Origin of the sequence: Natrialba swarupiae (genome assembly GCF_008245225.1) — an archaeon.
GTDB lineage: Archaea > Halobacteriota > Halobacteria > Halobacteriales > Natrialbaceae > Natrarchaeobius > Natrarchaeobius swarupiae.
The window spans coordinates 1-56378 of the sequence record NZ_VTAW01000012.1; the positions used below are offsets into that span (position 1 = coordinate 1).

The 56378-nt window shown below is 64.9% G+C and carries 57 protein-coding genes (1 of these 57 running past the window's edge); 25 read left to right on the forward strand and 32 right to left on the reverse strand.

The genetic code is table 11. The annotated features are described in order from the left end of the window. Positions 1-904 precede the first annotated feature (904 nt). Positions 905-1375 carry an NUDIX hydrolase gene (locus FYC77_RS10535; protein WP_149081468.1) on the reverse strand — a complete coding sequence of 157 codons (471 nt, stop codon included), beginning with the start codon at positions 1373-1375 and terminating at the stop codon, positions 905-907. Positions 1376-1496: 121 nt separating this feature from the next. Then, positions 1497-2426: a D-2-hydroxyacid dehydrogenase gene (gene ddh, locus FYC77_RS10540; protein ID WP_149081469.1), complete on the reverse strand. Its 930-nt coding sequence runs from the start codon at positions 2424-2426 to the stop codon at positions 1497-1499. Between the two features lie 115 nt (positions 2427-2541). Between ddh and FYC77_RS10545 the strand changes: the two genes are divergently transcribed. Beyond that, entirely contained in the window at positions 2542-3207 is a 666-nt protein-coding gene (locus FYC77_RS10545; RefSeq protein ID WP_149081470.1) for a hypothetical protein, read from the forward strand. 323 nt (positions 3208-3530) lie between these two features. Here the strand turns inward: FYC77_RS10545 and FYC77_RS10550 are convergent, their stop codons facing one another. Next, positions 3531-4730, reverse strand: coding sequence for an MFS transporter (locus FYC77_RS10550; RefSeq protein WP_149081471.1), 1200 nt, complete (start codon positions 4728-4730; stop codon positions 3531-3533). Positions 4731-4823: 93 nt separating this feature from the next. Between FYC77_RS10550 and FYC77_RS20690 the strand changes: the two genes are divergently transcribed. Continuing rightward, on the forward strand, positions 4824-5000 hold the full coding sequence (locus tag FYC77_RS20690) for a citrate/2-methylcitrate synthase (RefSeq protein ID WP_274381027.1): 177 nt from the start codon (positions 4824-4826) through the stop codon (positions 4998-5000). A gap of 18 nt (positions 5001-5018) precedes the next feature. On the opposite strand, the gene FYC77_RS10560 is transcribed toward FYC77_RS20690, so the two are convergent. The 7 genes from FYC77_RS10560 to FYC77_RS10595 form a co-directional block, all read right to left on the reverse strand. Next, positions 5019-5417 carry a DUF2892 domain-containing protein gene (locus tag FYC77_RS10560; RefSeq protein WP_149081473.1) on the reverse strand — a complete coding sequence of 133 codons (399 nt, stop codon included), beginning with the start codon at positions 5415-5417 and terminating at the stop codon, positions 5019-5021. A gap of 7 nt (positions 5418-5424) precedes the next feature. Then, positions 5425-5772 (reverse strand): four-helix bundle copper-binding protein, encoded by a 348-nt coding sequence (locus tag FYC77_RS10565; protein WP_149081474.1) that lies wholly within the window; start codon positions 5770-5772, stop codon positions 5425-5427. Positions 5773-5875: 103 nt separating this feature from the next. Beyond that, positions 5876-7063: an AAA family ATPase gene (locus tag FYC77_RS10570; RefSeq protein WP_149081475.1), complete on the reverse strand. Its 1188-nt coding sequence runs from the start codon at positions 7061-7063 to the stop codon at positions 5876-5878. Positions 7064-7237: 174 nt separating this feature from the next. Further along, positions 7238-8704: a DUF7519 family protein gene (locus FYC77_RS10575; RefSeq protein ID WP_149081476.1), complete on the reverse strand. Its 1467-nt coding sequence runs from the start codon at positions 8702-8704 to the stop codon at positions 7238-7240. Beyond that, the gene (locus tag FYC77_RS20695; RefSeq protein ID WP_238386896.1) at positions 8704-10389 is read right to left on the reverse strand and encodes a DUF58 domain-containing protein; all 1686 of its coding nucleotides are present in this window, start codon (positions 10387-10389) and stop codon (positions 8704-8706) included. The genes FYC77_RS10575 and FYC77_RS20695 overlap by 1 nt, the downstream gene beginning before the upstream one ends. Continuing rightward, a complete protein-coding gene (locus FYC77_RS10590; RefSeq protein ID WP_149081477.1) occupies positions 10386-11306 on the reverse strand; it encodes a DUF7269 family protein in 921 nt (306 codons plus the stop codon). Before FYC77_RS10590 ends, FYC77_RS20695 begins: the two co-directional genes overlap by 4 nt. Then, complete coding sequence (locus FYC77_RS10595; protein WP_149081478.1) at positions 11303-13471, reverse strand: DUF4129 domain-containing protein; 2169 nt, start codon at positions 13469-13471, stop codon at positions 11303-11305. The genes FYC77_RS10590 and FYC77_RS10595 overlap by 4 nt, the downstream gene beginning before the upstream one ends. Before the next feature lie 448 nt (positions 13472-13919). On the opposite strand from FYC77_RS10595, the gene FYC77_RS10600 reads away from it, so the two are divergent. Then, the gene (locus FYC77_RS10600) at positions 13920-14690 is read left to right on the forward strand and encodes an ABC transporter ATP-binding protein (protein ID WP_149081479.1); all 771 of its coding nucleotides are present in this window, start codon (positions 13920-13922) and stop codon (positions 14688-14690) included. After that, positions 14680-17127, forward strand: coding sequence for a CPBP family intramembrane glutamic endopeptidase (locus FYC77_RS10605; protein ID WP_149081480.1), 2448 nt, complete (start codon positions 14680-14682; stop codon positions 17125-17127). Before FYC77_RS10600 ends, FYC77_RS10605 begins: the two co-directional genes overlap by 11 nt. Before the next feature lie 401 nt (positions 17128-17528). Here FYC77_RS10605 and hisE read toward each other — a convergent pair whose 3' ends face one another. The 5 genes from hisE to FYC77_RS10625 all read right to left on the reverse strand — a co-directional run bounded on the left by hisE (position 17529) and on the right by FYC77_RS10625 (position 19578). Then, a complete protein-coding gene (hisE, locus tag FYC77_RS10610; protein ID WP_149081481.1) occupies positions 17529-17813 on the reverse strand; it encodes a phosphoribosyl-ATP diphosphatase in 285 nt (94 codons plus the stop codon). Then, complete coding sequence (locus FYC77_RS10615) at positions 17814-18281, reverse strand: bifunctional nuclease family protein (protein ID WP_149081482.1); 468 nt, start codon at positions 18279-18281, stop codon at positions 17814-17816. Between the two features lie 178 nt (positions 18282-18459). Then, positions 18460-18588, reverse strand: coding sequence for a hypothetical protein (locus tag FYC77_RS20880; protein WP_274381028.1), 129 nt, complete (start codon positions 18586-18588; stop codon positions 18460-18462). Between the two features lie 111 nt (positions 18589-18699). Then, a complete protein-coding gene (pdxT, locus tag FYC77_RS10620) occupies positions 18700-19326 on the reverse strand; it encodes a pyridoxal 5'-phosphate synthase glutaminase subunit PdxT (protein ID WP_149081483.1) in 627 nt (208 codons plus the stop codon). Between the two features lie 90 nt (positions 19327-19416). Beyond that, a complete protein-coding gene (locus FYC77_RS10625; protein ID WP_149081484.1) occupies positions 19417-19578 on the reverse strand; it encodes a preprotein translocase subunit Sec61beta in 162 nt (53 codons plus the stop codon). 127 nt (positions 19579-19705) lie between these two features. On the opposite strand from FYC77_RS10625, the gene FYC77_RS10630 reads away from it, so the two are divergent. Further along, on the forward strand, positions 19706-19975 hold the full coding sequence (locus tag FYC77_RS10630) for a thioredoxin family protein (RefSeq protein WP_149081485.1): 270 nt from the start codon (positions 19706-19708) through the stop codon (positions 19973-19975). 18 nt (positions 19976-19993) lie between these two features. On the opposite strand, the gene npdG is transcribed toward FYC77_RS10630, so the two are convergent. From npdG to FYC77_RS10660, 6 genes are all read right to left on the reverse strand, one after another. Continuing rightward, positions 19994-20662, reverse strand: coding sequence for an NADPH-dependent F420 reductase (gene npdG, locus FYC77_RS10635; RefSeq protein ID WP_149081486.1), 669 nt, complete (start codon positions 20660-20662; stop codon positions 19994-19996). Between the two features lie 116 nt (positions 20663-20778). Further along, on the reverse strand, positions 20779-21036 hold the full coding sequence (locus FYC77_RS10640; RefSeq protein ID WP_149081487.1) for a hypothetical protein: 258 nt from the start codon (positions 21034-21036) through the stop codon (positions 20779-20781). Between the two features lie 81 nt (positions 21037-21117). Further along, positions 21118-21798 (reverse strand): hypothetical protein, encoded by a 681-nt coding sequence (locus FYC77_RS10645; RefSeq protein ID WP_149081488.1) that lies wholly within the window; start codon positions 21796-21798, stop codon positions 21118-21120. Positions 21799-21874: 76 nt separating this feature from the next. After that, positions 21875-23500, reverse strand: coding sequence for an FAD-dependent oxidoreductase (locus FYC77_RS10650; protein ID WP_149081489.1), 1626 nt, complete (start codon positions 23498-23500; stop codon positions 21875-21877). A 54-nt stretch (positions 23501-23554) separates the two neighbouring features. Beyond that, complete coding sequence (locus tag FYC77_RS10655) at positions 23555-24433, reverse strand: TIGR01548 family HAD-type hydrolase (protein WP_149081490.1); 879 nt, start codon at positions 24431-24433, stop codon at positions 23555-23557. 54 nt (positions 24434-24487) lie between these two features. Beyond that, positions 24488-24904, reverse strand: a complete 417-nt coding sequence (locus FYC77_RS10660; protein WP_274381029.1) for a UPF0146 family protein — start codon at positions 24902-24904, stop codon at positions 24488-24490. Between the two features lie 39 nt (positions 24905-24943). Here FYC77_RS10660 and FYC77_RS10665 point away from each other — a divergent pair, with 39 nt between their 5' ends. The 3 genes from FYC77_RS10665 (at position 24944) to FYC77_RS10675 (ending at position 27113) form a co-directional block, all read left to right on the forward strand. Then, a complete protein-coding gene (locus FYC77_RS10665; RefSeq protein WP_149081491.1) occupies positions 24944-25465 on the forward strand; it encodes an archaemetzincin family Zn-dependent metalloprotease in 522 nt (173 codons plus the stop codon). A gap of 108 nt (positions 25466-25573) precedes the next feature. Continuing rightward, a complete protein-coding gene (locus FYC77_RS10670) occupies positions 25574-25945 on the forward strand; it encodes an alpha/beta fold hydrolase (protein ID WP_149081492.1) in 372 nt (123 codons plus the stop codon). Between the two features lie 334 nt (positions 25946-26279). Continuing rightward, positions 26280-27113 carry a hypothetical protein gene (locus FYC77_RS10675; RefSeq protein ID WP_149081493.1) on the forward strand — a complete coding sequence of 278 codons (834 nt, stop codon included), beginning with the start codon at positions 26280-26282 and terminating at the stop codon, positions 27111-27113. Between the two features lie 113 nt (positions 27114-27226). Here FYC77_RS10675 and FYC77_RS10680 read toward each other — a convergent pair whose 3' ends face one another. From FYC77_RS10680 to FYC77_RS10695, 4 genes are all read right to left on the reverse strand, one after another. After that, a complete protein-coding gene (locus FYC77_RS10680) occupies positions 27227-29062 on the reverse strand; it encodes a ribosome biogenesis/translation initiation ATPase RLI (protein WP_149081494.1) in 1836 nt (611 codons plus the stop codon). A 2-nt stretch (positions 29063-29064) separates the two neighbouring features. Next, complete coding sequence (locus tag FYC77_RS10685) at positions 29065-29388, reverse strand: EMC6-like membrane protein (RefSeq protein ID WP_149081495.1); 324 nt, start codon at positions 29386-29388, stop codon at positions 29065-29067. A 100-nt stretch (positions 29389-29488) separates the two neighbouring features. Beyond that, the gene (locus FYC77_RS10690; protein WP_149081496.1) at positions 29489-30892 is read right to left on the reverse strand and encodes a polymer-forming cytoskeletal protein; all 1404 of its coding nucleotides are present in this window, start codon (positions 30890-30892) and stop codon (positions 29489-29491) included. 7 nt (positions 30893-30899) lie between these two features. Continuing rightward, on the reverse strand, positions 30900-31424 hold the full coding sequence (locus FYC77_RS10695) for a DUF7344 domain-containing protein (protein ID WP_149081497.1): 525 nt from the start codon (positions 31422-31424) through the stop codon (positions 30900-30902). A 353-nt stretch (positions 31425-31777) separates the two neighbouring features. Between FYC77_RS10695 and FYC77_RS10700 the strand changes: the two genes are divergently transcribed. From FYC77_RS10700 to FYC77_RS10725, 6 genes are all read left to right on the forward strand, one after another. Beyond that, positions 31778-32275, forward strand: coding sequence for a hypothetical protein (locus FYC77_RS10700; protein WP_149081498.1), 498 nt, complete (start codon positions 31778-31780; stop codon positions 32273-32275). 89 nt (positions 32276-32364) lie between these two features. Then, on the forward strand, positions 32365-33285 hold the full coding sequence (locus FYC77_RS10705) for a CARDB domain-containing protein (protein ID WP_149081499.1): 921 nt from the start codon (positions 32365-32367) through the stop codon (positions 33283-33285). A 158-nt stretch (positions 33286-33443) separates the two neighbouring features. Beyond that, positions 33444-34613, forward strand: coding sequence for a signal peptidase I (locus tag FYC77_RS10710; RefSeq protein WP_149081573.1), 1170 nt, complete (start codon positions 33444-33446; stop codon positions 34611-34613). 134 nt (positions 34614-34747) lie between these two features. Next, positions 34748-35926: a DUF5305 domain-containing protein gene (locus tag FYC77_RS10715; RefSeq protein WP_149081500.1), complete on the forward strand. Its 1179-nt coding sequence runs from the start codon at positions 34748-34750 to the stop codon at positions 35924-35926. A gap of 209 nt (positions 35927-36135) precedes the next feature. Next, complete coding sequence (locus FYC77_RS10720) at positions 36136-36429, forward strand: MarR family transcriptional regulator (RefSeq protein WP_149081501.1); 294 nt, start codon at positions 36136-36138, stop codon at positions 36427-36429. A gap of 98 nt (positions 36430-36527) precedes the next feature. Continuing rightward, the gene (locus FYC77_RS10725; RefSeq protein WP_149081502.1) at positions 36528-36944 is read left to right on the forward strand and encodes a hypothetical protein; all 417 of its coding nucleotides are present in this window, start codon (positions 36528-36530) and stop codon (positions 36942-36944) included. A gap of 163 nt (positions 36945-37107) precedes the next feature. Here FYC77_RS10725 and FYC77_RS10730 read toward each other — a convergent pair whose 3' ends face one another. The 3 genes from FYC77_RS10730 to FYC77_RS10740 form a co-directional block, all read right to left on the reverse strand. Further along, positions 37108-38010 carry an NAD+ synthase gene (locus tag FYC77_RS10730; protein WP_149081503.1) on the reverse strand — a complete coding sequence of 301 codons (903 nt, stop codon included), beginning with the start codon at positions 38008-38010 and terminating at the stop codon, positions 37108-37110. Positions 38011-38364: 354 nt separating this feature from the next. Beyond that, positions 38365-40242, reverse strand: coding sequence for a PINc/VapC family ATPase (locus tag FYC77_RS10735; RefSeq protein WP_149081504.1), 1878 nt, complete (start codon positions 40240-40242; stop codon positions 38365-38367). Between the two features lie 104 nt (positions 40243-40346). Further along, entirely contained in the window at positions 40347-41126 is a 780-nt protein-coding gene (locus FYC77_RS10740) for a helix-turn-helix transcriptional regulator (RefSeq protein ID WP_149081505.1), read from the reverse strand. Between the two features lie 468 nt (positions 41127-41594). Here FYC77_RS10740 and FYC77_RS10745 point away from each other — a divergent pair, with 468 nt between their 5' ends. Next, a complete protein-coding gene (locus FYC77_RS10745; RefSeq protein ID WP_149081506.1) occupies positions 41595-43253 on the forward strand; it encodes a globin-coupled sensor protein in 1659 nt (552 codons plus the stop codon). Between the two features lie 5 nt (positions 43254-43258). Here FYC77_RS10745 and FYC77_RS10750 read toward each other — a convergent pair whose 3' ends face one another. Beyond that, positions 43259-45286 (reverse strand): ATP-binding protein, encoded by a 2028-nt coding sequence (locus tag FYC77_RS10750; protein WP_149081507.1) that lies wholly within the window; start codon positions 45284-45286, stop codon positions 43259-43261. A gap of 374 nt (positions 45287-45660) precedes the next feature. Between FYC77_RS10750 and FYC77_RS10755 the strand changes: the two genes are divergently transcribed. After that, positions 45661-46803, forward strand: coding sequence for a M20 family metallopeptidase (locus FYC77_RS10755; RefSeq protein ID WP_149081508.1), 1143 nt, complete (start codon positions 45661-45663; stop codon positions 46801-46803). Positions 46804-46835: 32 nt separating this feature from the next. Here FYC77_RS10755 and FYC77_RS10760 read toward each other — a convergent pair whose 3' ends face one another. Both FYC77_RS10760 and FYC77_RS10765 read right to left on the reverse strand, forming a co-directional pair. Then, positions 46836-47054, reverse strand: coding sequence for a zinc ribbon domain-containing protein (locus FYC77_RS10760; RefSeq protein ID WP_149081509.1), 219 nt, complete (start codon positions 47052-47054; stop codon positions 46836-46838). A gap of 46 nt (positions 47055-47100) precedes the next feature. Next, the gene (locus FYC77_RS10765) at positions 47101-47457 is read right to left on the reverse strand and encodes a hypothetical protein (protein WP_149081510.1); all 357 of its coding nucleotides are present in this window, start codon (positions 47455-47457) and stop codon (positions 47101-47103) included. A gap of 164 nt (positions 47458-47621) precedes the next feature. On the opposite strand from FYC77_RS10765, the gene FYC77_RS10770 reads away from it, so the two are divergent. The 4 genes from FYC77_RS10770 (at position 47622) to FYC77_RS10785 (ending at position 51613) form a co-directional block, all read left to right on the forward strand. Then, entirely contained in the window at positions 47622-49175 is a 1554-nt protein-coding gene (locus FYC77_RS10770) for a carboxypeptidase M32 (protein WP_149081511.1), read from the forward strand. Positions 49176-49230: 55 nt separating this feature from the next. Further along, on the forward strand, positions 49231-49839 hold the full coding sequence (locus FYC77_RS10775) for a metal-dependent hydrolase (protein ID WP_394349017.1): 609 nt from the start codon (positions 49231-49233) through the stop codon (positions 49837-49839). Positions 49840-49927: 88 nt separating this feature from the next. Next, positions 49928-50674 (forward strand): SDR family oxidoreductase, encoded by a 747-nt coding sequence (locus FYC77_RS10780; RefSeq protein ID WP_149081512.1) that lies wholly within the window; start codon positions 49928-49930, stop codon positions 50672-50674. A gap of 342 nt (positions 50675-51016) precedes the next feature. Beyond that, positions 51017-51613 carry a hypothetical protein gene (locus tag FYC77_RS10785; RefSeq protein WP_149081513.1) on the forward strand — a complete coding sequence of 199 codons (597 nt, stop codon included), beginning with the start codon at positions 51017-51019 and terminating at the stop codon, positions 51611-51613. A gap of 33 nt (positions 51614-51646) precedes the next feature. Here FYC77_RS10785 and FYC77_RS10790 read toward each other — a convergent pair whose 3' ends face one another. After that, the gene (locus FYC77_RS10790; protein ID WP_149081514.1) at positions 51647-53059 is read right to left on the reverse strand and encodes a cytochrome P450; all 1413 of its coding nucleotides are present in this window, start codon (positions 53057-53059) and stop codon (positions 51647-51649) included. Positions 53060-53142: 83 nt separating this feature from the next. On the opposite strand from FYC77_RS10790, the gene FYC77_RS10795 reads away from it, so the two are divergent. From FYC77_RS10795 to FYC77_RS10815, 5 genes are all read left to right on the forward strand, one after another. Continuing rightward, on the forward strand, positions 53143-53853 hold the full coding sequence (locus FYC77_RS10795; RefSeq protein WP_149081515.1) for a helix-turn-helix domain-containing protein: 711 nt from the start codon (positions 53143-53145) through the stop codon (positions 53851-53853). Between the two features lie 81 nt (positions 53854-53934). Further along, positions 53935-54924 (forward strand): ABC transporter substrate-binding protein, encoded by a 990-nt coding sequence (locus FYC77_RS10800; RefSeq protein WP_149081516.1) that lies wholly within the window; start codon positions 53935-53937, stop codon positions 54922-54924. Positions 54925-54962: 38 nt separating this feature from the next. Continuing rightward, positions 54963-55466, forward strand: coding sequence for a desampylase (locus FYC77_RS10805; protein WP_149081575.1), 504 nt, complete (start codon positions 54963-54965; stop codon positions 55464-55466). Between the two features lie 101 nt (positions 55467-55567). Beyond that, on the forward strand, positions 55568-55942 hold the full coding sequence (locus tag FYC77_RS10810) for a VOC family protein (protein ID WP_149081517.1): 375 nt from the start codon (positions 55568-55570) through the stop codon (positions 55940-55942). A 267-nt stretch (positions 55943-56209) separates the two neighbouring features. Further along, positions 56210-56378: the beginning of an HpcH/HpaI aldolase family protein gene (locus FYC77_RS10815; RefSeq protein WP_149081518.1), read on the forward strand. It continues 620 nt past the right edge of the window; 169 of the gene's 789 nt are visible here — the first part of the coding sequence; it begins with the start codon at positions 56210-56212; the stop codon falls past the right edge of the window.

The following is a 56378-nucleotide window of genomic DNA, read 5'->3' on the forward strand; positions in this document are numbered from 1 at the left end:
CTTGCAGGGTTGTGGCGCTGCTGGACACAGTTTCCACACCCTGCTGCCTTCGTTGAGAACGTTTCTATGACACGCTCTTTGTAGTGAATTCGTTTTCAGTCATCGATGGGTACGTAGGGCCCGAGCGGGTATATCCGCATATCCTAACCGCCCGAGGATCGTACTTTCAGCTGTTTCCGACGTTCTCCGGGACCGACCGTCAACGCTGTAGAAGTAACGCTCTCGAGAACGGTGTGCGACGAGTGCTCAGTAATTAATCCCCGTCCTAACCAAAGCGAAAAGCAGGTCCAATTCCACTGCTTCCGCCGCGGACGATGGAGGTTGGCGGACGGGACTGTAAAATCGCTGACTTCGGCGTTGAATCCTCAAGACGGTGGACTGACCGAGCGGGTACGGGGTGGGGTTTGTAAACCGGTGGCCTCGGCACTCATAGGGCTCGTCATCACCAGGTGCCGAGTCCGGCTCGGAGCGGGTGTATCGTCATCGGCCGCTCGAGCGTATGCACGTCGAGCCAAAGACGATTTGGATTGCTGTGCTCCGAGCGAAAATCCGGCGGAGTTCGGTTATACTGTCGGACAAAGCGAGTTACAGGTTTCGACTGAACAGGGGTTCGGAAGTATTCAGAACGCGGATCGAGGCCACTCACGACGTTTCCGGAATGCATCCTTTCGGTGTTCTTCAGCAACGTCGGTATCCCGCGCTCGTTCGTGGTTCTCAATTTCGTCTCCGATCCCTGCTATCGGTCCGGAACACTGTCTTCGGTGAACCTTCCGAGCGTGTATTCGCCATCGCCAGTCGTCTCGAGGAAGGCAGTGTAGCCAACGAGGCAGTTCCGTTCACGCAGATCTAACTCGGAAATCACGGACAGTAAACCGTATGAATCAGTTCCCGGACTCAAAAACCGCTAGGACGGCGATCCAGCGGCCTCGATCGCCTCGAGCCCGAACGTCACGTTGTCCTCGGGGAGATCACTCCCGCGGAGGTCACGCGGCGCGTACCACCGCCAGTCGTCCGGACTCACCTCGCCGTCGGTCGGCGTAATATCGCGGCTCCGAACCGTCGCGTAGTAGATCATATCGATGTGCTGGTGGCCGACCTCGCCGTCGTGGACGTTGATGTCGTAGAGCATCTGGTGGCGCGGCTGTGGAAGGGGCCGACCGTCGGGCGACTCGACCGCCGCCGGCTCGGCAAGCAGGGTGGGCTCGAGGCCGGTCTCCTCGCGAACCTCCCGAATCGCGGCGAGGTGGGGGAGTTCGTCCCGATCAACGTGACCCCCCGGCGGGAGCATCAAGTCCAGTCGCTTGTGGTCGTGGAGGGCGGTCGCCCCGTCGTTGACGATGTAGACGGTCGACGTGAAGTGGCGCGTCGTTTCCATACCGGGGAGAGAGAACGGGGGACCGTAACTGTCGGCCATCCGCGGTGAAACTGAAATTGCTATCGATCCGGATTACGTCGATGCGGGTCGAATCACATCGGGCCCTCCTCGCCGTCGACCGTCATACGATCCGGTTGTGAAACGCCTCACCGGAATCGAGGCGGTCGACGTTCTCCCGGACGATGTCACCCGTATCCCGGAAGTAGTCCTCGGTAAAGGCCGCACAGTGGGGCGTGACGATCACCTCGTCCATCCCCCACAGCGGTGACTCCTCGGGGAGCGGCTCGGTCCCGAAGACGTCCAGCGCCGCGCCGGCGATCGACTCCGACTCGAGGGCGGCGATCAGCGCATCCTGGTCGACGACCGGGCCGCGGCCGACGTTGACGAAGCGCGCCCCCTCGTCCATCGCCTCGAAGACGTCGGCGTCGATCGTGTGATGAGTCTCGTCGGTCAGCGGTAGCGTGACGATCACGAACTCGACGTCCGCGACGGCCTCGAGCAGATCGTCGTTCGCGTACACCTCCTCGAAGCCGGGGACGGGATCGCCGGAGCGTCGAACACCGGTGACGTGGACGCCGAGCGCACCGAGGACGTCGGCGACGCCGCTTCCGAGCGTCCCGGTGCCGACGACGCACGCGCTCGTGCCGGGGAGCGTGAACGCGTCGTCCCAGGCCGGCTTGTCCCACCGACGTTCGGTCCCGTTCGCGACGTGTTCGTGAAGCCGCCGGGAGAACGCGAGCAGGTAGCCCGCGACCGTTTCGCCGACGGTCCGGTCGTGAATCCCCGTGCTGTTGGTGAGGATCACGTCGTTGGCCTCGAGTGCGTCGAACGGAAAGCGGTCGACGCCGGCCTGAATCGAGTGAACCCAGTCGATCTCGAGGAAGGCCTCGCGGTGCTCGAGGGTGACGACGGCGTCGCAGGCGTCGATTTCGTCGTCGCCGATCACGTCGACGTCGACGGGGAGATCCGAGAGGTACGACGACAGTTCCGACGCCGGGAACACTGGATCGACCGATTCGTGGACGCCGACTCGCTCGAGTTCGAACTGCATGGGCACCGATACGAACGGCGGGAAAGTCAACGTTTCCACGACCGTTTACCCCCGCGTCGGTCGCTCTCGAGCGTTCCGGCAAAAAACACTTATCACTCGATCTAGGAGTGCGATCATGGATCGGCGTTCCCTCCTGATTTCGGTCGGCGGCGCAACGAGTCTCGTCGCCGGCTGTCTCGGCACCGGCAACGTCAGGGAACCGGCCGACGACGGCGAGGTCGGAACGACGAGCGACGAGACGGACGATGCGAACGGAGGAGATGGGGACACCGAAATCGACCCGGAGTTCGAGCGGTGTGACGATCGAATCATCCCGTACACCCGTCTGCCGGAGGAGCCACGGGAGGAAGCGGGCGAAGCGTTCGAGACCCGCGTCTACGAAACCGACGGGGAGACCGCGCGACTTCGCCTCGAGGAGACGACGCCCACCTGGCCCGGAACGCACGACCTCGTCCTCGTGAACGAAACCGACGATTCCGCGACCGTCTCGATCGTCGTCCGCGACGAAGACGGCGACGTCGTCTTCGAGGAGGACGACGTCGAAACGAAACCCGACGACGAGGTCGACGTCACCGACCGCCCCTCCCTTCCCGTGACGAACGCGTACGCGACGTTCGAGGTGACGGCGACGGTCGACGGCGACCGGATGGAGACGGTCACGTGGACGATCGGCCGCAGGTCGGGCGGCGAGGGACGACTGCTGCTCTCGGCGGACGGCGCGGAGATCGAAACCGACGACGTCGCGCTCCACACCTGCATGCAGGAGTACCACGACGGCTGAGTTCGACCCGAAACAATCGTATCACGGAATCATACGAATTACTGTAGCGATGTACCGGTGAGACCGCAACCCAGACGGCGATCTCACCGGAAATGACCTACAGTAAACCGTATCAGAAGAACGTCCGTTCACCGGCCGACCGCTCTTCGCGGCCACCTACCCTGCCGTCGATCGCACGACCGAACGGAGTTCTTTTATCGAATTGAACGCCAAACTCGGCACATACCCTCGACTCTCCGGTGGGCGATCGATCCACCTCGAGTCACGTCTGCCGACCGCCGACGAACTCGAGACGACCGTCGAGTTCTACACGTAGAAGGCAGTCAACCGTCCGGAAGTAACAGCGTGAGTGCGGTGACGACGGCGACGACGACGGCCAGCATCACATATCCTTCGTCGAAGTAACCGCGTTGGGCGACCGCGCCGAACACCACCGGCCCTCCGGCGCTGAGCATCCCTGTACTCGAGCGAACGAGTCCCAGTCCGGTGCCCTGAACGTCGTTAGAGATAATTTCGGTCAAGTATGACTGGGTGATCGCACCGTTTCCAAGCATCGTACTGATGAGGACGGTCACCCCGACCAGCGCCGCGACGCCGTCGACGAACGGGAGCACCGCGAGGCCGACGATCGAACCGCCTAGAACCACCGGCAGAGAGCGACGAATGCCAACCCGGTCGTAGGCCGCGCCGGCGAGCGGTTTGACGACAACGCCGGCGGCGAAAAACAGCCCGAACAGGGCCCCAGCGACCGGCGGTGAGAGCCCTTTCTCGTCGACCAAGTACGTTGGGTAGAACGCCGAGAACGTCTGCCAGACAAAGAGAAACAGGAACAACATGACGCCCATGATCGCAATAGTCGGCGAGCAGAGTTCGGCGACGACTTCTCTGATACTCGCGTTGGACTCCGCAGTGCCGTCGTCTTCTGGCTCGGATTTCGGCAGCGTCCACCAGAGGCCGACCACGCTGAGACAGAGGAACGGGAGAACGTACCCGAGGCCAAACTGCCAGCCGACCACGACCGCGAGAACGCTCGCGATGGGTGGAAGCACTGTTTGCCCGAGGTCAGCAGACGCCATCGTCATGCCCAGCGCCCGGCCGAGTCGACTGGGATAGAGATCCGACAGCATCGTCATACGCGCGACCGGGTACTGTGATAGCCCGAATCCGACCACCGCGGTCGCGGCGAACAGGACGAGCGCCGACGGCGCGGAAACCACGACGGCCAGTCCGACAACGGTGACCGACACGCTCGCCGTCAGGATCTTCCGCTCGCTGTACCGATCTGCGAGAATCCCGCCTGGTACCTGTCCGATCGACTGGGCAAGCCAGATAATGCTCACGAGCAATCCGGCGGTTGTCAGGGTAAGCCCGAAATCGTCGCTAAAGTAGGGCAGCAGGGGCGGGTAGATCATTCGCGTCCCGACCAACAAGCCCCACGCCACCGCGATGGCAATCAGCGACTTCCCCTTACCGCCGGACCACAACCCGGCCAATTCTCGACGCACCGAATCTAAATAGCCCATCGAATATTCGAGTTCGAGCATTTCAGAGTAGTCAAAATTACGTTTCGCTGTTGGAACCGGAATCGAGAACCAGCAGGGCTTCCGAGGAGAGGTGTGACACACGTCACTCGAGGGCTGACACACACGTTTACCCCGACGTTCGCCGTCTCGAGAGTCGGCGGCTGGTGTAACCACTGCCTCGAGCAACTCGAGGACGACCGGCTGGGTCGGCCGGTCTCGCGCTACGGCGGAGCGCGGGATCGGATCTGGACGCCCGTCGACGAGCGGTGACCTCGACGCTCCGACCAGTCACTGCGATCGCTGGATTTCCTCGAGCACGCGTCGTTCCGCGTCGATTTCGCGCTGTGTTCGCACACCCATCCGGCGGAAGACGGGGACCGGCGGGCACCACCCCTGAAGCGCGTGCTGGAGGAGAAACGCCGCGATCACGGCGGGCATCGCGAGGAATCGCCGATCGACCGTCGCGGCGAGCCCGAGAGAGACGAGCGTGAGTCCGGCGGCGTTCGCCTCGAGCGTCCGCTCGACGTCCCACTCGCGCTCGAGTTCCGCCAGCCGGTCGTCGATCTCGTCGGTGTGTTCGGCGTAGTACTGAACCCGCTCGCCCAGTTTTCGCCTGATGCGTTCGTTGACTGTCTGAGACGTACTCTCGGGCACTCGGTCGGCGGTTCCGGGAAGTGACGTGGACATCGGTCGCTCAGGTCGACGCCATCTCTCGACAACTCTCGGCGCAGTCGGGGAGGATCTCCGCACACGCCTGACAGTGCTCGTGGTCGTGTTGTTCACACTCCTCGAGACACTCCTCACAGAGGTCCGCACAGAGTTCCGCGAGGTCGCGGTGGTAGCCCGAGTTGCGCGCCATCCAGCGGGCGTGAAGCGTCGTGACGTCGGCGACGTCCCGACAGAGCCGAACGCATCGGGCCATCTCCTCGCCCTCGTCGAGGCAGGCGTCGGCACACCACTCACAAACCTGGGCGGCCTCGAGACAGTTGTCGATACACTCCTGCATGTGGTCGTCGGCGTGGTCGATCCGTTGGAGCGCCATCGACTCGGGCTTCGCCGAACGGCCGCATCAACCTGGAGGGAGCGAATGCAAGGAGTCTGTTGGGGACGGTATGCCGAGTGAGGGGTCCCGTTTCGCCTCGAGTTTACGCGTCGTCGCGGTCGGACGCCGGCGAGCCGTCGGCGGGCGCTGGCTCCGCGGACCGACTCGGCGCGGGCTCGGCCCCCCGTGAGCGACCGTCTGTCCCGGCAATTTCTTGGTCGGCTTCGGACCCGTCCGGTGCCTGTCGCTCGGTCGGCGATTCGTCTGCGTCCGCCGGTTCGTCCGCGTCCGTCGATTCGGGGCCGCCGTCGGATTCGTCTTCGTCCGGTGCGACCGCCGGAACGTCGACCGTCTCGAGTGCGTACCGAACGACGTCGGTCCCGTCGACGCCTTCGACGGTCGCCTCGGTGGTGAGCACGACCCGGTGGGCCATCGTCGGCTGGGCGAGTCGCTTGACGTCGTCGGGCGTGACGAACGAGCGGCCGTCGATGATCGCGGCCGCGCGAGCCGCCTCGAACACCCGCTGGACGCCCCGCGGCGAGACGCCGATCTCGGCTCGCCCGTCGCGTCTGGTCGCGCGTGCGAGTTCGACGATGTACTCGCGGATCTTCTCGTCGACGTCGACTTCCTCGGCCAGCATCTGCAGGACGCGAACCGAGTTCGGCGTCACCGCCGGATCGACGCTCGGCGACAGCGTCCGCCGGTTCGCGCGGCGCTCGAGCAGTCCCATCTCGCCGTCGAAATCGGGGTAGCCAAAGGAGGTCTTGACGCTAAAGCGGTCACGCTGGGCCTCGGGGAGGCGGAACGTTCCCTCCTGTTCGATCGGGTTCTGGGTCGCGATGACGATAAACGGCCGCGGGAGATCGTAGGTCGTTCCGTCGATGCTGACCTGGCGTTCCTCCATGGCCTCGAGCAAGGCGGCCTGGGTCTTCGGCGGTGCGCGATTGATCTCGTCGGCCAGGACGACGTTCGCGAACACCGGACCCTTGGCGAACTCGAACTCGCCGGCGTGTTCGTCGTAGACGGTCGAGCCGGTGACGTCTGAGGGTAATAGATCGGGGGTAAACTGGATGCGGGTGAACTCGAGGCCCATCGCCTCGGCGATGACGCGGGCGGTGACGGTCTTTCCCGTCCCGGGGACGTCTTCGAGGAGGACGTGACCGCGGGCGAGGACGGCGGAGAGCATGGCGAACAGCATCCGGCGATCGACGACGGCAGCCTCCTCGATGCGCTCGAGGATCGTCCGAACGGCCGCCGCGGCCTCGTCGGGGGTTACGTTCGTCTCGTTCATACCTGATCATTACGCCGAGCCATCATGAACCCTCGCTTCGTTGCCATCTTCTCCGTCTCCTTGCCTTTCGTCCTCGAGAGACGTGGCGTGATACGGATTGCTGGCCCGATCTCCCGGCGCACCCGCGACCCGTAGGACGGCTGTGCCCGCACTGACGGACACCACGACGGATAGCTAGCCGCGAAGCGGGGTCAGAAGGATCAACGCGCCGAAGCCGATCGCGACGACCGCCCCCATCGCGACGACGCCGCCGAAGACGTCGGTTCGAACCCACTCGAGGGCGACCGCGACGAGGACGGCGACGACGCCGACGCCGACCGAGAGCACGCCGTGGAACAGTTCGGTTCGACGGGTATCGGGAAGGTGGCCGAGTTCGGCGGTCAGCCCCAGGCCGAACGTCGAAACGTCCCAGACGACCGCTGCTCCAGCCAGACAGACGAAGACCAGGACCGGACTGAGCGAGCCGAAGCCGATCGCGGCGACGACGAGGCCGACCGCGGCGAGCGCCGGTCCGCCCGCGCGATCGGGAACGATCCGGAGCAAGACGCCGACGAGCACCAGCCCGACGACGATCAGGAATGCCGGCGGTCCGGCCACGAGGATGACGACGACGATCGACGCCGCGTTGGCGGCCATGGCCGCACCGATCAGGTTGAAGTAAGTCATTCCCAGGATTACGATGATCGCCATCCCGACCACGAAGGCGACCAGCGAGACGCCGACGACGACGGCGCTGCTCCAGCGGACCGCGCTCGTCCCGAACCGTCGAGTGAGCAGGCGAAGCGTGACCGCCACGGCGCTTGCGAACAGCGCGAGAAGTGACAGCCCGACGATCGGCCAGACGACGAACGGTGCGGAGAGGCCGACGAGGAGCGACTCGAGTATCGGGACGCCGCTCACACCCGGGCCGAGAAGATCGAAGATGGACGCGATCGCCACCGCGATAAGGACGCCGAACGTGGCGATCGTTCCGATCCCGATTCGCCACCGAGCGCTCGAGAGCGCGCTCTCGACGCGGTCGCGGCGACTGCGCGGGGTCAGCTGTCGGATCGGGAGCACCCAGAGGGCGATCAGCGCCGAACAGCCGGCACCGACCACGACGAGAGCGAAGCCGACGACCGAGCCTCCGATCGAGGACGTCTCGGTCACGACGACGACGATCGCCCAGCCGAGGACGCCGAACGCGGTCACCACCAGGAGAAACACGGACGAACTGAGCACCGCCGCGTACGTCACGAAACAGCTAGCGACGGCGCGTTTCGTCCCGTCGCCGCCGACGTCGGCCCAGGCCATCGCGATCCCGAACAGCGCGACAGTAAAGCCGGCGAGTGCGATTCCCGGGCCGCCGAGTAGCGGCGCGGCGAGGACCAGTAACGCGAACACCGAGCCGAACGTCACGATCAGCGTGTGGCCGACGAACAGCTGGACGAAGCTGGTTCGATCGAGCAGGGCGATTCCGGCCACGGCCAGGCCGGCGAACGTCGCCGGCAGCGTCACGAGCGTCGGCTCGCCGAGAGCGGCCCCGACGGCGACGGTGATCGCGACGATGACGAGGGTGGCGATCCAGAGGCTGATCGCCCTGGGTCGGCCCTCGTCGCCGATCGCCGACGGACGATCGAGGCGGGGACCGGCGAGGGACATCAGTCCTCACCCCCCGTCTCGGCGCGTTCGGTCGCCGGACCGACCGCTTCGTCTTCCGGCATCGACCCGGCGTCACTCCCAGTCGTCTCGGCACCGGCAGCGACTCGAGCGGACGCGTCGGAGCCGTCGCCATCGGTTTCCCACGGATCGACCGACTCGTCGTCGCCAGGTCGCCCCCCGGAGCCCGCGTTCGCGCCGAGTCGCCCACTCGAGAGTCGCGCGTTCGCGCTGAAGGCGTACTCGATGATCAGCGGTAACGGCGTGCCGCGTCGCCAGTCGACGGCGCGTGTTCCGACGGACTGACAGCGGGCGAGGCGGGTTCGTCGTCGAATCTGTGCGTACTGTCCGCTGACGGTGTTCTCCGGGACGACGTCGGGCGAGAGGACGATCGACGGGAGTCCCCCGCCACGCCAGGTCTCGACCGCTTCGACGGGCCGATCGTCGAGCAACGGGGAGAACAACGCTACCTGTGCCCCCGCGGGCGCGAGTTCGATCAGCTTGCGGATCTGTTCGTCCGCCCGGCGGTCGTCGACGTCGGCGGCTCCTGCGGTCCGTTCCATTCGCCCGTGCCCCTGTTCTGCTCGATTTCGTCTGTGCGCCTGTTCCGTTCGATCGCGTCCATTCGTCCGTTCCGCTCGATCGTCCCCGCCTGCCCGCTCCGCTCGATCCCGTCGCTCCCAGTTCGAGGTTCCCGCGGCCGACCACTCTGACGACTGTTCTGGGTCGCGTTCGTCGTGGACGCCGGTCGCGTCCCGGAAGATCTCGAGGCCGCGGGCGCGTTGTTCGGAGCCACTGGCGGGCTCGAGCCAGTGGAGACCCGCCGGACCGGGGCCGGAGAGACCGATGGCGGCGACGCCGACGTCGTGACCGTGGGCAAGCAGGTCGGTCAGCGCGCGCGTCGCGGCGTACGCCGACAGTTCGACGGCGGTGGGTCGACCCGGGCCGGCGACGACACGGTTCGGTTCGCGTGCGTCGACGACCAACACGACGGTCGCGGCGACCTGCCGTTCGTAGTTGACCGTCGCGAGCGAGCCGCGTTTGGCGTAGTGTCGCCAGTCGATCCGATCCGCGGGATCGTCGGGGCGGTACTCCCGGGTCGAGTGGAAGGTGAGCCCCTCACCGGGCCGATCGGTCGTCAGCTGACCGATTCGTCCGGTCCCGATCTGCTCGAGCGGCGGGGCGTCGGCGTCGAGTCGACAGGCGAGCGAACTGTCACCGTCGACTGCGGGTTCGGTCGTGACCACCGCGCCAGCGCCGAGACCGCGAACCCTGACCTGGGGCGGGTCGAACTCGTACTCGCCGCGACGGGCGACCACCGCGTACTCGAGGACGATCCGATCACCCGGCTCGAGCGTCCCGCTTCCTCGCGGCGATCCGCCGGTGACGGCGAGATCCGCCGGCACCGCGTCCGCGACGCGAACGTCCGTCAGCGTCCGCTCGCCGTCGTTTTCGACCTCGAGCGAGACGGTGACGGGACGACCCGGCGGTGCGGGCGTCGGGCTGATCGTTCGCCGGACGACGAGGTCCTCCGGAGCGCTCGCCCGCGAGAGCGCGCCGTAAGCGACGTATAGCAGCGGAACGACCGCGCCGAGTAACACGGCGCCGTTCCCGCGAGCGACCCCGAGCGCGACGAGGAGAATCGTCGCCGCGACGGCGCCGCGCCAGCGGTGCTGTCTCCACGTCACGGCCGATTCACCTCCCCGTCTCCGACTCCGTCGGACTCCGCCGGGGCGGCTCTGACTCCGTCCACAGCGCCGGCGTTCGCGTCCGTCTCGTCGGGGCTCGAGTCCGTCTTGCTTGAAATCGAGTCCACGTCGTTCGGGTTCGAGTCCGCATCGACCGGCCCATCCCCCGGCGGCCGCGGCCCTCGAGCGACCGCGTCCGGATCCACGGCCCGTTCGAGTCGCCCGTCGGCACCGCGCGTCAACTCCTCGAGACGCGGCTGGACAACGGGAACGGTCCGGGGCGCGGTCTGGCCCGGAACCGTCGGGAGCGCCTCGTCGGCGGCGTCCGCGACGGCGCCCATCGACCGCCTCGCGAGTCGACGGACGACGCGTTCGGGAAACAGCCAGGCGTACACCCGTTTCCGAAACGACCGGTCGGGACCGGAAATCGTCTCCTCGAGGACGCTCGCGGCGACGTCGTCGTCGGTCCACGAGCCGTCCGAAACCGCCGCCTCTGCGTCGGCCCTCACGACTCCGCCCTGGACCAGCGCGTCGACGAGTGCCTCGCGAAGCACCGGTCGGAGGACATCGAGACCGTCGTCGACGGTTCCGCTCTTCCGGGCGGTGGCTCCCGCCTCTTCGACGACGGCCGTGAGGCCGTCACTCGATAGGGGTGGCTCTCGGATCGTCCGTTCGGGTGCCGGATTGGCGAAGGGCTCGTCGTCCGCCCAGGGAACCGGCGGCGCCGACCCGTCGGGCTCGAGTGCACCCCAGACTTTCCAGCCAGCGACGGCGACTGCGAGGAGGACGATCAGGACGGCGAAGCCGGTCAGGACGGACTGTCCGCCCCCCGACGCGCCGGCGATTCCGAGGGCGACACCGCCGACGACGAACGCGAGGCCGAGGAGCGCGACCCCCGCGCGGCGAGCGCTCGTCACGACTCGATCACCCGTTGGCCCCCGCGTTCGTCCCCCTCGAGCGACGCGCTCTCCGGGCTGGTGGTGTCGACGGCGGCTGCGTCCCCGTCGTCGCGTTCGGTCGAGACCTCGGCCGCCCTCGCGTCGACGATTTCGTCGTAGGCGTCGGCCCCACGCCGGCGGACCGTCTCCGATCGGGCTCGATCGCCGTACTCGACCTCGAGGAACAGCGTCGTCAACTCGGCGACCGGTTCGCGTGGATACCCCTCCTCGAGAGCCCGCCGACGGATCTCACCAGGCGTTCGCGTCCGCCAGCGACGGGGCGCGACGTCCCGGGCGAACGCCCGCCAGATCTCGCGGAACGTGCGATCGTCCGCGGTGTCGGCTTCGCTGCGGATGGGGCCGGCTTCGCTGGGGGCGTCTGCCGCCTCGCTCGAGTCCGCGCCGTCGCGGCCGACGAACCGATAGACGACGGCGAGACACACGAACACCGTCGCGACGACCGCGGCGACTCGCTCGCCGAACTCGACGTAGCTGGCGGCCACGAGGGTCGCCCCGGCGGCGACGGCGACGACCGTTCTGACGCCGGGGCGGGGCGTGGCCGCGATGGCACGTCGGGTTGCTTCGACCGCTCGTCCGGGAAGCGCCGCGAGCCATCGACCGAGCGCGCGTGCGAGACCGGTCACCGAGCGTGGCAGCGACGCGATGCGGAGACGGACCGCCGTGACCAGCGACCGGAGCCACGCGAGCAGCGACTCGAGGGCGGCTACGATCGCCAGCGTCCGGGCGACGACCCAGTCGGTGATTCCGCCGCGAACCGACGGCGCCGAGGGGAGAGACGGCCTGACGCGTCGGTCGGATCGATGCGCCGCGAGTGCGAGCGCGATCACCGCGACGGTGACGAGTGTGACCAGCCCACCAATGGTGCCGTAAAACGCCTCTGCGATGAGAACTGCCATCACGGCCGCGACTCCGGCGAGAACGGCGATCGAGCCGCGAGATCCGTGAGTCCGATAGCCGGCCGCAACTCCGCCGAAGACGAGCACGGTCAGGGCGACGAGCGGCCCGCCGTAGCTGTCCACGAACGTGGTCGTCGCGGTCTGGTCGCCGGTATCGACCGTGACGGGTTCGGTCGGGTCCAACGGCAGCGAGAGGGGTACCGTTCCGTTCTCGTCGGTCTCCCCGTGGGGCTCGCCGTCGACGGCGACGTCGGCGTCCTCGACCGGCTCGTCCGCGATCTCCGCCTGGACGGCGCCATCGCTGCCGGGGATCGGCGCGATCCCATCGGCGACGAACTGCGCCTCGAGCAGGAGGATACGAAGCGTCGCCGTCCGTTCGAACTCGCCGCGGGCGACGGTAAGCGAGAGTCGGTCGGAGCCGTCGTCCGGGATCGTCAGGTCGACCGTTCCGTCGTCGTCGGTTTCGCCGATCGACTCGCCGTCGACGGCGACGTCGGCCGACCGCATCGGCACTCCCTGGATGCTGGCCTCGACGGTGACCTCCTCGCCGGGATACGGATCGTCCTGAAGATCGAGCATCACGAAGCCGTCGATCTCGTACTCGGCCGTCGCGTTCCCCTCGATCTGTGCTCGAGCGGTATCGGCGGTGTGGAGGGATCCGAAATCGACGGACGAGACGTCGTCGACCGAAGACGTAGTGTCGGGTGTAGACGAGACGATGGGGTGGGGAACGTCGACGTCGGTCACGGTGGGCGAGCGCGAGGCGGTCGTCTGGCCGGCGCGACACTCGCCGTCCTCGCCGGCGCCGACCCGGATCAGCAGCTCCCGTTCGTACGGAACCGTTCCAGTCACCTGTCCTTGTTCGTCCGTCTGGCCGACGTGGCGGTCGTTGAACCACACCGGTGCGTCGGCGAGCTCTTCGTCCTCGTAGTGGACCGTCGCCGTCACCTCGGTTCCCGGAACCGGTTCGTCGCTCAACCAGATCGTACACTGTGCCTGGGCCGGTTCGGGCTCGGTGAACAGATCGAGCAACGCGAGCAACTCGAGCCAGTCGAAGGCGTCGTCGGATTCGTCTACTGGCTCGCCGAACTCGGACTCCCCCTGGCCGCCGATCGCCGGCGCGAAAAACGCCGCGACGACGACGGCAACCGCCGCGAGGACGACGAACGAGACCTGCCGGTAGTCGGTGCCGGTCGTCGGCTCGTCGGGCGGATCGTCGGGGGCCATTGGTGTCCTCAATCGCGGGACCGATCGGGTCGAACCTCGATCGGTCGTCGGTATCGGCTGTGTGGGCTACCTGATCATGAATGTGTCCACGCGGTTGCACACCGAGAGAACGCGGCAGTTCGCCGGCGGCGTTTCCGGCCTGCACCGGTGGTCCAAACTCCGTCGTGTGGGGCAGTTCGATCCATCGGCCGGCGCGCAATCTCTCCGACGCACAGCCCCGGGAGGGGGCGCCACCGTCCAGGTCCTCTCTGGAGAGCAGCGTCCGATGGGCGGGGATCGAATCGACACGAGCATTCGTTTCGTTCCGCCGGCATACAAATATGTTGGATTACGTGTCGGTCCAAAAATCTTTTACCAGCAGCGCGGTGGTGGCGAGTACGATGGATATCGACGAGTCGGTAACAGGATCTTCGGCGTGTGCGACGGGATTCGTCGAGGTGAGGTAACGATGATCGTCACGGAAAGTCTCACCAAGCGCTACGGTGACGTGGTCGCAGTCGACGGGCTCGACCTTCGAGTGGAAAAAGGCGAGGTGTACGGATTCCTCGGCCCGAACGGGGCCGGCAAGACGACGACCATGGAGATGCTCACCACACTGTCGACGCCGACTGCCGGCCGAGCGTCGGTCGCTGGACACTCGACTGCCGAACGCGACGCGATCAAACCTCAGATCGGCTATCTACCGGACGATCCGCCGGTGTACGACGCCTTCAGCGCCCGCGAACAACTCGAGTACGTCGCGACGCTTCGCGGTCTCGACGACGTGTCCGACCGGATCGACCGCCTGCTCGAGCGGGTGGGCCTCGCCGCCGACGCTGACCGCCAGATCGACGGCTACTCCCAGGGGATGTGCCAGAAGGTCGGACTGGTCCAGTCGGTGCTTCACGAGCCGTCCGTCCTCTTTCTCGACGAGCCGACCAACGGACTCGATCCACGGGCAGCACGCGAGGTCGTCGATCTGATCGCCGACCTCTCGGTGGATGGGACGACGGTCTTTCTCTCGACGCACATCCTCCCGGTCGTCGAGGAACTCGCCGACACCGTCGGCGTGCTTCACGAGGGGACGCTCGTCGCCGAGGGATCACCTGCAGAGCTGAAAGCCCGTGCGACGGACGACGGCGACGGCTCGCTCGAGCAGGTGTTCCTCGAGGTCACCGACGACGGGGGGTACCTCACCGACGACGCGACGCGAGCGGGGGTGGAGGTGGATGACGGATAACCGGGACTCGGAGTCGAGCGAAGCACACGGAACCGAGTCGGATAGCGGAGCCGACGACGGTCGTGCACCCGAGAAACGGCAGGCCGCGTCGTCGCTGTCGGTGATCCTCGCGGTTTCCCGCGCGGAGCGCCGTCGCTTCGACCATCGACACACGTCGACCCGTCGAAAGAAGGCGGTGGCATACGTCGCGCTCGCGCTCATGCTCCCGGTTTTCGGGGCGATGGTGTGGGGTGCGTACCGATTCGGTACCTCGGTCGGGGACGGTGGCATGGACGGGTTGTTGACGCTCACACGGTGGTACGTGCCGGTCGTCATCGGTCTCTACGTCCTCGCTGGCGCGAACGAGGCGGGTAAACGGTTACTCGGGTTCGAAGCGTGTGAGCTGTTGCTCACGACGGTCCGCGATCGCGACCTCGTTCTCGGCCTCCTGCTCGCGGATCTTCGCGAATCGGGGTGGTATCTCCTCGGCCCGACCGCGGTTCTCGTCCTGGTCTTTGGCGTCGGCGTCGGTTCGCCGACGCTCGTCGCCGTCGCGACCGTGGCGGCGGTGCTGGTAACGCTTGCGGCCACGCTGGTCGGCTACGTCGTCGGACTGGGTGCCAGACTCGGCTTACGCCACATCCCGCTCTCGAGTTCGGCACAGTCCGCGCTGAGCGGCGTCGCCTCCGTCGGCGTATTTTTGCTGTTCGTCGCCGGTGGTGCGATCGCGGGACAAACGGGCGCGTCGTTCGACCTCGGTGAGACCTCGCCTGCGGAGCTCGCACCCGAGGGGCCGCCGCCGCTGGCGATCGGCTACTACGCCGATTTCTTCTTCGTCGGGACGCCGATGCTCGAGGGAATCGGGTACCTGGCGCTTGCGAGCGGGGCGCTCGTCGTCGCGGCGATCCCCCTCGCCGTTCGGGGAACGATCGCGATCACGCCCCGCCTGTGGCGGGTCGAATCCCACGGCGATTCGACGGATTCGGCCGCCGCGTCGACCGGTGACGAGCGACAAACCGGAACGGACGTCGGGGACCGTCGAGAGTGGCCGTGGCTCGAGATTCCCACGGGCTACGTCGCCGACGGCGTTGTTCATCGGGCGATTCGGACGCCGGACCGGTCGCTTCACGTCGTCTACTACCTCGTCGGTGCCGGATACGTCGTCGTCTCGCTGGGTGTCGCGGATTCGTCCCTCCTGGCGACCGCGGTCGGCGCGTCGCTGGTCCTGCTTGGCATCTGGCTCGCGGGTGGCGCTGTCGGCCTGAACCCGATCGGTGACGAGGGATCGATGCTCGGCCAGCTCGTCCTCGCGGAGTACTCGCCGGAGACGTTCGTTCGCGCGCGAATTCTCGTCGGAACCGCGATCGGACTTCCGCTCGTCCTCGGAGGAACAGCGTTGTCGACCATCAACGAACTCGGCGGTCTCGAGGCGACGTTAGTCGGCGGATTTCTGGCCGCGATGGTTCCGGTGAGCGCGTGTTTCGCCGTCGGCGTCGGAACGCTCCTCCCCAGATCCGAACCCGGGACGGTCCTCGAGAAGTTCGAAGTCAGACCCCCCGAGACGCTCGCGATACTCGTCCACGGTGCCGTGACCACGGCGCTGGCCGCTGGCGGTGCGTTCCTCCTGATCGGCGATCTCGCGCCGGCCGCTCGAGTTGGCGGGCTCGCCGCGGTCGCGCTCTGTTCGCTGATCGTCGCCGATGCGGGCTACCGGTTCGCCGTCAGCGGTATCGCGGGGTACGGCCGGCCCCAGAAACCGGATCCCGTCTATGCGCTAGAACTCGTGACGGGGCTCGGATTGCTCGGACTCGCCCTCTCGCTTTCCCTCGAGATCGGTATGGCGACGCAGCTACCGTTGTCGGGACCCGTCCAGTTCATCGCGACGTTCGTCGCCGGCTTCGCCGGTTGGGCGCTGGTCGGCGTCGTCTACCTGTACGCGACCGGCCGATCGTGGGGGTACCTAGACGTCGCGGTTCCGGACGGCCGGGACGGTCGGTATCTCGCCGTCGGCCTCGTCACGTCGCTCGCCGCCTACGGTGCGTTCGCGACCGCGGTTTGGCTCTTCGAGTTGCCGGTCGTCTCACACGCGATCGCCGAGGAAGTCGGGACCGCTGGACCGGCGTTCGCTCTCCTGCTCGCCGCGCTCATCCTGCTGGTCAACGCGCCGGTCGAGGAGTTCCTGTTCCGAAACGTCCTCCAGAAGCGCCTGACCGAGGCGATCTCCGCGGGCGGAGCGATCGTCGCCGTCTCGATTCTGTTCGCCGCCGTCCACCTCCCCGTCTACGCGAGCGCCGATCCCGTCGCAGTCGCCGTCTCGTTGCTCCCGCTCGTCGTCGTCTCGATCGTCTGGGGCTGGGTGTACGAGCGAAGCGGGAACCTCGCCGTCCCGGCGCTGTGTCACGGACTGTACAACGTAGCGATCGTCGTCGTGCCGGTGCTCGCCGTCTCGACGTTCTGAGTGGGACCCGACCCGATCGGTTTTCGTTCGATCGACGAACCGGTGGCGACCTCGAGTTCGACAATCCGATTCAGCGGGGCTTCGTCGGCGTGTCGGTCGGCAATCCGGCGGGCAATCGATAGTGGTCTCGAAACGAGTACGCGGTTCCTGGCAACGGGGAGTGGCCACGTCCTCCCCAACCGACTCGCTCACGCCGTTCGCTCGTCCCTCGCGAGTCGCGGCGCGGCTCACCCCCGGTCGCCGCGCCGCCGCGGGCCATTTGCGGTCACCAGACAGCGGACGAGCGGGACCGAGAAACGGGAAAGCCGACGGCTGTGGATGGTGTGATAGCTTCGGGCGGTGTGACGGCTTTGGACAATTCGATGGCTTCGGACGGTGATCGGGTGGCGAAAGCGACGGTGTTACCGGCGCGCCTCGAGTTCGGCCTCGAGATCCGACAGCTCCATCTCCTTCATCGAGAGCAAGACCAGCAGGTGATAGACGATGTCGGCGGCCTCGTAGGCGACTTCGTCGCGGTCGTCGTCTTTCGCCGCCAACACGAGTTCCGTCGTCTCCTCGCCGAGTTTCTCGAGCACCGCGTTCTCGCCTTTCTCGTGGGTAAACAGCGAGGCGGTGTACGATCCCTCAGGTAGCGTTTCCTTTCGGTCCTCGATGACGTCGAACAGCTCCTCGAGTACGTCGTCCATCTATCGTTCACCGGCAACGGTGCGGATATCTTTTAATTCGTCGAACTTCTCGCTGTCGTCTCGGCCGTCCTCGAAGACGTCCTCGGTGACCTCGATGGTGGCGTTCGTCCGGGCGGCCAGAGCGAGCGAGTCGCTGGGCCGGGCGTCGATGACGACCTCCTCTCGAGGAGTCTTGACGTGTAGATCCGCGATGTAGGTGCCGCCGCGACCGTCCGCGCGCGCTTCGATCTCGCTGACGACGACGCGGTCGATCCGGCTGCCCAACTCTTCGATCACGTCGAGTAACAAATCGTGGGTCAGCGGTCGCCCGATATCCTCGGCCTCGAGCCCGCGAGCGATGCTGGTCGCCTCGTCGAAGCCGATGAAGATGGGGATCACGTCCTCCTCGTCGTCGACGGCGAGGACGACCACTGGAACCGGTCCTTGAGGGGTCCCCGCGACGCGAACCGCGTCGATAGATGCGTGCATGTTCTCTCACTCGCGTGCGAGGGGCAAAACAGGTCCGGTCGCGAATGCATGCCAGGGCCGGCCGCGACCGGAGACGTGCCGGGTTGTGAGGACGATAGCTGCAGTGTGGGCTCGATCAACACTGTGCCCTCCGAGAACCGGTGTAAGCGACTGGACGACCACAGCCACGACGGACCGTCTACTCGGCGGGGTACTCGGATCGCTCGTAGAGATACATCGCTTTCCACAGCACGTCTTCGGCGTCCTCGTTGCTCGAGAGGTCATCAAGCTTGCGGGCCATGGTTTCGGAGACGTCGATCGCTGGCATGGAAGAACCATCGATACGGGCCGTATTAAAGGTACTGTATTTCGGAATGGAGTTAATTTATGCCGTATACGTCACGGTTCCGGACACGACTCCGATCACGAACGGCGTCCGTTACCTGACGGTGTTTTCGAGCGACGGTACGAACGCAGCCTCGTTGTCGAAAAAGGCCAACCCGTGAACCCGGCTGTCGGGAGTCAACTCGGGATGAAACGCGGTCGCGACGACGGGACCGTCGCGGACCGCGACCGGCCGCCCGTCCCAGGAGGCGAGCACGTCGGCACTGCCGACCGCTTCGATAGCCGGTGCACGGATAAACACTGCAGGATAGGGGTCCTCGTCGGCGAGTCCGTCGACCGACAGGGGGGCTTCGAAGCTGTCTTTCTGTCGACCGAAGGCGTTTCGCTCGACGGTGACGTCGATCAACTCGAGTTCGTCGACGCGGTCGTCAGCCGCGTCCCTCGAGGCGACGATCAACCCGGCGCAGGTCGCAAGCAGGGGTTTGCCCGCTTCGACGTGAGCGACGATCTCGGGGGCGATCCCCTCACTGTGGACCAGCCTCGAGATCGTCGTCGACTCACCGCCGGGCATCGCGAGCAGGTCACACGCCGGGACGATCCCCGACTCCCGAATCTCGCGAACGTCGACCTCGTAGCCGCGGGATTCGGCCGTTCGTTCGATGGCGCTAGCGTGTTCTTCGACGTCGCCCTGGACCGCGACGACGCCCGCGACGAGTGACATACGGGCGTCTACGGGAAGAGTCATGAAAAAGGCCGCGTCACGGCGTCGCGACTCGAGACGGTTCGATACGAACTCGAAGGGACGGTGGGGTCAGGAGACGAACGTCAACAGCTGTACGAGTACGCCGACCATGACGCCGGTCGCGATGACCGTCTTCGGGTTGATGAGAATCGCGTTCGAGTCCTCGGAGTCAAAGTACCGGACGAGCCCGGCACTGGACATCAGCCCACCGGTGTTCTGTCCTCTGTCCATACCCAGTCTTTCTGGGTGGGGTGAACTAAACCTTTCGACGTTCGCTCGCTCTCGCGTCGGTTCGCCACGCCGTTTGCGCGAGTGGGAAACCCTTATGCGCGGCGCGGGGTAACTGTCGATGAACTGTATGACTGTCACGCTCAAGGACTTCTACGCCGACTGGTGTGGCCCCTGTAAGACCCAAGACCCGATCCTCGAAGAACTCGAGGACGACTGGGATGGCCGATTCGAAGTCGAGAAGGTAAACGTCGACGAACAACAGGATGTTGCAAACGAGTATCAGGTTCGCTCGCTCCCGACGCTCGTCATCGAAAACGACGACGGCATCGTCGAGCGCTTCGTCGGAGTTACCCAGCGCGAGGACTTAGAGGACGCCCTCGAGTCCGCAGGTGCGTAATCCGGCCTCCTGACTGATTTATATCCACTTGACGCCGACGTCGTGCATCTCGTCGTTGTACGTGGCAATGTTGATCACCAGCGGTGTGACGCTCTCGACTTCGGCGGCGTTCGCGAGTGGCCCCGCCTCGAGGGCTCGCAATCCGTCGATTTCGTTCGTGAGCGTGCGGATCGTCTCGTTGGCGGCGGAGTCGTCGCCGACGATCAGCGTATCGAGATCGAACTCGACATCGAGGTCGGCGAGTTTGCCCGCCGCGAGGTTGTGGTAGGCACCGACGACCGGAACGCCGTCAGGAGCCCGCTGGGCGACGAGTTCGCTGACGCTTCCGACCCCCGGCGGGTGGTAGTGCATCCCGTCCTCGTCACCGTTCATCCCGACCGCAGGCGTTACCAGGATCGTCTCCTCGTCGAGAACGTCTTCGATCGCCTCGACCGTGTCCCCTGCGTAGTACGGTGGGACTGAGAGGACCACGATGTCCGCCCTGTCGGCCGCCATCTCGTTTCCAAACCCCTTGATCGTCGGCTCGTGTCCGCGGTCGTCGAGTTCCGCCTCGTAGCTCTCGACCGCGTCACGCGCTTTCTCGGGATCGCGAGAGCCGATCAGGATCTCGTGGTCCGTATCACGCGCAAACCGGAGTGCAAGTCCTTCGCCGATGTCACCCGTTCCACCGAGTAGTGCAATTCGCATGCGAATCGATGGGGACGGCAGCCGAATAAATGGGTTGGTGCACGGCCGATCTCGCCGGAAATATCGAAGCCATCGGTCGACCCTGTGATACGAGTGACTGTCAGTCAGTGCCGGCGCTACGGTGCCTCGTCTTCGTCCGGGTTCATCGCTGCACCGAGTCCGCCGTCGTAGGCGTCGCGGTTCTCGATTTCCCTGATTCGCTGCTGGAGTCGATTCTCGAGTGCCTCGCGGCGACCGTCGTCGACATCGGGATCGCTTCCGAGGGTGCGAAGGTCCGTTCGTGCCGTTTCCAGTATAGAGATGGCTTTTTCGGCCTCGAGTTCCGTCGCTCGATCGAGAGTTCGTTCGACGTCGGCGAGAGTTACGTCGGTCATTGCGTGGCCGTTCCACGTACGACGCCTTTAGTGCTAGACCGGGAGGTGCCACCACGCTCGATCGGTCGCTCGAGTCGGGCGCTATCGGTGTGGAACGGACGGAACCGAACCGCGAGGGACTGAGACGAATCCGACGAAGAGGACGACACCTTGCCCAGCGATGGCGAATAGGGCGAGAGTCGTATCCGCAAGTACCCACGTGTCGGTGAGCCACTCGAGCGGGCCGACCGCCGTCAGTACCGTCTCTGCGGTGAACACGACGAGAGCCATACCGACGACGACGAGAAACGTCCACACGAACGACGAGAGCTCCAGATCGAGTCGATCGAGGCCGCCGTAGAACGCCAGCCAGCCGCCGAGTAACACGCAGGCGACGAGATAGAGGTTGACGAAGACGCCGGGAATCTCGAGGAGGAGTGACAGCGCGTATCCCACGGGGAGAAAGGTACACGGCAGATAACAGACGGACAGCCAGGCGAAGTTGCCGCCGCCGTGTGGATCTGCACGAATCAGCCGATAGCCGTCGCGCTCGAGCCAGATCGTCCCCAGCGAAGCAACTGCGAGAATACCGAGCCAGACGAGTTCCTCCGGAATACCGGCGGTTGCCGGCGACAGATCGGTCCCCTGGACGCCCGCGAGGACGACATTGGCGGTCAGCCAGACCAACCCCACGAACGTTCCGATCGCCGCGGCGATCTCGGTGAGCATCGATCCCGCGGTCGTACGGAGAGTTCTGATGGTCTTCGTCACGGCCGTTGCCACCGTATTACCACCGACATTCATTCATGTAAACAAATAGGTGACGGTGGAATACGGTCGGTGCAACAACACCGTCTGATTACTCTCTCGAGGGGAGATCCTCGGTTGCCGGCCCCTCAAGAACCTCTCCGTCGGGGTTGAACCGCGAGCCGTGACACGGACAGTCCCAGCTACACTCCGCGTCGTTCCACTCGAGCAAACAGTACATGTGAGTGCAGACGGCCGACGTCGTGTGGAGGTCGCCGTCGGCGTCACGGGCGCAGGCGATCGGCTTCCCACCGCGGCGAACGATCGTTCCCTCGCCTGATTCGAGTACGGATCGGTCGGGTGCGAGCAGCGTCTGGAGCCAGTCGGTCGCGAACTCGCTCGCGGCGTCTGCGTTCTCGGTGAGCGTCGTGCCCAGAGAGGCCTTGGGGGTGAAACGCAGCGGATCGAACAGGTCGCGTTCCGGCGGTGAGTCACCCGTAAGGAGGTCCGCCAGCAGACGTCCGGCGGCGACGCCGTTGGTCATCCCCCAGCCACGAAAGCCGGTCGCGACGAACACGTTCTCGGTCGCCGGGGCGGCGCGGCCGACCAGCGGGACCCGATCTGCCGACTCGTAGTCCTGGGTCGACCACCGGTAGTCGACCGACTCGACGGGAAATCGCTCGCGCGCCCACCGGAGAAGCCGACGGTAGCGTTCGATCGTCGACCCGCCCTGCCCGGTCTTGTGGTTCTCGCCGCCGACCAGCAGGAGTTCGCCGTCGTCGTCTCGGTGCATTCGGACGGAGCGGTAGTTCTCACCCGCCCGATAGTACATCCCCTCCGGCGGCCGTCCGTCGAGACGTAGTCCCAGTACGTACGAACGCTTGGGATGCATCCGAGCGAAGTATCCCGCTCGATCGAGAATCGGGAAGCCAGTCGCGAGGACGACGCGTCGCGCCGAGAGGCGCGTCGACCGTGCCGACTCGCTCTCCCGTGTTGACCCACGTTCGCGTTCTGACTCGTACTCGAGGCGGACGCTGGGCGGCGACCCCGGCGTTACGTCGGTTACGCGAGTCCCTTCGAGAACCACCGCGCCATCGTCGGCCTCGAGTTCGTCGGCGACCGCGAGGAGGTACTTCCGGGGGTGAAACCACGCCTGGTCGTCGAAGCGAACCCCCGCCTGGGCGCGCTCGAACGGCGGAACCGACGTCACGTACGTCGCGGAGAGACCCGCCGCGCGAGCGGCCTCGGCCTCGCGTTCCATCTCGTCCGGTTCGTTGCTGTAGAGGTAGGCGGGGTGGCGTTCGAACCCACAGTCGATCTCGAGGTCGTCGATCCGCTGTTCGACGGTATCGATGGCTGCCTCCTGAATCCTCGCGTACTGACTGGCCTGGCGGCGTCCGAACTCCCGGCGGAGGTGATCGTAGATCAACCCGTGCTGACTGGTCAGCTTCGCCGTCGATTTGCCGGTGACGCCCGTCGCGATTCGATCGCGTTCGAGAACGACCACCGTCTGCCCGCGCTCGCGGAGTTCGATTGCCGTCGAGAGGCCGGCGACCCCCGCGCCAACGACGGCGACGTCGATCGGACGGTCGCTCTCGAGGAGCGCCGCGTCCCGGGAATCGTCCCCTCTGCGTTTGTCGGGTTCGCGTTCGCTCGGTTCGCCTGACTCGAGCGTGTCTGCGAGCCACGGCGAGGTCGGTTCACCGGGGAGGTCGTCGCGGCGGGTGAACTCTGACATCGGAACGGGAACGTACTACGGGGGCGACGTGCAAAAAACGGCCGGGCGGTGTCGTCAGTTCCTCACGAGACGGTCGGGCAGCTCGTTGATCGATGCGAGGACGGCCGTCGCTCCCTCGTCGTCGAACTTGCGCCGCCCTGCATCGCCGGTGAGCCCGCCGGTCAGGACGCCGACGCCGTGGTACGTCCGGTCGGGGTCCACTTCGGCCGCGTTCGTCGCCGTCCGAACGTCGTCCAAGGTGTCGCCGACGAAGACGACGGTTTCGGTGTCGAAGCGCTCCGCCAGCGTCGTCAGCGCCTTCGGATGGGGTTTTCCCTCCTCCCAGTCGTCCATCGTGAACCGGTGCTCGGCGGGGACGGCGTCGTCGAGCCCGACCCGATCGAGCGCGATCTCGGCTTCGGCTTCCGGCCGGCCGGTCAGAACGCCGACGTCGTACCCCTCGAGCAGTCGGTCGCGGGTGTCGGCCTCGAGGATCACCGGCTCGTCGTGGATGAACCCGCGCGTCTCGAGATCGGGTTCGCCGCCTTCGAGTCCGCGGTAGAGCTCCGCTCCGAGGTAGAGTTGCTGGAAGACGTCCCGTAGTCGATCGGGGTCCCAGCGGTCCTCGACGCGGCGGGTCGCCCGCGCACCGATCGCGTCCCGGACGACGGTTTCGGCCGCCTCGAGTCCGCCGCCCTCGGCGGCGATTCCGTCGGTGAACGCCTCGATCGAGTCGCGATACCCCTCGCCCGTCGCGAGCACGTACAGGGCCGCGGCGTACGTGAGTTCCCAATCGTTGTTGAACCCGCCCGCGTCCTTGAACTGCTGGATGTCTTCGCGGCGGATCGTCCGGTCGTGGACGCACTCGATCGACTCGAGGATCGCCCGACGGTAGGAGTCGGCGACGTCGACGAGCACTCCGTCGATATCGAGGACGACGGCATCTGCGTTCATACTCGAGTAGAGGGAGCGGGGAGAATAAAGGCGGCCGGATTGCCGTCGATCACGTCAACCGGTGAAATATCGACCCTCGACTCGGGAGACGTACAGCGTCCCCTCACGGACTGTCTTCCGTTCGACCGGTATCGCAGGCTGGTCGCCCCCGAGCGTCGTGAACAGAAGCGCCGCGTTGGCGTCGCGGGCGACCTCGAGCGCCGGTCGATGCAACTCGGGCGGCAGGTTCCGCGCGTAGATCGCCTCGGCGTCCGCGTAGACCGACGGGTCGGGATCGACGATATCGTCGCGGACGAACCGGACACCCTCGGGAACCTCGCGACGGTAGACGTCCGTCGCGGTCACGGAAACGCCGTCGTTTACGAGCGCCGCCGCCAGGTCGGTCCGCCGGCCGATCCCCACCTCGACGAGGCGGTCGTACTCGCGAAGGGACTCGATCATCGATTCGAACCGGCGGCGAGAGTCGCACACGGCGGGACGTTTATAGCGTCCGCACGCATAGCTGTTGCCATGCTCGTCGACATCGTGCCGGTCGGCAACGTCTCCGCGGAGGTCAAGCGGGCGGCGTCCTCGGCACTGCGATCAGTGTACGACTGCGACGTCACGGTCAACGAGTCGCAGCCGGTCCCCAACGGCGCGTACGATTCGGGGCGAAATCAGTACTCGGCCGAGACGTTCATTCAACTCGCCGAACGCGTCGGAAGCGGGGAGAAAAACATCGCGATAACGCCCCACGATCTCTTCTATCGGCGTCGAAACTACGTTTTCGGACTCGCCTATCTCGACGGCAGCGGCAGCGTCGTCTCGACCTACCGGCTCCAGACCTCGAGCGACGGCGGCTTCTCGAACAAGAGCGCGAGCGAGATCTTCGAAAACCGGGTGCGCAAAGAGATCGTCCACGAGATCGGTCACACGTTCGGGCTCGAACACTGCGACAACAACCGCTGCGTGATGAACTTCTCGCCGACGGTTCGCGGAGTCGACATCAAAGAGGAGAACCTCTGTGGGAGCTGTCAGCGGTTGATTAGATGAGTCCAGACTCGAGTGTATCAGTCCGCTCGTCGATCCACCGCGGATGCGCTCCGGTCGTCGAAGCAGGAACTGTTTTAATTTCGTGACTATCCATGTCTGTATATACTGATGCAAACAGTCACCTCAGCTGACAGGACCGAAATCGCCTACGAACGACACGGAAACGGACCGCCGCTGATTCTCCTCCACGGAGGGTCGGGGACCCGACGGAGTTGGGAAACGCTTCGTCCTGCCCTCGCCGACGATTTTACCCTCGTCGTCCCCGATCGGCGGGGTCGCGGGGACAGCAGCGACGGTGAGACCTACGGACTCGAGCGGGAGGTGGCTGACCTCGAGGCGCTCGTCGAGGCCGTCGACGGCGATCCGACGGTGTTCGGCCACTCCTTCGGTGGGTTAGTCGCGCTGGCGGGCGCGTCCGACCTCACACTCGACCGGCCACACCGGCCGTACCGGCCGCGAATTCGCGAGCGAAAACAATGATGTTCACCGACTACTATCGGTTCCACGACTCATACGGTCTGCTGTAAATCGGTACCGGCGAAACCACGAGCCGTCTGTGGTTTCACCGGTAAACCGTTACAGCAATCCGTATCACACGTCCTAACCGTTCCCGATCGAACATGCGAAGAGTACGGTGACGGATCGTCAGCCGCCGTTCGCGCTGCTCCCGTCCGTCTGGGGCCAGCAACGAATCGGTCGCACGTCGTGACGATCACGCTGTCGGAAGAACAACACCTTACTGTGAGCGACGCCTACCGGTAGCTATCCGAGGAGCCGATCGAGAGGATCGACCGGGCGACCCGAACGGCGAACCATGACTGATACCGACGACGAGATCGAAATCGAGATCGAACGCGACGAGTACGTCGAGCGCGCCGCATCCGACGGGCACGGCGGAGAGAGCGAGCCGTCCCACGAGTACGCCAGCAACGACGAGTATCGCGGAAACGGTGAACGCACCGAGAGCGACGACCGTGACGGATACGACCACGGCAACGGGTTCGACTCGCCCACCCGGGAACTCGAGGAGGAACTGGGCCGGATCGACCTCGAGACGACGCCGGAGGGGTACGTCGAGGGGAGAGTCAGCGCCCTCGAGTCGCTCGACGAGACGCGAGTTCGCCTCGAAGTCACGTTACCCCACGGCGAGGTCCTGGAGTTCGTCCTCGAGAAACCGATTCCCTGGTCCGAGGAGTTCCTCCTGGCTCGCATCGTCGAGGACGTCGGCTACGACGCGACCTCGATTAGCCACATCGTCGGCGAGGGGATTCCCCTGGTGCGGACCGATGCGGGGGCGAACGCGGAAGACGACGCCCCCGACTGGAAGACGACGACGGTCCACGCGGTCGGCGACGTGATTCTTTCCTCGCTGGGCGGCCGATATCAGCTCGAGGAACGCCGGAGCCCGGAGTGGCGGCTAGTCGATCCGCTCGAGCGTCGAGCGCACGAGGACGATGGGGGAGGCCGCGATATCGCCAAGGGTTTGGGGACCCTGTTGATTCTGCTGGCCCCGATCGCGGCGGCGGTCGGTGCCATCGTCGCAACGACCGGCGGCATCACGATTTCGATTCCGATCATCGTGACGGTACTCACAGCGCTGGTGCTCGCGCTGTTTGGCTTTTCGTTCGTCGCTGGGAGCAGACGGTAACAGCCCGCAGTGACGGGTCCGGACGGAGAACTCATACGGATTGCTGTACCAATGTGCCGGCGAACCCGCAGACGGGTCGCGGGTTCGGCGGTACCGACTGACAGTAAACCGTATCAGGGCGCGTAGTAGTACTCGCCCTCGCTCTTTTGCTGTTTGTCGAGTTGCGAGTCGGGTTTGTTGATCCGCGGTCGGGAGGTGCGCTCGTCCCGGCGGAACGTCACCTCGAGGTTCGCGAGGAACTCGTTCATGCCCTCGCGCATCGACTGTGGCGTGCCAGCCCGGCCGTGGACGGCGGGTTCGCCGTCGAAGACCATCAACCGGTCGGCGAGCAGGTCGATCATGTAGATGTCGTGGTCGATGACCAGAACCGTCGCATCCTGCTGTTCGGCGTACCGACGGATGGCGCTCGTCGCCTGCACCCGCTGTTCGACGTCGAGGTGGGCGGAGGGTTCGTCGAGCAAGTAGAGATCGGCGGAGTCGGAGAGGCAGGCCGCAATGGCGACCCGCTGGCGTTCGCCGCCGGAGAGATCCGAGAGGTTCTGCTCCATGATGCGCTCGAGTTGGAGCGGTTGGGCGATCTCGGTGTTCCAGTACGACGAACCGAACTGGTCGGTGATCGACGAGAGGAAGGCGTCGACCCGCATATGCTGGTCGATGGTGACGTACTGGGGTTTGTACGAAATCTCGAGATCGAGATCCAGGTCGGCTCCGTCGGCCGAGCCGGCGACGCTGTCCGGCTCTACATTTCCGGTCAGCAGTTTCGCGAACGTCGACTTCCCGATCCCGTTGGGGCCGACGATCCCCAGCACTTCGTTCTGACGGATCTCGCCGCCCTCGACGTCGAGACTGAACTCGCCGTCGCCGTAGCTCTTTTCGAGGTCGGGGTACTCGACGAGCGTGTCGCCGCGGACGCTCGAGCGAGGGGCGTGTTCTTCGAACTCGATTGGATCGGGGCGGATCCGCATGTTCTCGTTGTCGAGGTAGCCTGCCAGATACTCGTTGATCCCGTTGCGTACGGACTTCGGCGACGTGACGACACCGTAGGCGCCCGGTTCACCGTAGGCGACGTGAAGGGTATCGGCGAGCAGGTCCAGGATCGCGAGGTCGTGTTCGACGACGAGCATCGATCGGTCTTCCTCCTCGGCGAGTTCGCGGATCAGCCGCGCCGCGGTGACGCGCTGGCCGATGTCGAGGTACGGCGTGACCTCGTCGAGGAAGTAGAAGTCGGTGTCTCGAGCCAGCGTGGCGGCGATTGCCACGCGCTGGAGTTCGCCGCCGGAGAGGTCGTCGATCGACTGCTCCATGACGGGGCCGATCGAGAGCCGTTCGACGAGGTGGTCCAAGGCGTCCCGTTCGTCCGTTTTCTCGAGCAGTTCTCGCGTGTTGCCGTCGAAGCTGTTGGGGATCTGGTCGACGTACTGGGGCTTGCGGGCGACGGTCACCTCGCCGTCGCGAACGTCCGCGATGTAGTCCTGGAGTTCCGTGCCGCGGTAGGCCTCGAGTACGTCGTCCCAGTCGACGTCCTCGTCGTGGCGGCCGAGGTTTGGCTCGAGTTCGCCGGCGAGGATGTGGACGGCGGTCGTTTTCCCGATGCCGTTCGGTCCGAGGATACCCGTCACCTGTCCTTCCTGTGGGGCGGGCAGGCCGTACAGCGAGAATGCGTTCTCGCCGTAGCGGTGGGCTGGGTCGTCCTGGAGTTCCTTGGGCAGGTTGATGATCTCGATGGCGTCGAAGGGGCACTTCTCGACGCAGATCCCACAGGTTTCGCCGAGACAGATCTCTTCGGAGATGTGGATCTGTTCGGGTTGACCCTCGTCGGCGTCCTCGCCCCGGAGGGTGATACACTCCTTGCCGGTCCGATTGGGTGGACAGTAGTTCTTACACTCGTAGCTACACCGGTCGGGCTGGCACCGGTCCAGATCCACGACGGCGATACTGTCGTCGGCCATCGTTAGACGGCGGCCTCCGCGGTGAGTAAGATCCCCCACACCACGAACCAGAACGAGAACGTCATGAACGTGATGAACAGGTAGTGTTTGATCCCGAACTCGTCGTCGCCGTAGATGCTCGTGAAGTCGAAGAGCACGAACTGGACGAGGATCGCGCCGACGACGAGCATCAACGCCCGCGTGTCGGTCGCCGCCTCCGCCGGCGCAAGATCGCCGGTGAGGGCAGCAGAGCCGAGTGCTGCCCCGACGCCGAGCAGCGCCGACAGCGCGGTCACGCTGATCGAGCGTATGTGCTCGCGCCGATCGCTGATCGATTCGGTCGACATGAATCGAACTCAGTCGTCAGCAGTGAAAAGGAGTTCGCATTGACGGGATAGCTGAGCGATGCTGACTGGACAGCCAATCTCGAAACGACTAGCCAGCTGATCAGCGATTATCCTCGATCGTTCCACCAGCGGTGTAACTTCCCTCGATGGTTGTTCCCCACTCGATGACAAGATCTCCGTCGGTATGGAGATCTCCCTCGATTGCGGCCTGATCGAGGGTCGTATCACCTTCCGCGAGTACGTCTCCATGGATAGTGGCCCCCTCGACGGTCACGTCGCCGCCAGCAATAACGTCCCCGTCAATAATCGAGTCCCATCCGACGGTGAGGTCGCCTCCGGCGCTTACGTCTCCTTCGACGGTGTTTCCACCGTCCAATGAAACGTCTTCTCCGGCATCGATATCCCCGGCAACCTCGCTTGAGTCCGCCAGTGAGACGCCACCGTCTGTTTCGATACTCCCGCCGACGACTGTCGATCCACCGACGGAAACGTCTTCTCCGGCGTCGATATCCCCGTCGATGGAACTCGAGTCGCCGGTAATAACAGCACCATCCGCCTCGATGTCACCGGCGACCTCACTCGAGTCACTGAGGTAGACGTCTCCCCCGGCCACGATATCGCCGTCTACGGTTCCGTCCCAGCCAACTGTTACGTCATCCGCGGCCTCGATGTCGCCGTTGATCGAACTCGACTCACTGGTGGATACGGACCCATCACTCGAGACGTCACCGTCGATCGTCGAGTCCCAGCCCATCGAGACATCGTCTCCTGCCTCGACATCGCCGCCGATGGAACTCGAGTCACCGGTCGTTACCGTACCACCGGCGGTAACGTCACCGTCGACCGTCGACTGCCAGCCCGTCGTGACGTCTCCATCGGTCTCGATATCCCCGCCGTATGTATCTTCGTCATCAACGTGGACGTCCCCTTCACCGTCTCCGGGCGGCCCTTCACCGTTTCCGGGCGGCCCTCCACCGTTTCCAGGTGGTCCGCCACCGTTTCCAGGTGGTCCGCCACCGTTTCCAGGGGGTCCGCCACCATCCGGGTTACAGTTGTACGTTACCGTACTGGACGTGTGGACGTCCGCTATCGTCGTCTTGTCGGCGACTGCTTGTTCGATGGTGACGTCTATACTGACGATCTCATTCTGTGGATTTCCAGGTCCGGAACAGGAGACCACGATCGGTTCTGAACCCCCGGTTTCGATCGAGGACGGTGTCTCGACCGTCAGATCGTTGCCGGCTCCGTCGACAGTGATCTCGAGTGTATGTATGTCTGAGGGGAGATTATTTTGAAGCGTTACAATCTCAGCCTCGTCAGAATCTCCGTCGATACTGCCGTCCGAAGACGAGACACCGAGGGCGGCATTTTCGTCTGCAGCGGTACTCAGGTGAACGCCGCGATCCGCTGCAATCGAGGAGAAGCCGTATACCGGCCCGGCCAGTACCAGCGCTCCGACGACGAGGAAAACGAGACCGAGCTTGGTTGTGGCTCCAAAGTACATGTTCCTATTACGGTGGCCGCTCCATTTCGCCGAGTCGCATCCGTCGGCTCTGGACGGCGTGAACGATCGCCGAGGCGACGAACAGCCCGACGACGGCGGTCGCCCAGCCGAGCTCGGGGATCGTCTCCGTCGGGACGACCTCGAGCCACAGTCCCGCCATCACGGCCGAAGCCACGACGGCGAGTCCGAGGTAGTACGTCCCCCACGGAATCGAGTCGCCGGGAACGACGTCGAGGTAGACGTCGAGTTCGTTCGCCTTCTCGGTGAGTTCGATCGTTCGATCGTCGAACTCGACCATCTCGGCTTCGGCGAGCGTCGGCAGGTGCGTCTGCTGGAGCGACGTGTACACCCGCTTTCGCTCCGCGGAGGTCAACTCTTCGACCTCCTTGTCGAGTTCCCAGGCGGCGACGTGCTCCGCGAGGTCGCCGAGTTCGACGGGTTCGCCTTCCCGCTTGCAGTAGTGGATGGCGTACCGCCGTCGGTGATTACTCAACAGGTCAAAGATTTGCCCCCGATTCGAGCGTTCCCCCATACGAACTGAGATACGTGTTTCATTCCGAATGTAACCGTCGCCGACAGATAAACTCATCGGCCAGCTGATATATTGTTATGTGGCTGTCAGATGATGGGTGGAAAAAACGGCTGATCGATCCGGCTCGAGTCGGAACTGCAGAACAGCCGGTTTCGGGGGCGCATCGCAGGTGTTCTCGCTCCGTGAATCGACCCAACCACCGGTTCAAACCTGGCTTGAACGACGGTATCGGCGATCTTGCGCCCGTTCTGGCTACTCAATACAAAGTGGGTGGCGTTCCTCCACTCGAGTAAGAACCGCGCCGGGTAACGGCGAACTACGGTTGCCAGCGCGGTCGTACGAGGACACTACCAATGAGAATGAACAGACGCAACGTGTTGATCGGACTCGGAACCATCGTCGCCGGCGGCGGCGCAGCGCTCGGAACGGGTGCGTTCAGTACAGTGGAAGCGGACCGAACGGTCGATCTGAGCACCACGGGCGACGGCAGCGCGCTGTTGGCGCTCGATGACGGCGGTTCCGAGTTGGTTACCGTTACCGACGACGGTGACGGACAACTCGAACTCTCCTCGGAGTCGCTCAACCAGAACGCGCTCACGCGAGCCGACGGCGCGATCGAAGTGACGAACAACGGGGAAAACGACGTCGGGTTCTCCGTTCGAGACGATAGCTTCGACGTCCTCGATTTCGAGGTTAGCGAGGGCTCGATCGTCGGCGATCCGGAGGACCTGGACGCCGACGATACCGTTTCAGTCGATCTGGTCATCGATCTGACTGACGACGAACTCGACGACGACATCGCGGACGAGATCACGTTCGTCGCCGACGTCGACGATCACTCCACCGCCTGATTTCGGTCACGCGGACAACATTTCGTCACCGCTCTTCACGACGAGGGTCGACCCCTGTCTACAAACCGACACCTCGTCGAGTTCCCCAGATGCCGTCATCCAATACGCTACTCGTTACGACCGTCGTCTGCCTGCTCGTGGCGCTCGTCGTCCCGACAGCGGCGGTCAGCGTCGGCGAGGAGACGGCATCGGATGGCGTCGTCCTCGAGCCGACGAGCGCTCACGCCACGATCGACGACGGCGAACTCCGTCTCGATCTCGAGGCGCTCAACAGTCGGGCGACGACGGACGTCGACGGCGTCTTTGCGATCGAGATCCGCGACGATGCGGTCGATCGAGTCTGGGTCGAGAGCGCAGTCGATGGCGTCGCCTTCTACGACAGTGACGACAGAACGACCATCGACGAGTCGACCCCGCTCGAGTTCGACGGCGGAGGATCCGCGACCGTCGGCGTCTCGATAGACACGCGCGTGGCCCAGGAGGGGACCGAGACCTTCACGATCGTCGTCGCGTACGAGGAAGAAGACGCCGACGACGACGAAAGCACTACCGGTGGGGCCGGCGGTGCGGGCGGACCTGTCGACGACCCGATCGACGAACTCGACGAGGAGCCGGTCGCAGCGATCGAGCAAACTGCACTCGAGGCGTCGCCGACGACGCTCGAGCCGGGGGAGACGGTGACCGTGAACGCGACCTACGAGAACGTCGGCAACGAATCGGGCGAACACACGGTCGAGTTCGTGGCCGACGGGGCACTCGTCGCGACGGAGCCGCTCGAACTCGAACCGGGGGAGGCGGAAACGGTCACGTTCGAGTGGACGCCCGACGAGCCGGGCACCTACGAACTCGCGGTCGACGACGTTTCGGCCGGATCGGTCGAGGTTCAGGAGCCGGCGCCGCTTTCGATCGAGAACCGGGAACTTCCGACGTCCGTGACGGCGGCGCTCGCCCCGCCGCTCGCGATCGGGCTCTCGCTCGCGTTGGTCCGTATGAAACGCCAATGGGAGTAGCATGAACCGCCGATGGCTGTAAGCCATCTTGCTGTGGGACGGCCGGCCGCGAGCGGATCGACTCGTTCGGCAGGTCCTTCTCCGGGCTTTATGTGCCTGTGTTTGTATCGACTATCCACGACACGGGTGACGACCATGACGGCGTTCCGGGGGTGGCGATGACGGCTCGAGCGTTTCTCGAGCGCGGGGTGACAGTCGTCATCGCACTGATCGTCGTCGCCCTCCTCGTCGGCCAGCTTCTGGGACAGCCGATCTTGCTCGGCTACGTCGCGACCGGGAGCATGGAGCCGACGATGTCCGCCGGCGACGGGTTCGTCGCGATTCCGAGCGTGGTCTCCGGCGAGGTCGAGGAAGGGGACGTCGTCGTCTACGACGCGAGGGAACTCCACGACGGCGGGCTGACGACCCATCGCGTCGTCGAGGTGACCGACGAGGGGTACGTGACCGCCGGGGATGCGAACCCGTTTACCGATCAGGACGGACCCGAGCCGCTGGTCTCGGACGGACAGATCGTCGCGACGGCCTGGCAGCCGGGCGGCGAGGTCGTCACGATTCCCCACCTCGGAACGGTCGTCATGGGCATCCAGGCGATCGCGACGACGACCATCGACGCCGTCTCCGGCGTGTTCGGCCTGACGACGGCCGCCGACTCCGACGGCGTCGGCGCGTTGCTGGTCGGCGTCGGCGTCGCGTTGCTCGGCTTCGGGTTCTTGCTCGAGGGGTTCGGCCCCAGCCGCCGGGAGACGTCCAGACGCCGCAAGCGTGAGAACGTGATCGGGTTCTGGGTCGCTGTCGGCCTCGTGTTGCTCGTCCTCACGACGTTTGCGACCGCGGCGATGGTGATCCCGACCGGAACGACCGAGTACGGCATCGTAAGCACCGAGTCGCCGACCGACGATCCGCAGGTGATCGCACCCGGCGAGACGAGCGATCTCACGCGGACGTCCGACAACGCGGGGTACGTCCCGGTCGTCACCGTCTACGAAGCCGAGAGCGCCGGCGTCGACATCGACCCCGGCTGGCAGACGGTCGGCATCCGCTCGAGCGCGGAGACGACGGTCTCACTCACCGCACCGGAGTCGACCGGCGAGTACACCCGACACGTGGGTGAGTATCGATACCTCGCCGTTCTCCCGCCGTCGATACTCGTGTTCCTCCACGGCGTCCATCCGCTTCTCGCGATCGCGGCCGTCAACGGCGTCGTGGTCGGAGCCGCCGTCGTCGTGATGATCGCGCTGTTCGGCACCGGCGATTTCCGTCTGCGAAACGCTGGCGCTGACGTCCCGTTGAGGACCAGACTCGAACGAAAGCTCCGCAAGTGGCGGTGAGAGACATTCCGAACCAGTATCGTTATACTGTTCGATTCCTTGCACCAACACATACATCGTTTCGCCGACCTGTCGATTTCGAGATCCGACCTGCGACCTGACTCGGAGAGTCGGCAATCCTGGGGGTGGTAGCTGTGATCGATAATCCGCGTTTCGACCTGTTGCTCGCCAAACACGGGCGGTCGGTAGCGATCGCACTCGTCGTGGTTGGGATCGTCGCGTTCGTCGCCACGGGGTGGGTCGTCGCCAACCCGGAGACCCAGACTGTCTCTCAGGTCGCCGAGGAGGAGGCCGTAACCGACGTCCAAACGAGTTCCTCCGTCGTCGACGGCGGCAGCCTCTGGGAGGAGGGTGACGAACTCGCTGACAACCCCGTGTACGTGATGAACGCCTCGCCGGAACTGAGGATCACTCCCGAGACGAGACTGGCGAACCGAACTGCCAACACACCGATCGACGACGCCGAAGTCACGCACCGACTGTTCTTCGAGTTCGAGGCGAGTCGCAACGACGAGGCGTTCTGGAACGAAACTCGCGAGGAGCTCCACGCCTCGCCCGACGTCGAGGATGGGATCGCGAGGTCGCAGACGACGATCGACGTCGAGTCCTATCTCGAGCGTCAACAGGCTCTCGAAGAGGAGATCGGAACCGTCGGATCGATCACGCTTCGAGTGATCCTCGTGGCGGAGTACGATACCGACACCCTGGCTGGCACGCATACGGACTCGACGACGCTCGTGCTCACCGACGAGGCCTACTGGCTCGAGGAGTCGATTTCGGACGACGACTCGGCGACGCACACGATCGGGACCCAGGAGGTTTCGGAGCCACGGAGCCCAGCACTCATCGCCGCGCTCTCGCTGCTCGGAACGCTCTCACTCGTCGGCTGTGTCCTCGTGGTTCGGCGCACGCCGGTCGACGTCGAGGCCGCCAGACGCGCGGTCCACGAACGCCGATACGCCGAGTGGATCTCGCGTGGTTCGATCCCGATGTGGGTCGGCGATCACCACATCGGACTCGACAGCCTCGAGGACGTCGTCGACGTGGCGATCGACACGAACCAGCGCGTCGTCCACGACCGACAGCGGGGACTGTTCGCGGTCGTCAACGGATCGGTCGTCTACTACTACAGCGAACGAGGGGTGTGGGAACAGACGACCTGGCCGGCGATGAATCTGGCCGCTGATAAATCGGCTGTCGTTCCGGATCAGGTCCCACCCGTGAGCGAGCTCTCGGAGTTCGACGGCAGCGACGAGTTCGGTGGCGGTGACGAGCCTAATTTCGACGACGAAGACGTCTGGGAACAGCTGTAGGTGCCTCTTCGGTGGCGGTCGTTCGATCGCGCTTTCGCATTCGAGAGCCAAACAATCCCCCAGATTTTGACTGACTGGTCAACCAATCGAATACCCACTCGAGAATCTCTCTGGAGGATATTTACTATGAAATACGTATCGAATAAATACCATTCCGGAGATCAGTGAGGCTCAACTTTTATACTGCTGGGGGCTTTTCGATTCGTAATATGGGAGAGACCGACGGGGAGGAAATCGAAGACTTGCCACCGAGCGCGAAACTCGTCTTCAAGGTTCTCGAGTACGACGGCCCGCTAACTCAGAAACAGATCGTCGAGGAGTCGATGCTTTCGGCCCGGACGGTCCGATACGCCCTCGAGCGCCTCGAAGAGATCGGGATTGTCGACGAGGATATCTACTTTGCCGACGCCAGACAGAGTCTCTATCGGCTCCAGGAACCGGTCGCAGCGGATGGAAGCGGCGTCGAGGAGTGTGCGAAAAAGGACGCCTGCTGTGCGGAGTAACTGACCGACCGATTCGATACTGGAGGGCGGCCAGTTCGTCGAGTCGAGAGGCAACCGGGAACGGCAGGATTATTTCGCCACAGTGACCGTCTCCACCTATGGATAAAGATCGGTTACCGCGTTGGGGGTGGATGTTGGTCGCACTGTTTTCGGTAACGATCCTCGCAAACATGCTCAACGTTGTCGTGCTCGGTCCCGCCGGGTTGGCCGAGGAGTACCACGTGGTCACCGTCATCGCGGCGATGGCACTCGTGTTGATATACGTCGGCGTCTGGTACGACGAGGAGCGACAGGAGTACTGGGAGTTTCGAACCGAGCGGATCGTCGGCGACGTGATTTTCGTCGTCGTCGGCGCGATCGTCGGATCGGGGCTCGCGATCGTCTCGATCGGCGAGTTCGGCTTCTCGCGTCTCCTTCAGGACGTCCTCGCGATGGTCTCGGGCTTTGTCGTCGCCTGGGGGCTGTTCTGGTGGCGCAATCCCGAACTGTACCGAAGCGAGGACGACGGACGCTGATAGGGAGTGTCTCGAGTTCAGCGATTTCCCGCTCGTGGATCGACATACGGTATCGTCAAACATGCAGCGATACGTTCGGTTGGCGACGATAATCCGATAAGCATGTTTCGAGCCGAATCCGACCACGGTTGACTCCTCGGCGCAATCTCGATCGAACCCACCGTTATTCGCCTCGGTGCCGTATGGGTTCGACTCGAGTCACGGCGTCCGGCGTCGGGACGCTGACTCGCTTGTGGGCTGATTCGACGAATCGGCTCGCGATCGCGTCGGCCGTCTCGCGCTCGAACCCGAGGACACGTGCGGCGTCGGTGACCTCGACGCCGTCGTCTGCAATGCGGGAGAGAAACGGGTCGATGACGTCGTAGGGTGCCCCGAGTTCGTCGGCATCGGTCTGGCCGATCCAGAACCCGGCGGTCGGGTCCTTACTGACGATCCGTTTCGGAATACCGAGACGCTTCGCGAGCGCCCGTACCTCAGTCTTGTAGAGGTCACCGATCGGATAGCTGTCGGCCGCGCCGTCGCCGTGTTTCGTGAAGTAGCCGAGCAACAGCTCCGACCGGTTCGCCGTGCCGAGGACGAGCATCGATCGACGGTTCGCCACGTAGTACGTACAGCACATCCGCATCCGGGCGATGGCGTTTCCGATCGCGTGGTTTCGTTCGTTCGGTCGATCGGTTTCCCAGACCGACTCGAGTTGCGTCGCGAACGTCTCTTCGAACGCCTCGAGCAGCGGTCGCAACTGGATCTCGTGGAACTCGATGCCCAGGCCGTCGGCGATCGTCCGAGCGTCGTCGGCGTGGCCGCGATCAGCCTTGTGACACGGCAATCCCAGCCCGATCACCCGGTCGCTTCCGAGCGCTTCGACGGCAAGCGCTGTGGTGACGGTCGAGTCGATCCCGCCGCTCATCCCGACGACGACGCCCGTCGCGTTCGTCTCCTCGACGGTCGATTGGACGTCCGCGACGATCCGTGAACGAACGCGCTCGAGTCTCTTTCCGTCGGTCACGAATCGGCTGCGTCCATCTTCGACACCACGATAGACAATCGTCTCGCTATTGGCACTCATTTCGCCCAAACACTGTGTGTTTCACACACTATACGAACAGATATCTCGTATAAATCGGTTATCCTTAAACAGCTAGTAGTCGAGGTGTGAGTCTCAGTCACGTTCTCGATTCTTCCGGATCGGTCACGTGCGGACCGGTTTCCACTCGGGTTCGCGTCGCTCACCCTCGCACAACAATCTGCACCAAAAAACCGCTCGTTCGCTTCGTTCACTCCCGGGCGACGATCACGACGGAACGACCGTTATCGGGTCTTCGCGATGCACCTTTTTCCACTCGGGTTCGCGTCGCTCACCCTCGTGCAAAAATCTGCACCAAAAAACCGCTCGTTCGCTTCGCTCACTCCCGGGCGACGATCACGACGGAACGACCGTTATCGGGTCTTTGCGATCGATCGCCGCCTCGAGTTCGTCCGCGATCGCACTCCCGCGTGAAACCTGGATCTCGCCGCCACGGCTCACTGTCGCCGTAAAGAGGTACTCGCCGCCGGCCTGAATCTCGACGGTCTCGCCGTGGTTGCCGTCGACGGGAACGACGATATGTCTCGAGGTGATCTCCGGGGTGACCATCTGGCCAGCCTGTCCCCCGCTGCTCGCGCCGCCGTCGGCGGTCGTTCCGCCGCCCCCGCCACCGGAACCGTAGTGGGGGTTCTCGTCGTGGGTTCTGACGTCGATGTCGATTCCGAGTCTGTTCTCGATGTCGGTAATTCGGCCGCCGCCTTTGCCGATGACCGTCGAGATGTCGTCTTCCTCGACGTAGACGACGGCTTTGTCCTGGCTCTTGAGTTTGACGTCGACGTAGCCGCGTGCGACGGAGCGAATCTCGCGTTCGATCTCCTGTTTGGCGATACGATCGACGCCGCTCTCCGCTCCGGGACCGTTCTCCTCGTCGACGAGCGGAACGGTGACGACCTGGCGGTTGAACGTGTAGATCTCGTACTCCGGTTCGCCGGTCTGGAAGTCGGTAACGAGGATAACGGGTCGGGCGAGGTCTTCCTCGGTGAGCCCAGCCGGCACCTTCACCTCCGTTTTGACGTCGTACACCTTTGCGATCTCCCCGGCGTCGACGTAGACGACCGTGTCGACGACCTGCGGAATCATTCCTAGTTCGACCCGGCCGATGAGCCGCTGGAGCGCGTCGATCGGACGGGTCGCGTGAACGACGCCGATCATGCCGACGCCCGCCAGTCGCATGTCCGCGAAGACCTCGAAGTCGTCGGTCTTGCGAACCTCGTCGTAGATGGTGTAATCCGGCCGAACCATCAACAGCGCGTCCGCGGTCTTGGCCATGTCGCCGCCCAGTTCGGTGTACTGGGTGATCTCGGGGCCGACCTGCAGGTCCCGTGGCTTCTCCATCGTCTTGACCGCGTACTCGTGACCGTTGAGGTAGCGTGCGACCGCCTGGGCCAGCGTCGACTTCCCCGCACCCGGCGATCCGGAGATCAGGACACCGCGCTGGCGCTCGAGCAATCGCTCCTTGAGTTCGTCGGCGTGGTCGTACTCCTCGAGGTCGGTCTGGGCGATCGGTCGGACGGCGGTGATCTCGATCCCGTCGGAAAAGGGCGGTCGGCCGATGGCGATCCGGTAATCTCGGAACTGGACGATCTTCATCCCCGGCTCCGAGAGTTCGATGAACCCGCCGGCGGCCTCCTTTGCGCCGTCGACGACCTCACGGGCGTACTCGTCCATCGTCTCCTCGTCTATGGGTTCGTCGGCGAGTTCCTCGTAGCGCATCTCGCCGAGTTCACCCCGTTTGGCCATCGGCACTGCGTCAGTCTTGAGGTGGACGCTCATCGTCGTCTCGTCGAAGAACTCCTCGACGGCGAGCGTTCCGACGTCGCGACTCTCCGGGGAGACGTGGCGGACGTCGAGTCCTTTCGCCTCCGCGACTTCGGCTTGGACGATGTCGCTCGTCAGAAACGTGGCCTCGAGATCCTCCGCGAGGTCGCGGATGAGCGCGTCGATCTCTCCCTCGGAGGCGTGTCCGCGTTCGATCGCGTCCGGCCGCTCACCGACGTACTCGAGGTCGACGACGCCGTCGTCGGCGAGATCGGCGAGCCGTTTTAGCTCCTCGAGGCCGTCCCAGCCGGTCTCGATGCCGTCGTTTGCCTGCGCCTCGAGTTCCGCGACGACCGCTTCCGGTACCGAGATCGTCGCTCCCTCGAACTGCCCGTCTTCGATCGTCTCCGAGACGCGGCCGTCGATGACCACGCTCGTATCCGGCACGACGTTCATTGTGTCGTCCGTTGGGTACGTACGCGTAAAAGGGTGCGGGAGACGACGTGAAGGCTCACGGACGGGTGTAGGTGGTGATCGCTGCTCGACGAGAGTGCGTTCGTCTACCGGTTCTCGGCGTCCGTCGTCGCTTCGAACGACACTCGAGTCGCCCGTTCGCGATACCGTTCGTAGAGGTCCGTACACCACTCCCGAAACGCCGGATCGGTGCTCTCGATACACGCCACGAACGTCCTGTCGTCGTGTACGCCGACGAGTGCGGTCTCGTCGGTCAGCGTCAAGCCGACCTCGAGGGATTCCTCGAGGACGTACAGGGTGAAGATCGACGCCGGGATGTCGTCGCTCGGTGGCGGCGCCGTCTCGAGTGCCGACCTGGAGACGATGACCTCCGTCTCGATCCCGGCTTCGACGTGTTCGCGGTGGATCTCGACGAACAACTCGCTGAACACGGGCATGATCCCGCGGACCGACGCCGTCTCCGTCTCGGTCATCGCGTCCCGGTAGTGGATGATCGGCTCGTGCGGGTCGTTCGGTTCGGCGACCGAAATCGTGGCGTCGGCCAGAAACAACGGATCGAACGAATCGTCGACCGCCGCGAGCGTCCGGACCACTTCTTCGTGATCCTCGAGAACCGACAACCGGTCGAGAAACGTCGTTGCGGCCTTGCAAACGTGTGTGCCGACCGGCGTGAGCTCGTAGCGCCCCTCGCGCTTTCGAACCCAGCCGAGGGTAGAACAACAGTTTACGTGCCGCTGGACGGTTACGCGCGAGACCGACAGCTCGTCCGTGAGCCCTTTCGTGTCGGCGGGCTCCGATCGGAGCGCTCGAAGCAATTCGAGGCGATGTGGCGAGGAGAACAGCTGTTTCCCCCTGTCGTAACCCATTACCCCCTTCTGGCGTTCACAGTCTATTAGTCCTTCTGGGCCCGCTGTATCGGCTACCCGTCCGAACGTCGGCTGATCGAGAGCTGTCGTGGCTCATTTCCGGATTGGGAACGGTATGACAGCCCACAAACACTGTTCGTTCTCCGCCTCTTCGTTCACATGCTGAACGAACATTCACACGGTAAGGTAAGGTCAGTACGTGACGATTGGTTTCGTGCACCACGACAGTCGCTACCCAACGACTCGAGTGTGCGTGCCCAATCGATCGAGTTCGGACGGACGTCGATTGTCGTGTGCCTCTGACACAGACGAACCCGGTAAGGCGTTCGAAGCTGCCCGAACCGAACGCCTCATCCGCGTCTCGAACTCGCAAGAGACGGCTCTCGTTCTGGCGGCCGATCCAGACGGCGTTCCCAGTGAGCGGGAAGAGGCGATTCTTCGAAGACCTCGCTCGAGTACGTTTCGTTCATGAATCCGGAACGGTCGTTTGGGAACGGGAGGTTGAACCACTTCGTCGACGTCGACGAACTCGTCGCGTCCATCGGTCTCGACGAGGAGGAGATCGCCTGGCGAAAGGAGTTCGTCGGGTTCGACGAGGCCGACGAGCGACGGCTGGCCGATCTCGAGTCACTGCTCGAGGCGAACGCGGATCAAATCGCCGACGAGTTCTACGAGAACCTCCTCGAACACGAGGAAGCCCACGCAATCGTCGACCGCTCACCCAAAGGGGTGGAGGCGCTAAAACGGACCCAGAGCGCGTACCTCGTTTCGCTCGCGACCGGGACGTACGACCAGGCGTATTTCGAGAACCGGGCCAGAATCGGGAAGCTCCACGAACTACTCGATATGCCGCTGAAACAGTACGTGGGGCAGTACGGCGTCTACTACGAGTTGCTGTTGACGCGGCTCAGCGAACGCGTCCAGCGACAGGTCGTCGACGCCGCCGAAGAGTGGGCACACGAGCGTGAGGAAGCCGAATCGGAGTCGACTCGAGCGATCGACGGCCTGATCGACGCGTTCGGATTCGGTGATGGAGGCGAGGGTCGGCCTTCCGAGGACGAACTCGCCCTGGAGACGTCGTTCGAGGAGGCGATCAGGGCTGCCATCGACGACGGCATGATGGACGTCCTCGCGCTGTTGCGAATCATTAATCTCGACCTCCAGATCGCAGTCGACACGTACGTCGACTCCTACGCCAGGGATCTCGAGCGGGCGACCGAGCGCCGTCGCCAGCTGGCGTACGAGGTCGAATCGGACGTTCAGGCACCGATCGAGGAGCTGTACGACGCGAGCGAACTCGTCGCCAACCGGGCCGAATCGATCAGCGGTCACGCGGCGAACCAGGCGTCGGCCGTCAACCGGGTTTCGGGGGAACTCGAGGATCAGAGTGCGGCCGTCGAGGAGATCGCGAGCACTGCCGACGAGGTACGCTCGGAGAGTGCCCGAACCGAGCGGCTGGCCGCGGCAGGCGTCGAGTCGGCCGACGATGCACTCGACGACCTCGAGGCGATCGACGAGGCGGCCGAGCAAACCGAGGCGGCCGTCGAACGCCTCGAAGAACGGATCGACGAAATCGACGAGGTCGTCTCCCGACTCGAGAGTCTCTCCGAACGAACGGGGCTTTTAGCGACGAACGCGAAGATCGAGTCGACCCGGTCGGACGCCGGCGACGCCACGATGGGTGTGATCGCCGACGAGGTTCGAACGTTCGCCGAACGAACGAAACAGGATCTGACCTCGATCCAGGAGGCCGTCGAAGGCGTCCGTGCGGACGCCGTCGCGACGATCGAGGCGACGGAGGAGACTGTCGATCGGGTCGATGACGGAACGGACAGCGTTCGTCAGACGGTCGACTCGCTCGAGGCGATCCACGAATCGGCGCAGTCGACGGCGGCCGGGATGGAAGACGTCGCGACCGCGACCGACCAGCAAGCACGGAGCCTCGAGGTGACCGCGGAGACGGTCGGGGACGTCTCGACGGCCGCAGACCGGATCGCCGATGCGACCGAGTCGCTGGCCGCCGCGAGCCAGGAACAGACGGCGAGCCTCCGAGACGTCGGCGACACCGTCAGCAGGCTCACCGACGATCCGGAGCCAGAGCCGCCGGTGTACGAACGGATCGAGTAGCGCCACTACTCGACGGTCCGCTCGAGTTCGACGACGGTGACGTCCTCGAACGTCGCCTCACACGGCTGTCCGGAGACGACGCTACAGACGACCAGCCCGACGTGGATCGGTGTCGTCTGCTCGATCCGACGTTGATCGATCGCTGTCCACTCCTGGCCGTCCTGGGAGACGAAACACGTCACGTACCCGTCCAGGAGGTCGACGCGGAACCACTCCGATCGAGACTCCTCTCTGAGCTGTTGGCTCGTTCCGTCCTCACCACGCTGGGTGCGCCAGAGGACTTCGGTCCCGAATCCGGGCGTCGCCCCGACGAACCCGTACGTCGAGGCGTCCTCGAGTTCGTCACGGATCATGAACCCGGCCTTGCTGAACGCGTCGACCTCCTCGATGTCGGTGACGCGGCCACGGATACTGACGGGGCCGTCGACGGGCGTATGGACGAAGTAGAAGTCGTTCCAGTGACGCCAGATATTGGTTCCGTCGGCGCTGACTGACCACCGATCGGTTATCGGGTCGTACTCCGCTTTGCCCTCGGTCTGGAGCGTTCCAACCTCGATCTCGTCAGTGAGCTCGAGCGCCCTGTCAGCGTGGACGTCCGACCGATCGTCTGCGATGGGCTCGAGCACCATCGGAGAGTTCGTAATCTCGAAGCGAGCACCGCCTTCGGAGCTCTCGCCGATCTCCAGGCTCCAGCCACGTTGGACGCAGACGTCCGAGACGATGCTTAGGCCCATTCCGCTTCCGTCCGATTCGGTGGTGTACCCCGCCTGAAGAACCGACTCTCGTTCGGATTCCGGAATACCAGGGCCGGTATCTTCGACGTAGAACCCGTCCTCGAGCGGACCGACGCGAACGGTCACGTCCGACTCGCCGTGGTCGATCGCGTTTTTGAACAGGTTCTCGAAAACCGGCCGAATCGTCTCTTTGGCAGTGTAGACGGTTGCAGCGGGCGGTAACTCGTTCTCGAGGGTCGCATCGCGCGTGTAGAGGACGTTCCACACCGAGTCGGCAATTTCGACGAGTTCGTTCGCCCCCCGCTCGGGGGCACTCGATAGGTCCTTTGCGATCGACTCGAGGTCGGTAACGATCTCTTCGATCCGCTCGAGTGACTCTTGTACGGCGTCGAAGGATTCGTCGGCCCCACTCGTTCGGGCGAGCTGAAGGTGTCCCATCGCCACCTGTAGCGGGTTCTTGAGGTCGTGTCTGACGTTCGTCGAGAACTTCTCGAACTGATCGCGGAGGATCTCGAGTTCCAGCTCCGTCCGTTTGAACTCGGTGATGTCGACAGTCATGCCGACCAAGCCCTTCGTGGTCCCGTCGTCGCCGACCCACGGAACCTTCGTCGTGCGCATCGCGTAGGCCGTCTTGCCGTCGCCGTACTGTTCGTCTCGGTCGTAGATCGGTTCGCCGGTCTCGACGACGCGAACGTCGTCCTCGTACGTCTTTCGGGCCATCTCCGGGTTGGCGTCGCCGTAGATTTCGACGTCGGTCTTCCCGATCGCGTCGGCGGGATCGACGTTATCGGGGACCGACGCGACGCGGACGTATCGACCCTCCCGGTCTTTGACGTAGACGTTCGTCTCGATCTCCTCGAGCAGCGTGGTGAAAATCTCGCTCTCTTCGGCCGCTTCCCGTCGCCGGGAGTACGTATCGATCACGTCGTCGACGGCCCGGCGAACCGTTTCGGCGGAATCCGATCGCGTGTAGTATCCACTCACACCGGCGTTGAGTGCCTGTCGAGCGACCTCGTGGCCCTCCTCGTGTTCGTCGACGTAGAAGACGACGGGAAGATCTGCCTCGAGTTGTTCGACCCGGCGACAGAGGTCGATCCCCGTCGTGTCCGACAGCGACCGGTCGGTGACGACGCAGCCGATATCCTCGCGCTCGTCGATCGTCTCGAGTGCGCTCGCACCCGTCTCCTCGAGGAGAACCTCCGTGGCGGCCCCGTCGAGGAGCGTCTCGCGGAGGGCTGGCTCTCGGACCGATTCGCCGACGACGACGACGACGGTCGGTTCGTCGAGCAACCGACTCACCGATCTGACACCTCGACTCGGGCGCGTGCATGGCGTTCGGTCATCGTCTCGCGTCGTCGCCGGTTGCCGACCGCGAAGCGTGGCTCTCGTGACTCGACGACGTCACGGGACTGTCGTGTGACGTTTCCATCCGTACGAATACTCTCTCGTGTTCAGTGCCATTATCTTAGTGGCCTCGAAACCCGACTCGATCTCGGACGATACACACTACCCGAACAGGTGTGCCACTATCTCGAGGGGCTCGAAGGAGCGCTCGAGGCCCTCGAACGGATCGGGAGCGAGTCGACAACCCGCTCTCACTGTCGACAGTGTCGGGATATCGGGACGGATCTCACTGTCGACAGTATCAGGGATATCGGGACGAATGGACGACTATGAGCTCCTCAGTCGCCGAGTTGACCCGCGAACTGGTCGCCATTCCGAGCCACGACGACGAGACGGCCGCCGGAGACGCCATCGAGCGCTGGCTCCGCGAGGAGACGACCGCCCACGTAACTCGAGACGCCGTCGGAAACGTCCTCGCGCGCAAGCGGGCGGACGGATCCCCTCGAGACGAACCGGCCCCTCGAGACGAATCGGACGACCGTCGATCGCTCGCGTTCGTCGGCCACCACGACGTCGTGTCGCCGGCCGACTCACAGATTCGAGACGCCCCGGAGCCAGGCGAGTACGTCGTCGAGGAGCGCGATGGGCGGATCTACGGGCGCGGCGCGGCGGATATGAAAGGTGCCGTCGCGGCCGCAATGGTTGCCTTCCGAGAGGCGACGCCCGCCGAGCGAGCGGATCTCGTCTTCGCGAGTTTCGTCGGCGAGGAAGTCGGCGGCGTCGGCGCGCGCCACGCCATCGAGGAGGGGTTCCTCCCCGACTACGCCGTCGTCGGCGAGGGATCGACGAACTACTCGAGCCCCGGCGTCACCGACGTCGTCGTCGCCCACCGCGGTCGACGCGGCGTCACCGTCACCGCCCACGGCGTCGCCTCCCACGCCAGCGAACCAGAAGCGGGCGAAAACGCCATCTACCGCGCGGCCGAGGCCGTCGAGCGCGTTCGCGACCTCGAGTTCCCGTCGGTGGAAGTGGCCGGTGAAACGCTCGCCGGAAGCGTCGCCGTCACCGAGATCGACGGCGGCTCCGCGATCAACGTCGTTCCCGACCGGTGTTCGTTCACCGTCGACGAGCGGACCGTCCCCGGCGAACGGGCCGACCTCGAGATCCTGGCCGACGTTCCCGGCCTCGAATGGACCGTCGATCAGGATCTGCCGCCGATGCAGTGCGACGACGACGCGTTCGCCGAGGCGACCCTCGAGGCGGCTCGCGAGAGCCAATCCGGTAAGCCGGAACTCGTGACGAAACCGCACGCGACGGACGCGGGGTGGCTCTCCCAGGCCGGGACGGAGTGTGTCATCGTCGGCCCCTCCGAACCCGGCGAGGCCCACACGAGAGACGAGAGCGTCTCGATCGCCGTCCTCGAGCGCTGCCGGGAGACCTACCGGACGATCGCGGAGTCGTGGCCGGCCTGATCACTCGAGCGACGCTGGCAGGAAAGACCGCACTACTCGGGGTCGGACTCACTCGAGTCGTCGGCCGACTCGTCGGCCGGCTGTTCGCGCTCGACGACCGCCCCGCCACCACACTCCGGGCACGACTCCTGTTCCGTATAGAAGCGCTCGCCGCAGTTCTGGCAGACGTAGGGGGTGCCCTCGTCGGCCGCCTGTTTCGCCTCGTGCGTGAACTTGCCGACCTTTCGCCCGAGATCCTCGAAGAGCCCCATCGTCTCTTCGTTGTCGCTCGAGGCGGAAAATAGTTCGCCGGCCGACCTACGTTCCCGGAACGCCGACCGCGCCGAACCCGGTGAGACCGAGGGCTGCGAGGACCCACAACACGATCAGGACGGTGACCCACGCGATGACGCCGATCATCGCCGCGGCGGTCCAGTCGGCGGGATACCGGACGTTGATGACCGCTACGTACGCGAGCAACGCGAGTAGCGGTCCCAGGAACGGAATCCAGCCGACGAAGAAACCGACCACTGCCCAGACGAGTGCCCCGATCAGGGCAGTGACGATCGCGTGGTCGAAATCGCCCGCGCCGACGATCACGCGTGCGCCGACGTAGATCCCGAGCGCCCCGAGTACCAGACTGACCGCGAAGACGATCGCCGAAGCGAGGACCATATCGGGAATACGTCGACGCGCTCGAACAGTCTAGGGCTTGCAGTTCCAGACGACGGGGGCTCTCTACGAGTCTACGACCAGTTCGTCGGTGAATGAGGCGGGCACCGTGATCCCCGGTTCCGGAACCACGACGTTGATAGCGCCCGCCGTGCTAGGCCCGAAAAATGGCAAGCGAACAGTCATCGACCGAGACGGAGGCGTCCGACGTGTACGACGAGTTCGAGACCCGCGTCGAACGCATCTCCAACGTCGGCAACGCCGCCGGTATCCTGCGGTGGGACCAGGAGGTCGTCATGCCCGACGAGGGGACGCCAGCCCGTGCACAGCAACTCTCCACGCTGTCCTCGATCAGCCACGAACTTCTCACCGACGACGAAACCGGCCGACTCCTCGAGGAGCTCGAGGCCCGAGACCTCGACGACGAACGGGCCGCCGTCGTCCGCGAGGTTCGCCGTCAGTACGACCGAGAGACCAGTGTCCCGCAGGAACTCGTCGAGGAGATCTCCAAGACCACCGCCAACGCCCACCCCACCTGGAAGCAAGCCAAAGCGGAGGACGACTTCGAGACCTTCGCGCCCGTCCTCGAGAAGCTGGTCGAGCTCAAACGGGAGTACGCCCACCACATCGATCCCGACGCCGACCCCTACGAAGTCCTCTTTTCGGAGTACGAACCCTACATCGAGCTCGAAACTGCCGAAGAAATCCTCGAGCGGCTCCGCGACGAACTCGTCCCGCTGATCGAGGCGATCGACGAGAGCACGGAGGCGCGAACCACCTCGGACGACGCTGCCCTCGAGACCGACGCGTTCGCTGGGGAGTTCGACGACGACGATCAGGAGGCGCTCGCACGCGACGTACTCGACTCGCTTGGCTACAACTGGGATCGCGGCCGTCTCGACACCGCACCGCACCCGTTTTCCTCGGGGACGCAGTTCGACGCCCGCGTCACGACGCGCTTCGAACCCGAGGATCTGCTCGGCTCGATCACGTCGACGATCCACGAGTTCGGGCACGCGAACTACACGCTCGGACTCCCGGACGAGGCGTACGGAACGCCACTCGGCGAGGCTCGAGACCTCTCGGTCCACGAATCACAGTCCCGGCTCTGGGAGAACCACGTCGGTCGCTCCCGGCCGTTCTGGGAGCAGTTCCTGCCGGTCGCCCGCGAACGGTTCCCCGAACTCGAGGACGTCACACCCGAGGAGGCGTACGAGTCGGCAAACCAGGTGTACGACGACAACCTCATCCGCGTCGAGGCGGACGAACTCACCTACCACCTCCACATCGTCATCCGGTTCGAGATCGAACGCGACCTGATCTCGGGTGACCTCGCGGTCGAAGACGTCCCCGAGACGTGGAACGACAAGTACGAAGAGTACCTCGGCGTCCGCCCCGAGACCGACGCCGAGGGCTGTCTGCAGGACATCCACTGGTCTCACGGCTCGTTCGGCTACTTCCCGACGTACTCGCTTGGCTCCGTCCTGGCGGCCCAACTGTACGCCGCCGCCGAGGACGAACTCGGAGAGCAAGACGACCGCATCCGCGACGGCGACTTCGGGGACCTGAACCGCTGGCTCCGCGAGAACGTCCACCGCCACGGGAAACGCTACACGACCCAGGAACTGATCGAACGGGCCACCGGCGAGGAGTTCACCGCCGACTACTTCCTCGAGTACGTCGACGCGAAGTACGGCGCGCTGTACAGTCTCGAGTCCTGACACCTTCCGTTTCGACCCTCGAGTCTTATCTTCGAGCAGGCCTTAGACGCCCCCGATGATGGTGACGACCCACGCGCTTGTCGGGCTGTTCGTCGCCCTGCCAGTCGCGATTCTCGTTCCCGAACACGGCCCAACGGCCCTCGCCGCCGGCGCCCTGGGAGGTATCGTCCCCGACCTGGACGTCTTCGCGGAGCACCGCCGGACGCTCCACCAGCCGGTGTACGGGTTCGCCGCAGCCGCGGGTGCGCTTGCCGTGGCGGTCGTGGCCCCGACTGCGCTCACGCTCGGCCTGTTCGCGTTCCTGCTCACCGCGGCGCTTCACTGCGTCGGCGACGTCGTCAGCTGTGGACTCGGCGCTAGGCCGTGGGACAACCCGCCGTCCGATCGGGCGGTTTACGACCACGTCCGCGGAACGTGGGTTCCCCCGCGGCGGTGGATCCCGTACGACGGATCGCCGGCCGACCTCGGCTTCGCGGCAGTGATTTCCCTGCCGCTCGTGGTGGTTCTGGACGGCGTCTGGAAACTCCTGATCGTCGGCTTACTCGCCGTCTCGATCGGGTACACCGTCAGCCGAAAGCGCCTCGAGGACGTCGCGACGTGGGGCGCTCGATTGCTCCCGTCCCGGTTCCGGCGGTACGTTCCCGAGCGATACCTCGTCTCCTGATCCTGCCTGCGACTCGATCACCTGGCGTCGACCGCTATCGCGTGGAGCGAAACACCGACGGTGCTGGCGAACCCAGGTGGAGGCGACCATGTCATCCGACCGTCGGCTCCAGGAACAGACGGCGATCGTCACCGGTGCGAGCGCCGGAATCGGGGCGGCGACCGCCCGAAAGCTCGCAGCCGAGGGCGCGAATCTCTCACTCGCGGCACGGAGCGAGCGTCGGCTCTCGACGCTCGCCGAGGAACTCGAGACGGAGTACGGTATCGATGCACTGGCGGTCCCGACGGACGTCAGGGCGGAGGACGACGTCGACGCGCTGATCGACGAGACCGTCGAGACCTTCGGTGGGCTGGACGTCCTCGTGAACAACGCGGGGCTCTCGCGGGGCAGCGACGTCGCCGCGATGGCGACCGAGGAGTACGAGACGATCCAGGAGACGAACGTCGACGGCGTCTTCTACGCGACGCGGGCGGCGATCCCCTACGTCAGCGAGCGCGAGGGTCACCTGATCTTCGTCGGGAGCTTTGCAGGGCAGTACCCGCGCTCGTTCAACCCGGTTTACGCCGCATCGAAGTGGTGGGTGCGAGGATTCGCGAAGAGCGTCGCGGCCCAGGTCGGCGACGAGGGGGTCGGCGTCACCGTCGTCAACCCCGCCGAGGTTCGCTCGGAGTTCGAGACGACCGACGGCTCGACGTTCGCGGAGGCCTTCGAGGAGGGTGAGGCGAGCGAACCCGAAGAGGTCGCCGACGCCATCGCCTTCGCCGCCACGCGCGAGGGCTCGAGCGTGAGCGAACTCGACGTCAACAGGCGGGACAAGTTCGCGGACAACTTCTGATCGCCGATGGACCGGTCGAACGCGTTTCGACGGGAGCTACTTGCGCTCGGGAGCGGTGGGCTCGTGACGATCGCCGGCTGTCCCTCCAACGCGGGATCGGGACGCGACCGACGACGGAACGGAGACCGCCGAGCGGGGATACTACCACGTCGAGGGGTCGTCTATTCGGCGAACGGAACGCAGCGGCGCGGCTCCGGTCGACGGAATCGCACTCGACTGTTCGACCGGGTGATCGACGGGGTTGGGCAACCGAGTTAGCCCGACGACGGGGTGACGGACCGGTATAAGGAGGGTGGTCCTGCCGGCAGTGCCGTTAGGCCGGGAGCACCGCTGGACTCGAGTATGCGTCTCTCCATCCCTGGCGTTCCTGGTGTCTACTACGACACCGATTCAGGAACCACGGCGATTGCCGCCGTCACGACCGCCGCTGGTCGGTACGCACCGAAACCGAAGGGGTACGCCATCCAGTTGCTCCCGTACCTCTGGTCGTTCGACGTCGACTTACACGAGGTACCGAACGATCACCCCATCCAGTTCCTTCACCCCGAAGGCGCGCGCAGTCTCGGCACCCTCTCGAGCGGGCAGGGACCGCGGCGGGCCGGCGACGACCTCGAGTCCGTGCTCCGGTTCGTCTGGTCTGTCAACCGCGAGGTCGAGTCGGCGACGAATCGTCTGGTCGGCCGTTCGCCGGACCACGACGGCGTCGTCATCGAGATCCAGGAAGGAAGCGTCGGCGTCAGCGGGACGGAACTCGAGACCGACGCGTTCGATATCCACGAAGGCGACGTCTCCGATTCGGGCGGCGACGGCGAGTTCGGTGCCGACCACAGTTTCGACCTGAACGCCGACGAGGGCGACGGCAGCGATGACAGTGATGGCGGCGGCGGCAGCGATGGGGAATGCGACGCGGACGAGTTCGACAAAGGCGGCGAACTGTAGCGGCGGGCACGACCGATTCGCCCGAACGCTCGGTCACCGCCGATGCAGTCGGATCCGAACGTCCTCCGCTGGACCGAACGTCGTCGTTGGCGAGATCTTCGGATCTGGGTCGCTCAGCAACTCTAGATCGAACCGCCGAAGCAGGGTTGCGACGATCAGCGTCATCTCGAGGGTCGCAAACCGCATCCCGATGCAGTGGCGGGGTCCTCCGCCGAACGGGAAGTAGGCGTACTCCGGGCGGTCGTCTTCGGAGCCGTCGGTCCAGCGCTCCGGCCTGAACTCCTCGGGTGCGTCGTAGAAGCGCTCGTCGCGGTGAATGCGAAACTGGGGCAGGGTGAGAATCGTCCCCTCGGGAATCCGGTAGCCGGCGATCACGACGTCCTCGAGTGCCCGTCGGAACAACATGTAGACCGGCGGGTAGCGCCGCATCGCTTCCGTGATCACCGCGTCGATGTACTCGAGATCCCGGACGTGCTCGGCGCTCGGCCGATCGTCACCGACGACCGACTCGAGTTCGGCACGGAGTTCGTCGACGACGTCGTCGTGCTGGGCGAGGAGCAAGAACGTGTACGTGAGCGCGACCGAACTCGTCTCGTGGCCGGCGAAGAGGAACGTGACGAGATTGTCGCGGATCTCCGCCTCCGAGAGCGCGCATCCTTCCGATCCGCCGGCGCGGACGAGAACCGAGAGCAGGTCGTCGCCGTCGGATCCCGTCGCTCGCCGCTGGCCGATCAGTTCGTCGACCCGTCGTCTGTACTCGTCCATCGTTCGCTCGAAGCGCCGGTCGGCCAGCGACGGGACCCACTCGGGGAGAAACGTCGACAGTCGCCGTGCGTCGGCGCGGTCGTTGATCGCTCGCGCGGCCCGGACGACCGCCTCGTCGTCCGACGTCGGATCGACCTCGAGATCGAACAACGCTTCGGCCAGTATTCGGAGTGTGAGTCGGGAAAACTCCCGGTTCGCTGCGATCACCTTGCCGTCGTCCCAGCGGTTCGCCGCCCGGTCGGCGTACGTCGCCATCGTCTCCGCGTACGACTGTACCCGATCGGTGGTGAAGACGGGTTGCATCACGCCACGTTGGCGTCGCCACTGCTCGCCGTCGCTCATCACGAGCCCCTCCGCACCGATGTCGAGGCCGAGGTCGGCGAAGAGGTAGCGCTCGAACCGTTCGTGTTCGGACACCAGCACGCGCTCGACGTGGTCGGGGTGTAACAGCGCGGTGAACGTGTTCCTCACGATGCTGTACCGGACGACGTCCCCGTGTGCCGAAACGACGTCGTAGAAGCCGAACGGATCGTTGACGACCTGGAACGCGTTCCCGACGATTGGGTAGCCGGCGGGACCCGGCGCAGGCGGATACTCCTCGATCGGACGATCACTCTCGTTTCCTTCGCCCGCGTCGATCCCCTGACCGGTTCCGTCGGTGGCCGACGATCCTGATACCATACGCAGTGAGACGAGCCCTCGGCGGATCCGGATTACCTCGAACCTCCTAGGGTGTTTTTATACTCGAGATCGAATGTCCACCGATGAAGTACCTCGACGTCCGGATTCGCCAGCCCGACTGGATGCTCCACCCGATGCAGGAGTTCATCCGGTACGACGACGCCGTCCGGTACGAGGAGCTACTCACGTGGAACATTCAGGAGGGGGCGGGTCTCGAGTACGAACTGTTCTACGTAGAGGGCGACCTCGAACGCTACCGGGAGGTGATCGAGGGCGTCGAGTCGATCCGTGACTACCGGATCGCGCCCATCGACGAGAAATCGTTCCACGTCTGGGCGTGCCAGGAAACCCGACCCGAGGACCGATCGTGGCGTGCGGCGTTTGCCGACCGGAACCTGCTCGTCGTTCCGCCGGTTCGGTTCGACGACGCCGCTGCCATGGGCATGACGCTCGTGGGAGAGGGTGAGGACCTGCAGGCGGTACTCGAGGAGCTACCCGCCGACGTCGAAACGACGGTCGAGGAGATCGGCACGTACGATCGCCGCGGGGGGACAGTCGCCGGGACTCTCACCGACCGCCAGCTCGAGGCGGCGAGTACGGCGCTCCAGCTGGGTTACTACGACGTGCCGCGAACCGCGACGCTCGCCGACGTCGCGGCCGAACTCGGCTGTGCCGAGAGCTCCGCGTCCGTGGCGCTCAGACGGGCACAGCGAGCGGTCTTCTCGTGGGTGCTCGAGCGCTACGGCGGCGCAGTTGGGACGTCGACGAGGAGCGACGGTCCGGTCGACTCCTGACTGATCGCACTCGTAGACCAGACGACGATCGATCGTGGCTCGAGCCGGCCGTTTTTGTCCTCGGAGTGCCTACGCCAACTCATGCGTATCGTCACCACGCTCCCCTCGGCGACGGAGATCGTCGCCGCGCTCGGGATCGATCCGGTCGGCGTCTCCCACGAGTGTGACTTCCCGCCGCGGATCGAGTCGAACCCGTCGGTCACTCGCTCACGAATCGACGCCGACGCCTCGAGCGAGGAGATCGACCGCCAGGTCCTCGAGGTCGGCGAAGACGGGGTATACGAGGTCGACCTCGAGACGCTCGAGAAACTCGAGCCGGAGCTGATCGTCACGCAGGGGATGTGTGACGTCTGTGCGGTCGACGAGGCCGTCGTCGCCGACGCCGTCGACGAGATCGCGGCCGATCCCGACGTGCTGACGACCGATCCCCACAGCGTCGGCGACGTACTCGCGGACGTCGAACGGATCGGGCGGGCAGCCGGACGTGAGGACCGCGCTCGCGAGGTCCGTGCCGGCCTCGAGGAGCGGATCGACCGCATCCGAGAACGAGTCGCGGATCGCGGTTCCGAGGGAGCGGGAATCGACGACCGGCCACGGGTCGCCATCTTCGACTGGACGGACCCGGTCATGATCGCCGGTCACTGGACGGCCGAACTCGTCGAGTGGGCCGGCGGCGAGTACGGACTGGCCGGCGTCGGCGAGGCTTCCCGGCCGCGCGAGTGGGCGGAGATCCGCGACTACGACCCCGAGATCGTGATCGCCGCCCCCTGCGGGTTCTCCCTCGAGCAGACGGCCGAAAACCGCACCGACCTCATCGACTACGACGGCTGGGCCGACCTGACGGCCGTCCGCAAGGGACGGGTCTGGGCGATGGACGGCAACCACTACCTCAACCGGCCGGGTCCACGGCTGGTGGAGACCCTCGAAGCGCTCGCGCCGATCGTTCGGCCGGACCTGTTCGACCGATCGATCGCGCCGTCGTCGGACGGGGAGGTGGTGTGTCCGTTCGACGAACTCGGTCGACGAGGCCGGCTCGAGGGACGCGACGGCGACGCTCGGGCCCAACCGTGAGTCCGAATCGCGATCCAGACGAGCCCGGCGCGAGACCGATCGACCGGGAGCGTCGCCGCTCGTCCGACGAACCCGTCGACGCCGCCGTTTCTGGCCCCGCACTCGTCGTTCCCGACGCCGTTCGTGACGCCATCCTCGAGCGCGCCCGTGCCGGCCGGCCTCACGAGGTCTGTGGCGTTCTCGGCGGACCGTTCGATCCCGACGGGCGAAACCGCGTTCGATCGCAGTACCCCGCCGAGAACGTCGCCGACCGACCTCGAACGCGATACCGAATCGACCCCGAGGAGCAGTTCCAGATCTTCGAGCAACTCGAGGAGCGGGGGGAAGAGATCGTCGGCTTCTACCACTCTCACCCGCGTGGACCGGCGGAACCGAGTGAGACCGATGTCACGGAGGCAACCTGGCCGGAGCGGTCCTACCTGATCGTCTCGCTAGAACCCCTCGAGATCGGATCCTGGCGCTGGCGGCCGGCCGACGCCGGAAACGACGCGAGCTCCGAGCCCAGGGGGCGATTCGAACGCGAGCGACTCCTCCTCGAGTAAATATCCGTCCCTCGTCCTCCGTTTGTCCGTACAAATCGAGTGATACGGCCCCGACCCCTGGAGGAATCAATAGTTAAGGGGTGTGGAATGCAGTATGTGGTATGGACGTCATCCACGCCGCAATCTGGGTATCGGATCTCGACGACGCCCGCGCGTTCTTCGTCGACGCACTCGACCTCGAGGAGAACTGGTCGTTCACGCTCGACGGTATCGAAAACGTCTACGTCGGCGGCGATCACGGTGAGATTCAGCTTCGGTACGATCCCGACCGGGAGGATCCGGATCCGGACCGGACGGGACTGGACCACCTTGCAGTCTCGGTCGAGGACGTCGACGCGACGACCGAACGCGTCGTCGAGGAAACCGGCTGCGACGTCGTCGACGGACCGCTGACGGTCGACGACGCCGATGCCCGCGTCTCGTTTCTCGAAGGTCCGGACGGCTACGTCGTCGAACTGGTCGAACCGCTCGAGTAACTGCGACGACCCCGCAGATACACCGGAAAATCGCTCATAAGGGGTGTCGGAGGCGCCATCGTGTTCCTGCGACGAATCGGGAGATGGTCACGAGAGATCGGTCACAGCTATCCCAGAACTGATCTCCGGCCGGGAGATGGCCGTCGAACGCAACTCGTGTTGATCGACGGCGAACTGGATTCTGTCCCCCGTACGACGGTTCCACTCGTGATCGACCGCGATAGGGCTGACAGTGGCTTTTTCCCATCGCTCGCCGAACAGTCCGGCATGACGTTCGCTACGATGCTCCGCGACCGCGAGTCACTCGTCGGCACCTGGGTCGCACTGAACGATCCGGCAGTCGCCGAGATCAGCGCCGGCCTCGAGTTCGACGCTGTCGTAATCGACGGCGAGCACTCGGTCAACTCGATCGAGACGATCACCGAGATGGCCCGCG

Excerpts from the sequence above, each read along its gene's own strand:
- FYC77_RS10680 (WP_149081494.1), bottom strand. The coding sequence starts at position 29,062 with ATGGCCGACGACAGTATCGCCGTCGTGGATCTGGACCGGTGCCAGCCC.
- FYC77_RS10730 (WP_149081503.1), bottom strand. The coding sequence starts at position 38,010 with ATGAGTGCCAATAGCGAGACGATTGTCTATCGTGGTGTCGAAGATGGA.
- FYC77_RS20880 (WP_274381028.1), bottom strand. The coding sequence starts at position 18,588 with ATGCCAGCGATCGACGTCTCCGAAACCATGGCCCGCAAGCTTGATGAC.
- FYC77_RS10705 (WP_149081499.1), top strand. The coding sequence starts at position 32,365 with ATGCCGTCATCCAATACGCTACTCGTTACGACCGTCGTCTGCCTGCTC.
- FYC77_RS10745 (WP_149081506.1), top strand. The coding sequence starts at position 41,595 with ATGAATCCGGAACGGTCGTTTGGGAACGGGAGGTTGAACCACTTCGTC.
- FYC77_RS10545 (WP_149081470.1), top strand. The coding sequence starts at position 2,542 with ATGGATCGGCGTTCCCTCCTGATTTCGGTCGGCGGCGCAACGAGTCTC.
- FYC77_RS10550 (WP_149081471.1), bottom strand. The coding sequence starts at position 4,730 with ATGGGCTATTTAGATTCGGTGCGTCGAGAATTGGCCGGGTTGTGGTCC.
- FYC77_RS10810 (WP_149081517.1), top strand. The coding sequence starts at position 55,568 with ATGGACGTCATCCACGCCGCAATCTGGGTATCGGATCTCGACGACGCC.
- FYC77_RS10770 (WP_149081511.1), top strand. The coding sequence starts at position 47,622 with ATGGCAAGCGAACAGTCATCGACCGAGACGGAGGCGTCCGACGTGTAC.
- FYC77_RS10690 (WP_149081496.1), bottom strand. The coding sequence starts at position 30,892 with ATGTACTTTGGAGCCACAACCAAGCTCGGTCTCGTTTTCCTCGTCGTC.
- FYC77_RS10630 (WP_149081485.1), top strand. The coding sequence starts at position 19,706 with ATGACTGTCACGCTCAAGGACTTCTACGCCGACTGGTGTGGCCCCTGT.
- FYC77_RS10535 (WP_149081468.1), bottom strand. The coding sequence starts at position 1,375 with ATGGAAACGACGCGCCACTTCACGTCGACCGTCTACATCGTCAACGAC.
- FYC77_RS10720 (WP_149081501.1), top strand. The coding sequence starts at position 36,136 with ATGGGAGAGACCGACGGGGAGGAAATCGAAGACTTGCCACCGAGCGCG.
- npdG (WP_149081486.1), bottom strand. The coding sequence starts at position 20,662 with ATGCGAATTGCACTACTCGGTGGAACGGGTGACATCGGCGAAGGACTT.
- FYC77_RS10595 (WP_149081478.1), bottom strand. The coding sequence starts at position 13,471 with ATGGCCCCCGACGATCCGCCCGACGAGCCGACGACCGGCACCGACTAC.
- FYC77_RS10800 (WP_149081516.1), top strand. The coding sequence starts at position 53,935 with ATGCGTATCGTCACCACGCTCCCCTCGGCGACGGAGATCGTCGCCGCG.
- hisE (WP_149081481.1), bottom strand. The coding sequence starts at position 17,813 with ATGGACGACGTACTCGAGGAGCTGTTCGACGTCATCGAGGACCGAAAG.
- FYC77_RS10650 (WP_149081489.1), bottom strand. The coding sequence starts at position 23,500 with ATGTCAGAGTTCACCCGCCGCGACGACCTCCCCGGTGAACCGACCTCG.
- FYC77_RS10665 (WP_149081491.1), top strand. The coding sequence starts at position 24,944 with ATGCTCGTCGACATCGTGCCGGTCGGCAACGTCTCCGCGGAGGTCAAG.
- FYC77_RS10685 (WP_149081495.1), bottom strand. The coding sequence starts at position 29,388 with ATGTCGACCGAATCGATCAGCGATCGGCGCGAGCACATACGCTCGATC.
- FYC77_RS10765 (WP_149081510.1), bottom strand. The coding sequence starts at position 47,457 with ATGGTCCTCGCTTCGGCGATCGTCTTCGCGGTCAGTCTGGTACTCGGG.
- FYC77_RS10710 (WP_149081573.1), top strand. The coding sequence starts at position 33,444 with ATGACGGCTCGAGCGTTTCTCGAGCGCGGGGTGACAGTCGTCATCGCA.
- FYC77_RS10760 (WP_149081509.1), bottom strand. The coding sequence starts at position 47,054 with ATGGGGCTCTTCGAGGATCTCGGGCGAAAGGTCGGCAAGTTCACGCAC.
- FYC77_RS10785 (WP_149081513.1), top strand. The coding sequence starts at position 51,017 with ATGCGTCTCTCCATCCCTGGCGTTCCTGGTGTCTACTACGACACCGAT.
- FYC77_RS10775 (WP_394349017.1), top strand. The coding sequence starts at position 49,231 with ATGATGGTGACGACCCACGCGCTTGTCGGGCTGTTCGTCGCCCTGCCA.
- FYC77_RS10570 (WP_149081475.1), bottom strand. The coding sequence starts at position 7,063 with ATGAACGAGACGAACGTAACCCCCGACGAGGCCGCGGCGGCCGTTCGG.
- FYC77_RS10790 (WP_149081514.1), bottom strand. The coding sequence starts at position 53,059 with ATGGTATCAGGATCGTCGGCCACCGACGGAACCGGTCAGGGGATCGAC.
- FYC77_RS10725 (WP_149081502.1), top strand. The coding sequence starts at position 36,528 with ATGGATAAAGATCGGTTACCGCGTTGGGGGTGGATGTTGGTCGCACTG.
- FYC77_RS10740 (WP_149081505.1), bottom strand. The coding sequence starts at position 41,126 with ATGGGTTACGACAGGGGGAAACAGCTGTTCTCCTCGCCACATCGCCTC.
- FYC77_RS10640 (WP_149081487.1), bottom strand. The coding sequence starts at position 21,036 with ATGACCGACGTAACTCTCGCCGACGTCGAACGAACTCTCGATCGAGCG.
- FYC77_RS10670 (WP_149081492.1), top strand. The coding sequence starts at position 25,574 with ATGCAAACAGTCACCTCAGCTGACAGGACCGAAATCGCCTACGAACGA.
- FYC77_RS10755 (WP_149081508.1), top strand. The coding sequence starts at position 45,661 with ATGAGCTCCTCAGTCGCCGAGTTGACCCGCGAACTGGTCGCCATTCCG.
- FYC77_RS10735 (WP_149081504.1), bottom strand. The coding sequence starts at position 40,242 with ATGAACGTCGTGCCGGATACGAGCGTGGTCATCGACGGCCGCGTCTCG.
- FYC77_RS10575 (WP_149081476.1), bottom strand. The coding sequence starts at position 8,704 with ATGTCCCTCGCCGGTCCCCGCCTCGATCGTCCGTCGGCGATCGGCGAC.
- FYC77_RS10795 (WP_149081515.1), top strand. The coding sequence starts at position 53,143 with ATGAAGTACCTCGACGTCCGGATTCGCCAGCCCGACTGGATGCTCCAC.
- FYC77_RS10615 (WP_149081482.1), bottom strand. The coding sequence starts at position 18,281 with ATGCACGCATCTATCGACGCGGTTCGCGTCGCGGGGACCCCTCAAGGA.
- FYC77_RS10655 (WP_149081490.1), bottom strand. The coding sequence starts at position 24,433 with ATGAACGCAGATGCCGTCGTCCTCGATATCGACGGAGTGCTCGTCGAC.
- FYC77_RS10600 (WP_149081479.1), top strand. The coding sequence starts at position 13,920 with ATGATCGTCACGGAAAGTCTCACCAAGCGCTACGGTGACGTGGTCGCA.
- FYC77_RS10560 (WP_149081473.1), bottom strand. The coding sequence starts at position 5,417 with ATGTCCACGTCACTTCCCGGAACCGCCGACCGAGTGCCCGAGAGTACG.
- FYC77_RS10565 (WP_149081474.1), bottom strand. The coding sequence starts at position 5,772 with ATGGCGCTCCAACGGATCGACCACGCCGACGACCACATGCAGGAGTGT.
- FYC77_RS10625 (WP_149081484.1), bottom strand. The coding sequence starts at position 19,578 with ATGGACAGAGGACAGAACACCGGTGGGCTGATGTCCAGTGCCGGGCTC.
- FYC77_RS10695 (WP_149081497.1), bottom strand. The coding sequence starts at position 31,424 with ATGGGGGAACGCTCGAATCGGGGGCAAATCTTTGACCTGTTGAGTAAT.
- FYC77_RS10780 (WP_149081512.1), top strand. The coding sequence starts at position 49,928 with ATGTCATCCGACCGTCGGCTCCAGGAACAGACGGCGATCGTCACCGGT.
- FYC77_RS10675 (WP_149081493.1), top strand. The coding sequence starts at position 26,280 with ATGACTGATACCGACGACGAGATCGAAATCGAGATCGAACGCGACGAG.
- pdxT (WP_149081483.1), bottom strand. The coding sequence starts at position 19,326 with ATGTCACTCGTCGCGGGCGTCGTCGCGGTCCAGGGCGACGTCGAAGAA.
- FYC77_RS10605 (WP_149081480.1), top strand. The coding sequence starts at position 14,680 with ATGACGGATAACCGGGACTCGGAGTCGAGCGAAGCACACGGAACCGAG.
- FYC77_RS10700 (WP_149081498.1), top strand. The coding sequence starts at position 31,778 with ATGAGAATGAACAGACGCAACGTGTTGATCGGACTCGGAACCATCGTC.
- ddh (WP_149081469.1), bottom strand. The coding sequence starts at position 2,426 with ATGCAGTTCGAACTCGAGCGAGTCGGCGTCCACGAATCGGTCGATCCA.